Source organism: Streptomyces sp. NPDC056231 (assembly GCF_048270745.1).
GTDB lineage: Bacteria > Actinomycetota > Actinomycetes > Streptomycetales > Streptomycetaceae > Streptomyces.
Map to the genome: position 1 here is coordinate 1 of NZ_JBLVKW010000047.1, position 57,671 is coordinate 57,671.

General features: G+C 67.8%; 51 protein-coding genes, 1 pseudogene and 1 riboswitch (1 of these 53 running past the window's edge). Of the genes and pseudogenes, 21 read left to right on the forward strand and 31 right to left on the reverse strand.

Going from position 1 to position 57,671, the window contains the following annotated elements; translation table 11 throughout:
• Positions 1–117: 117 nt before the first annotated feature.
• From ACNPQM_RS28970 to ACNPQM_RS29030, 13 genes are all read right to left on the reverse strand, one after another.
• Entirely contained in the window at positions 118–360 is a 243-nt protein-coding gene (locus tag ACNPQM_RS28970; RefSeq protein WP_418086278.1) for a helix-turn-helix transcriptional regulator, read from the reverse strand.
• 301 nt (positions 361–661) lie between these two features.
• Positions 662–2,200, reverse strand: a complete 1,539-nt coding sequence (locus ACNPQM_RS28975) for a YfjI family protein (protein ID WP_418086279.1) — start codon at positions 2,198–2,200, stop codon at positions 662–664.
• Positions 2,197–2,340, reverse strand: a complete 144-nt coding sequence (locus ACNPQM_RS28980; protein ID WP_418086280.1) for a hypothetical protein — start codon at positions 2,338–2,340, stop codon at positions 2,197–2,199. The genes ACNPQM_RS28975 and ACNPQM_RS28980 overlap by 4 nt, the downstream gene beginning before the upstream one ends.
• A gap of 203 nt (positions 2,341–2,543) precedes the next feature.
• Positions 2,544–3,446: a bifunctional DNA primase/polymerase gene (locus ACNPQM_RS28985; protein WP_418086281.1), complete on the reverse strand. Its 903-nt coding sequence runs from the start codon at positions 3,444–3,446 to the stop codon at positions 2,544–2,546.
• Between the two features lie 88 nt (positions 3,447–3,534).
• On the reverse strand, positions 3,535–3,723 hold the full coding sequence (locus ACNPQM_RS28990) for a hypothetical protein (protein ID WP_418086282.1): 189 nt from the start codon (positions 3,721–3,723) through the stop codon (positions 3,535–3,537).
• A gap of 17 nt (positions 3,724–3,740) precedes the next feature.
• Complete coding sequence (locus ACNPQM_RS28995; protein ID WP_418086283.1) at positions 3,741–3,914, reverse strand: hypothetical protein; 174 nt, start codon at positions 3,912–3,914, stop codon at positions 3,741–3,743.
• A gap of 11 nt (positions 3,915–3,925) precedes the next feature.
• Positions 3,926–4,297: a hypothetical protein gene (locus ACNPQM_RS29000; RefSeq protein ID WP_418086284.1), complete on the reverse strand. Its 372-nt coding sequence runs from the start codon at positions 4,295–4,297 to the stop codon at positions 3,926–3,928.
• Positions 4,298–4,607: 310 nt separating this feature from the next.
• Positions 4,608–6,689 (reverse strand): hypothetical protein, encoded by a 2,082-nt coding sequence (locus ACNPQM_RS29005; RefSeq protein WP_418086285.1) that lies wholly within the window; start codon positions 6,687–6,689, stop codon positions 4,608–4,610.
• 2 nt (positions 6,690–6,691) lie between these two features.
• On the reverse strand, positions 6,692–8,269 hold the full coding sequence (locus tag ACNPQM_RS29010) for a hypothetical protein (protein ID WP_418086286.1): 1,578 nt from the start codon (positions 8,267–8,269) through the stop codon (positions 6,692–6,694).
• A gap of 73 nt (positions 8,270–8,342) precedes the next feature.
• Positions 8,343–8,681, reverse strand: coding sequence for an RRQRL motif-containing zinc-binding protein (locus ACNPQM_RS29015; RefSeq protein ID WP_418086287.1), 339 nt, complete (start codon positions 8,679–8,681; stop codon positions 8,343–8,345).
• Positions 8,678–9,682, reverse strand: coding sequence for a DUF2637 domain-containing protein (locus ACNPQM_RS29020; protein WP_418086288.1), 1,005 nt, complete (start codon positions 9,680–9,682; stop codon positions 8,678–8,680). The genes ACNPQM_RS29015 and ACNPQM_RS29020 overlap by 4 nt, the downstream gene beginning before the upstream one ends.
• On the reverse strand, positions 9,679–9,963 hold the full coding sequence (locus ACNPQM_RS29025) for a DUF6303 family protein (RefSeq protein WP_418086289.1): 285 nt from the start codon (positions 9,961–9,963) through the stop codon (positions 9,679–9,681). Before ACNPQM_RS29025 ends, ACNPQM_RS29020 begins: the two co-directional genes overlap by 4 nt.
• Positions 9,960–10,268 carry a hypothetical protein gene (locus tag ACNPQM_RS29030; RefSeq protein ID WP_418086290.1) on the reverse strand — a complete coding sequence of 103 codons (309 nt, stop codon included), beginning with the start codon at positions 10,266–10,268 and terminating at the stop codon, positions 9,960–9,962. Before ACNPQM_RS29030 ends, ACNPQM_RS29025 begins: the two co-directional genes overlap by 4 nt.
• A 624-nt stretch (positions 10,269–10,892) precedes the next feature.
• Here ACNPQM_RS29030 and ACNPQM_RS29035 point away from each other — a divergent pair.
• The 4 genes from ACNPQM_RS29035 (at position 10,893) to ACNPQM_RS29050 (ending at position 14,941) form a co-directional block, all read left to right on the forward strand.
• Positions 10,893–11,681: a GntR family transcriptional regulator gene (locus ACNPQM_RS29035; RefSeq protein WP_418086291.1), complete on the forward strand. Its 789-nt coding sequence runs from the start codon at positions 10,893–10,895 to the stop codon at positions 11,679–11,681.
• Positions 11,678–12,331, forward strand: a complete 654-nt coding sequence (locus ACNPQM_RS29040; RefSeq protein ID WP_418086292.1) for a YdcF family protein — start codon at positions 11,678–11,680, stop codon at positions 12,329–12,331. The genes ACNPQM_RS29035 and ACNPQM_RS29040 overlap by 4 nt, the downstream gene beginning before the upstream one ends.
• 637 nt (positions 12,332–12,968) lie before the next feature.
• A complete protein-coding gene (locus tag ACNPQM_RS29045) occupies positions 12,969–13,256 on the forward strand; it encodes a hypothetical protein (protein WP_418086293.1) in 288 nt (95 codons plus the stop codon).
• A 1,157-nt stretch (positions 13,257–14,413) separates the two neighbouring features.
• Complete coding sequence (locus ACNPQM_RS29050) at positions 14,414–14,941, forward strand: hypothetical protein (protein WP_418086294.1); 528 nt, start codon at positions 14,414–14,416, stop codon at positions 14,939–14,941.
• 920 nt (positions 14,942–15,861) lie between these two features.
• Here ACNPQM_RS29050 and ACNPQM_RS29055 read toward each other — a convergent pair.
• The 4 genes from ACNPQM_RS29055 to ACNPQM_RS29070 all read right to left on the reverse strand — a co-directional run bounded on the left by ACNPQM_RS29055 (position 15,862) and on the right by ACNPQM_RS29070 (position 23,166).
• The gene (locus ACNPQM_RS29055) at positions 15,862–16,647 is read right to left on the reverse strand and encodes a hypothetical protein (protein WP_418086295.1); all 786 of its coding nucleotides are present in this window, start codon (positions 16,645–16,647) and stop codon (positions 15,862–15,864) included.
• Between the two features lie 20 nt (positions 16,648–16,667).
• Positions 16,668–18,158: an RNA-directed DNA polymerase gene (locus ACNPQM_RS29060; protein WP_418086296.1), complete on the reverse strand. Its 1,491-nt coding sequence runs from the start codon at positions 18,156–18,158 to the stop codon at positions 16,668–16,670.
• Positions 18,159–18,643: 485 nt separating this feature from the next.
• On the reverse strand, positions 18,644–22,792 hold the full coding sequence (locus tag ACNPQM_RS29065) for a caspase, EACC1-associated type (protein ID WP_418086297.1): 4,149 nt from the start codon (positions 22,790–22,792) through the stop codon (positions 18,644–18,646).
• Entirely contained in the window at positions 22,789–23,166 is a 378-nt protein-coding gene (locus ACNPQM_RS29070) for an effector-associated constant component EACC1 (protein ID WP_418086298.1), read from the reverse strand. The genes ACNPQM_RS29065 and ACNPQM_RS29070 overlap by 4 nt, the downstream gene beginning before the upstream one ends.
• 935 nt (positions 23,167–24,101) lie before the next feature.
• Between ACNPQM_RS29070 and ACNPQM_RS29075 the strand changes: the two genes are divergently transcribed.
• Positions 24,102–24,572: a hypothetical protein gene (locus ACNPQM_RS29075; RefSeq protein WP_418086299.1), complete on the forward strand. Its 471-nt coding sequence runs from the start codon at positions 24,102–24,104 to the stop codon at positions 24,570–24,572.
• 1,722 nt (positions 24,573–26,294) lie between these two features.
• Here ACNPQM_RS29075 and ACNPQM_RS29080 read toward each other — a convergent pair.
• From ACNPQM_RS29080 to ACNPQM_RS29090, 3 genes are all read right to left on the reverse strand, one after another.
• Entirely contained in the window at positions 26,295–26,510 is a 216-nt protein-coding gene (locus tag ACNPQM_RS29080) for a DUF6243 family protein (protein WP_418086300.1), read from the reverse strand.
• Between the two features lie 1,269 nt (positions 26,511–27,779).
• On the reverse strand, positions 27,780–27,992 hold the full coding sequence (locus tag ACNPQM_RS29085; protein WP_418086301.1) for a hypothetical protein: 213 nt from the start codon (positions 27,990–27,992) through the stop codon (positions 27,780–27,782).
• A 26-nt stretch (positions 27,993–28,018) separates the two neighbouring features.
• On the reverse strand, positions 28,019–28,360 hold the full coding sequence (locus ACNPQM_RS29090) for a DUF6233 domain-containing protein (protein ID WP_418086302.1): 342 nt from the start codon (positions 28,358–28,360) through the stop codon (positions 28,019–28,021).
• Positions 28,361–28,590: 230 nt separating this feature from the next.
• Between ACNPQM_RS29090 and rlmN the strand changes: the two genes are divergently transcribed.
• The 5 genes and pseudogenes from rlmN to ACNPQM_RS29115 all read left to right on the forward strand — a co-directional run.
• Entirely contained in the window at positions 28,591–29,697 is a 1,107-nt protein-coding gene (gene rlmN, locus ACNPQM_RS29095; protein ID WP_358860124.1) for a 23S rRNA (adenine(2503)-C(2))-methyltransferase RlmN, read from the forward strand.
• Positions 29,698–29,738: 41 nt separating this feature from the next.
• A riboswitch (TPP riboswitch) is annotated at positions 29,739–29,855 on the forward strand.
• 73 nt (positions 29,856–29,928) lie between these two features.
• Positions 29,929–31,050 carry a thiamine ABC transporter substrate-binding protein gene (locus tag ACNPQM_RS29100; protein ID WP_358860125.1) on the forward strand — a complete coding sequence of 374 codons (1,122 nt, stop codon included), beginning with the start codon at positions 29,929–29,931 and terminating at the stop codon, positions 31,048–31,050.
• A 116-nt stretch (positions 31,051–31,166) separates the two neighbouring features.
• A complete protein-coding gene (locus ACNPQM_RS29105; RefSeq protein ID WP_358860126.1) occupies positions 31,167–32,816 on the forward strand; it encodes an ABC transporter permease in 1,650 nt (549 codons plus the stop codon).
• A gap of 22 nt (positions 32,817–32,838) precedes the next feature.
• Entirely contained in the window at positions 32,839–33,864 is a 1,026-nt protein-coding gene (locus tag ACNPQM_RS29110; protein ID WP_418086303.1) for an ABC transporter ATP-binding protein, read from the forward strand.
• Positions 33,865–33,986: 122 nt separating this feature from the next.
• Positions 33,987–34,157: pseudogene (locus tag ACNPQM_RS29115) on the forward strand (SRPBCC domain-containing protein); the annotation flags it as partial.
• A 17-nt stretch (positions 34,158–34,174) separates the two neighbouring features.
• Here the strand turns inward: ACNPQM_RS29115 and ACNPQM_RS29120 are convergent.
• From ACNPQM_RS29120 to ACNPQM_RS29140, 5 genes are all read right to left on the reverse strand, one after another.
• Positions 34,175–35,293, reverse strand: a complete 1,119-nt coding sequence (locus ACNPQM_RS29120; protein WP_418086304.1) for an LOG family protein — start codon at positions 35,291–35,293, stop codon at positions 34,175–34,177.
• A 267-nt stretch (positions 35,294–35,560) separates the two neighbouring features.
• Positions 35,561–36,745, reverse strand: a complete 1,185-nt coding sequence (locus ACNPQM_RS29125; RefSeq protein WP_418086305.1) for a hypothetical protein — start codon at positions 36,743–36,745, stop codon at positions 35,561–35,563.
• Positions 36,727–37,464 carry an ABC transporter ATP-binding protein gene (locus ACNPQM_RS29130; RefSeq protein ID WP_418086306.1) on the reverse strand — a complete coding sequence of 246 codons (738 nt, stop codon included), beginning with the start codon at positions 37,462–37,464 and terminating at the stop codon, positions 36,727–36,729. The genes ACNPQM_RS29125 and ACNPQM_RS29130 overlap by 19 nt, the downstream gene beginning before the upstream one ends.
• A gap of 278 nt (positions 37,465–37,742) precedes the next feature.
• A complete protein-coding gene (locus tag ACNPQM_RS29135) occupies positions 37,743–39,122 on the reverse strand; it encodes an aspartate aminotransferase family protein (RefSeq protein ID WP_345514476.1) in 1,380 nt (459 codons plus the stop codon).
• Complete coding sequence (locus ACNPQM_RS29140) at positions 39,107–39,598, reverse strand: Lrp/AsnC family transcriptional regulator (protein ID WP_030928325.1); 492 nt, start codon at positions 39,596–39,598, stop codon at positions 39,107–39,109. The genes ACNPQM_RS29135 and ACNPQM_RS29140 overlap by 16 nt, the downstream gene beginning before the upstream one ends.
• 178 nt (positions 39,599–39,776) lie before the next feature.
• Here ACNPQM_RS29140 and ACNPQM_RS29145 point away from each other — a divergent pair, with 178 nt between their 5' ends.
• From ACNPQM_RS29145 to ACNPQM_RS29155, 3 genes are all read left to right on the forward strand, one after another.
• The gene (locus ACNPQM_RS29145) at positions 39,777–41,216 is read left to right on the forward strand and encodes a gamma-aminobutyraldehyde dehydrogenase (RefSeq protein ID WP_418086307.1); all 1,440 of its coding nucleotides are present in this window, start codon (positions 39,777–39,779) and stop codon (positions 41,214–41,216) included.
• Between the two features lie 182 nt (positions 41,217–41,398).
• On the forward strand, positions 41,399–42,562 hold the full coding sequence (locus tag ACNPQM_RS29150; protein ID WP_358860151.1) for an ABC transporter substrate-binding protein: 1,164 nt from the start codon (positions 41,399–41,401) through the stop codon (positions 42,560–42,562).
• 53 nt (positions 42,563–42,615) lie between these two features.
• A complete protein-coding gene (locus ACNPQM_RS29155; protein ID WP_418086308.1) occupies positions 42,616–43,161 on the forward strand; it encodes a hypothetical protein in 546 nt (181 codons plus the stop codon).
• Position 43,162: 1 nt separating this feature from the next.
• Here ACNPQM_RS29155 and ACNPQM_RS29160 read toward each other — a convergent pair whose 3' ends face one another.
• From ACNPQM_RS29160 to ACNPQM_RS29170, 3 genes are all read right to left on the reverse strand, one after another.
• Positions 43,163–43,318 carry a hypothetical protein gene (locus ACNPQM_RS29160; RefSeq protein WP_418086309.1) on the reverse strand — a complete coding sequence of 52 codons (156 nt, stop codon included), beginning with the start codon at positions 43,316–43,318 and terminating at the stop codon, positions 43,163–43,165.
• 211 nt (positions 43,319–43,529) lie between these two features.
• Entirely contained in the window at positions 43,530–44,234 is a 705-nt protein-coding gene (locus ACNPQM_RS29165; RefSeq protein WP_418086310.1) for a glycerophosphodiester phosphodiesterase, read from the reverse strand.
• A gap of 23 nt (positions 44,235–44,257) precedes the next feature.
• Entirely contained in the window at positions 44,258–45,292 is a 1,035-nt protein-coding gene (locus ACNPQM_RS29170; RefSeq protein ID WP_418086311.1) for an adenosine deaminase, read from the reverse strand.
• A 133-nt stretch (positions 45,293–45,425) separates the two neighbouring features.
• Here ACNPQM_RS29170 and ACNPQM_RS29175 point away from each other — a divergent pair, with 133 nt between their 5' ends.
• Positions 45,426–46,124: a DUF4190 domain-containing protein gene (locus ACNPQM_RS29175; protein WP_358860135.1), complete on the forward strand. Its 699-nt coding sequence runs from the start codon at positions 45,426–45,428 to the stop codon at positions 46,122–46,124.
• Positions 46,125–46,197: 73 nt separating this feature from the next.
• On the opposite strand, the gene ACNPQM_RS29180 is transcribed toward ACNPQM_RS29175, so the two are convergent.
• Entirely contained in the window at positions 46,198–46,758 is a 561-nt protein-coding gene (locus ACNPQM_RS29180; RefSeq protein WP_418086312.1) for an NADAR family protein, read from the reverse strand.
• A 206-nt stretch (positions 46,759–46,964) separates the two neighbouring features.
• Between ACNPQM_RS29180 and ACNPQM_RS29185 the strand changes: the two genes are divergently transcribed.
• Genes ACNPQM_RS29185 through ACNPQM_RS29210 form a run of 6 tightly spaced genes read left to right on the forward strand, consistent with a single transcriptional unit; the run spans position 46,965 to position 54,151 of the window.
• Entirely contained in the window at positions 46,965–48,479 is a 1,515-nt protein-coding gene (locus ACNPQM_RS29185; protein ID WP_358860136.1) for a gamma-aminobutyraldehyde dehydrogenase, read from the forward strand.
• Between the two features lie 44 nt (positions 48,480–48,523).
• Entirely contained in the window at positions 48,524–49,774 is a 1,251-nt protein-coding gene (locus tag ACNPQM_RS29190; protein WP_358860137.1) for an ABC transporter substrate-binding protein, read from the forward strand.
• Between the two features lie 55 nt (positions 49,775–49,829).
• Positions 49,830–50,981 (forward strand): ABC transporter ATP-binding protein, encoded by a 1,152-nt coding sequence (locus ACNPQM_RS29195; RefSeq protein ID WP_418086313.1) that lies wholly within the window; start codon positions 49,830–49,832, stop codon positions 50,979–50,981.
• Positions 50,978–51,910, forward strand: a complete 933-nt coding sequence (locus ACNPQM_RS29200; RefSeq protein WP_358860139.1) for an ABC transporter permease — start codon at positions 50,978–50,980, stop codon at positions 51,908–51,910. The genes ACNPQM_RS29195 and ACNPQM_RS29200 overlap by 4 nt, the downstream gene beginning before the upstream one ends.
• On the forward strand, positions 51,910–52,713 hold the full coding sequence (locus tag ACNPQM_RS29205) for an ABC transporter permease (RefSeq protein WP_358860140.1): 804 nt from the start codon (positions 51,910–51,912) through the stop codon (positions 52,711–52,713). Before ACNPQM_RS29200 ends, ACNPQM_RS29205 begins: the two co-directional genes overlap by 1 nt.
• Before the next feature lie 22 nt (positions 52,714–52,735).
• Positions 52,736–54,151, forward strand: coding sequence for an NAD(P)/FAD-dependent oxidoreductase (locus tag ACNPQM_RS29210; protein ID WP_418086314.1), 1,416 nt, complete (start codon positions 52,736–52,738; stop codon positions 54,149–54,151).
• A 113-nt stretch (positions 54,152–54,264) separates the two neighbouring features.
• On the opposite strand, the gene ACNPQM_RS29215 is transcribed toward ACNPQM_RS29210, so the two are convergent.
• On the reverse strand, positions 54,265–55,089 hold the full coding sequence (locus ACNPQM_RS29215) for a phosphatase PAP2 family protein (RefSeq protein WP_418086315.1): 825 nt from the start codon (positions 55,087–55,089) through the stop codon (positions 54,265–54,267).
• Between the two features lie 123 nt (positions 55,090–55,212).
• The gene (gene gabT / locus ACNPQM_RS29220; RefSeq protein WP_358860143.1) at positions 55,213–56,553 is read right to left on the reverse strand and encodes a 4-aminobutyrate--2-oxoglutarate transaminase; all 1,341 of its coding nucleotides are present in this window, start codon (positions 56,551–56,553) and stop codon (positions 55,213–55,215) included.
• A 266-nt stretch (positions 56,554–56,819) separates the two neighbouring features.
• Between gabT and ACNPQM_RS29225 the strand changes: the two genes are divergently transcribed.
• On the forward strand, positions 56,820–57,671 hold the start of the coding sequence (locus tag ACNPQM_RS29225; protein WP_418086316.1) for an ATP/GTP-binding protein. The gene runs 1,545 nt beyond the window's last position; 852 of the gene's 2,397 nt are visible here — the first part of the coding sequence; it begins with the start codon at positions 56,820–56,822; the stop codon falls past the right edge of the window.

Consider the following 57,671-nt stretch of genomic DNA (forward strand, 5'->3'; position numbering starts at 1 on the left):
CCACCCTTTCTCACCCGGGTGTGGGGTGTTTTTTTTTTTTTACACCCCCCCGGGCCCCCCCCCCGGGGCCCCCCGCCCCGGCCGCTGGTGATGGGGGTCGTGTTGCGTGCTGCCGCGTCAGGCGACGTCGGCCTCGGTGAGGCTGTCGACCCAGGCGCGGACGGCGGCAGGGTCATAGCGCAGGTGCTTGCCGATGCGGATGGCGGGCGGGCCGATCCGTTTCTTGCGCCAGGCGTAGACGGTTTCGACGCTCGGGAGGCTGAACATGGCTGCAAGGTCTTCGGGGGTGAGATAGCGGTCGGGCAGTCCGGCGCGCAGGGTGGTCCGCGGGTCGGTTGCCGGGGCGCGGGTGGTGGTCACCGGGAGCTCCTCGGTTCGTCCGGTCGGCGTGGTGGGGCCGGTTTTCCGTGACAGAACTGACAGAACCCCGCTGATAGCCCGCTGACCTGTGATTTCTCTGGTTTCCGGCGTCGTGACAAAACCTCGAAAAACTCTGACAGAACCTCCGGGGCGGGGGTTCTGTCAGAGCGCCCGTTTCCGGGCGGGGAGGTTCTGTCAGAGTTTCCGGAGGTTTTGTCACAGCCGTGATCTCGGCTGTTTGTGCAGGTCAGCGGGCTGGTGCGGGGGTTGTGTCAGTTCTGTCAGCGGGTTGGGGGTTCTGTCACGCGCCGGCGAGCGGAGGGGTGAGTGAGGGGTGGGTGTCGTAGCGGGGCGACGGCGGCCGGCCGCCGCGTCCAGAGCGGGGCGGCAGGGGCTGCTGGCGTACCCAGCCGTGCTCTTCGAGCAGGAGCAGGGCGGGGTCCAGGTCGGTCATGGCGGGGAAGTCGCCGCGCGACAGCCCGCGGAACAGCTCTCGCTTGGTGAAGCCGGACAGGCGCTGGTCCTTGAGGTGGGTGAGGACCTGGTGGGCGGCTTCCTGTGCGGGGTCGGCTCCCATGTCGTCGAAGACTTCGAGGGCGTGGGCGGTGAAGTAGTCACCCAGTTCGGTCGCGGCGGCCATGGTGGCGGCTTCGATCGGGAGGGCCCATCCATTGTCGGGGTGGGTGGCCAGGTGCAGGAGGCCTGCGATGCGGGCCACGGCGCCGTCACGCTTGCTGGCCCACTTCACGATCGGGGCGAGTGAACCGCCCCTGCCGATACGGGACTCGGTGACCTTCTGATAGGCCAGCATCACCGCGTCGGCCTCCGGGCTGAGCGTGAGTACTGCCGGGTCGGTCCAGTCCGCGAGTGCCATCGTCAGGCCACCGAGGCGATGGGCGTAGGTGGCGGCGGTTTCCTCGGTGATGAGTTCCGGGGTGAGGTTGCGGGAGCCGACCAGAGAGACGGGCTTGGCGTAGAGGAACCGTGCGAGCAGGCCCCGGCCGTCGGCGCCCTTCACCCGGCCGATCGCGTCCAGGACTTCGGGCTGAATGGCCAGGCCCATGGTCACGGCGGGGTTCTCGATGTGCTGGGCTTCGCGGCCCTGGCGGTTGACGCGGGCCATGTCCCCGGCGTGGCCCTTGAGGAAGACGCCCATGTTCGGGGCCCCGGAGTAGCGTCCGGCGATGATGTCGAAGATCTCCCCTTCGGCGGACATGACGCTGATCCTCCCGCCCTGCTCCGCCAGCAGGGTGGCGAGGCTTTCGGGGGTGACGTCGTCCGCGACCAGTTGGGGCTTGCAGGGCACGGTGAGTTCTTCGGCCTGCTGGGCGAGGTAGACGGCTTCGGCGGTGAGTTCGTCCCGCAGTCCCGGTTCGGCCGCGGCGGCCTTCTGCGCGGCCTTGTCCGCTGCTGCCTTGGCGAGACGGGCGGTGGTCTCGGCCTCCGCCCGCAGGGGACCGGAGAGTTCGACGAGCGTCTTCTCCACGGCGAGTAGGGGGCTGGTCATGAGGGCGAACACCGCGCTCTTGCGGTTGCCGGGTGGCAGGGCGACAGCGGTGTAGAGGTTCACCGGCTCGCGCCAGTGCCCGCGCACGCACACGGTGGCCCGGCCGCCGGCCGCCGTGGCGAGGACTCCCAGGGCCAGGCACCCGGCCAGATCGGCCGGGGTCTGCGTTTCCTCGGCTACCGCAGCGACCATGTCACCCAGCCACGACGGCAGGGTGTGCACGGGGAAGGCGGGAAGGGCGCGGCGGTGGTTGAGGGGTACCGGCTCGTCCCACACGGGTCCGGTGATGGTCTCGGCGTCCAGGGCGCTGAAACCCTCCCACAGATCGGTCATGAGGCGTTCCTTTCCTCGGTGGTGCGCAGGGGGCAGCGGGTGCGGTGGCGGTTGTGGTCGTCGATCAGGGCGAGGGCCTTGCGGTGGCCTGCGGCGAAGAGGTTGCGTCCGCACTCGCAGATGCTCGTGGCGGTGGGCACGGCGCCGCGGGGTGCGCTGATCGTGAGCCATGCGATCGGGTACCGACCGTCTCCAACCGGCTGGTCAGAGCGAACAGATGAAGGGACGCCTTCGGCGACGTCCTTCGGCGCACCCCCCTTGGACCGGGCCGGGGCCCGTTCGGCGAGGCCGGGGCCGGTGGGAGTGGAAGGCAGGCATTTCAGATGGGGATTCGGCCGGGGGCTCATGTCGTCTCCCGCGGCCGGCAGGTGCGAAGTGACCAGTTCAGGACGCTGCGCAGGGTGGCGCGGGACTGGGATGCCGGGAGTCCGGCCGCCTCACCTGCCCTCTGAAATGCCTCTTCTACCTCGTGCCGGGTGAGGTCGCCCCATCCGACGAAGCGCGCCACCTTGCGGGCGCTCTCGAAGAGCTGCGCCTCACGGCCGCCCTCTGCAGTTCCTGCCACGAGCGCGGTTTCCCGTTCGAGGGCGGTCTCCGCAGCCCGATTGCCACGCTTGGGCACAGACAGTCGCAGGGGCTCTGTGGGGCGTTCAACGGGCTTGAGAGCGTCCAGCAGCCATCCGGGCAGCGGTGCGACAGGGGCAGGGTCGAGTACGTCGTAGGTACGCCCGTTGACGGTGCTGCCGGGCGCGACGACGTAACCGCCCCAAGCCCGGGTGTCGATCGGCGGGGCGAGGAACCCGGCCGTGTTGCCGAGCCGGATGCCGTCCGGGGCGGTGAAGTACAGGTGCTCTCCACCGCTCGCGGTCCGCACCCGGTAGGTGGCGGGCACCTCCTGGCCGGTGCGCTCGCAGAGCGCCTTGAAGGTCGTCACGCCGCAAGGCGTGCCCTTACTGCTGTTGGGCTTGGGCAGGTCGAGGTCCACGACGACCAGCCCGGACGGCCCGGTCGCGACACCGATGTTGAACCGGCCCGTGGACCAGGCCCGGTGGATGCGGTCGGGGTCGGTGGTGGCGCGCTGCTCCCACTTGCGGTGACCGGTGGTGCAGTCCCCGGTGCCAGGGCAGGATGCCTCACCGTGCAGGGCGGGCGGCTTGCCCCCGGGGCGTAACGGGAACACCGCCCAGCCGCGGGCGGCGGCATCGAGCGCTGCGGAGAGCAGCGCGGAACGTGCGTCATGGGTCATGCTGGATGTCTCCAGTTCTGTGAAGAGTGCTGGCAGACGAGGGCGGCCCCAGATCATTGGCGTGAGACAGGGGCCGCCCTCGGCGTAGCTACTTCTTGGCGCCGTGGCGGGTGTGGTCGTGGGCGAGTGCGGCCAGTCGGCTGGCCTCGTCCGGGGTGACGGCGCGGTAGCGGACCCGGACGACGCAGTCGGGCGCCGGGCAGCGCAGCGTGCGCATTCCGCTGAGGCGGGCGATGGCGTCGGATACCTGGTTCGCGTAGGGCTTCAGGTTGGGCATGGGTTCCTGCTCTCTGGTCAGTTGTGGAAGCGGTTGGATTCGGGGTGCTGTTCGAGCCAGTCCTCGGCGCAGACTTTGTGGACGGGTTCGCGGTCGTGGGAGCGCATCGGGGTGGGCCTGCGGCAGAGCACGCAGGGCAGGTCGCGGTGTTTGTCGAAGTGGCGGTTGTCGCGCCAGTCGAGTAACGGCATGACCGGCCCTGTCAGCGGTGGTTGATGGTGCCGTTGGCGCGGCCGAACATGCCGCTGGCGGTGATGTTCTGGGTGATGTGGGTCGTCGACCGCCCGCTACCGGTACTGCTGCGGGCGAGGCGCAGGAGGACGGGGAGGCCGATGGCTCCGGCGGCGATGAGGGCGACGGTCGCCCACAGGGCTTGGCTCATGGCGATCAGTCCCGGGGCGGCGTAGGAGATTCCGATACCGGCGGCGGCGACGCCCCCGCCGACCGTAGGTACGAGCAGGGCGGTGGTCTTGGCCCATGCCGGGATCGGCTGCGCGACCGGCACGGGCGGCGGGGGCGGGGCCTGCTGCGGGGTGTAGGCCAGGGTGCGGATGCCGCCGGGGAGGGTGACCATCTGGACTCCCGGGGGATCTCGTGGGGCAGCATCGGGCCGTGTCCGGTGGGCTGCTGGGGGGTGAGGGTGGTGATCTCGTAGGCGGTCTCCGGGTACACAAGGGGCTCCCTTCAACGCGTCGGGCGGCACCCGTGGTGGTGGGTGCCGCCCGATGGCGTTGTGACGGTGCGTGGTCGTAGTGGTTAGTGGCTACTGGTTACTGGCAAGCGGAAAAGGGCCTGTTGAAGCCCCTGGTTGCCAGTAGGAGGGCGTTCTACTGGCTAGTGGCAAGTTGCCAGTAGCCAGTAGCCAGTAGCGCTCTGTGAGGCGTTCAGGCGTGCTCGGGGTGGACGTAGACGGAGTGCGGTCCGTTGTCCCGGTAGACCAGTTCGCCCCGCTCGGCCGCCGTTTTGAGTGCGGCTCGCACGGCCTGTCGGCTGCGGCGAACGAGATCGGCGACGGCGGACGGCTTCATGCCGACCGGGCCCGCTGCCTTGATCGCGGCGACCGCGTCGGCCACCCACGCGGGGCCGCCCTCGTCGTCGCCGTCGCGGAGCGCGGACAGGTTCAACCCGGGCGCCGCGGCCGGGGGTTCCGGCGTGGCCCCGGGCTCGGGGGCGGTCGCGAACTGAGCGTCGATCTGCTTCATGAACGCGCGCACGGCCGCGTCCTCATCCACCACGGGCGCCGCCTGCTCGCTGCGGAGCGCGGACAGGTTCAGCCCCTCCCTTGCCGCGGACTGGCCAGACTGCCCGGTGTCGGCGGCCGGGGTGTGGGCGGTGTCCCGCATCCATGCGGTGCGCTGCGGGTCCCACCGGTTCGCGTAGGCATCTCCGGCGGCCTTGCGGGAGATGTCGTCCAGGGTCGGGTGCATGTCGGAGGTGGCGAGGACGATGTCGCGGATCTGGTTGGGCAGGATCCGCCAGTTCTTGAACAGCGCCGCCGCGGACTCCGGCGTCCCCATGAACCCGGCCCCCTTGTAGGGCGCCTGGTCCGGGCGCAGCCCGCGGGAGCCGGGGAAGACCTTGCTCAGGTCCATCCCTTCGACTTCCCCACCGGTGAGGCAGACCCGGGCCTTGGCCTCGCGGCGGATCATCAGATTGCCGAGCACGGACCCGGTGGCGCCCAGCGCGGTCAGGACGGTGCGGATGCCCATGGCGCGCAGCATCCGGATCACTTCAAGGATTTTCTTCGCGAGTTCCTTCAGGCGCCGGTCGGTGCTGGTCAGGATCTCCGCGCCCTCATCGACAACCAGCATGATCTGGGGGATCTTCGCGCTGATGGGCAACTGGTCGGTGTTCCGCTCGGCCATCAGGTCCTGATAGGCGACCTTGCGGCGCAGCCCGATCGCCAAGGCCGCATCGAGCATCAGCACGGCTTCCTCGTACGTCGAGGCGAGCCAGTCGATACCCGGCCGGACCCCGTCCACGGGGGCCCCGTTCGCGTCCAGTGCCGGGCGGACCCAGGGCAGGCCGGCGGATCCGGCGTTGAGGTCGATCACCCAGGTGAGGACGTCGGTGGTGCGGGCGAACCCAGCGAGGATGACGTGGACCATGTTCGTCTTGCCGGACCCGGTCGGGCCGACGACCAGCGCGCACTGCTCGCGCAGGTAGACGCAGATCTCTTCGGCGTTGGTGCGGTAGCCCCACGGGATACCGGTGTAGATCGACAGCGGCGTGTAGTCGGACGGATAGGTGCGCTCTTCGACCAGCACGTTGACCGTGGTTACATCGATCAGGACCCGCCCCTGGTGAATGCCCTGCGAGGCAACCGCGGTGCAGCCGTGCGGCAGCCGGGCATCGGCGGACAGCGCGGCGGAGTGCTGCGCGATCCGGTCGTAGGTAGTGCCACCCGGCGGGAGTTCGGCGTCGATCGTGAAGCCGGTGCCGGTCGGCCAGATCTCCACCGCGACGACGCGCAGCGTGATGTTGCAGACCCGCTGAACCCGGTCCACCCACTCCGCAGCAATCGCCCGACGCTCCGCACTGAGCTCGCGGGCGACCTGGCGCTCATCGGCGGCGATGGCCTCCAGCTCCCGCGCCTCTTCGTAGAGGAGGGTGGAGCGGGCGGCGGCACCAATGCCGACGCCGATGGTGGCGAGGGATCCGAGGGCGGCCCAGGTCAGCGGGCCGGTGGTCATGGCCCAGGTGGTCCACCCGGCGCCGATGAGCCAGGAGGCGGAGCGCATGGCGATGGTGCGGGCGGAGAGGCGTTCGCGCAGACTGCTGACGGTGTGGCCGATCGCGCCGGCGGCGCCGACGGCGAGGGCCCAGCCTGCGGGCATGCTGGTGGCTGCTCCGGTGGTGGCGACGGCGAGGCATCCGGTGGTGGCGGACAAGGCGCCGGTCACGGGTCCGTGACCGGCAGCCCAGTCCCACACCGGCCCGCTGGTGGCCTGTGTGTTGGTGGCCATGATCAGACGTTCCATCCCTTCTCGGCCTCGGGCCCGTTGCGTGGGTCCTCGTGGCGGGCGATGTCCTGTTCGTGGGACTGGCGGAACAGCGGGCCCATGTCCTCGGCGACCGCCACCGCGCTCATCACGGCGCCGAAGATGTCGTTGAAGCCGTCCGCGACGTCCTTCTCCAGCGGGAACTCTGAATCGGCCCGCTCGGCCAGGACTCGCATCACGTTCGCCACGCTCGTGAGCGCGGCCGGGAGCCCCTCGACCATGGCCAGGATCTCCATGGCGTTCTCGGGGTCGTACTGCCCCGCCGCGGATTCCATCTCCGCGGCGTACTCCTCGAACCGGAAACCAGACACGTTCTCTCCCTCACTCGCACTGGTGGTGGGTGCTGCCGACGTCGCCCCCATGGGGCGCTCCGCCGTGTCGCCGACCTGATCGGCGCTGTTGTCGGCCGCCTCCGCGTCAGCGATGGCTTCCTGGATCACCAATTCGGCGCGCGTGATGCGGTCGCGGCTCTCGCGCTGCTCCGCGGCAGTGCGGGTCATCCGGGCGTACAGGCGACGGCCCGGGTACTGGAGCCAGGCCCAACCAAGCTTCCGGCCCAGCGGAGTGGAGACCATGCCGACCAGCCCCAACGCCCCGCCCAGCAGTGCGGCGAACAGGCGACGCCCCTGGAACCGGGCGGCGGAACGCCACAGGGCCTTGCGGGCCTTCTTCCTGGCCGGTGCCTTGCGCACGTCGTCACGCTGGGCGGCAACCTTCCCGGCGGCCCGCTGATCGCGGGCCTTCCGACTGCGGTCGATCACCGCACCCTTGGCCGTACCGACCCGGCCCGCTGCCTTGCTCACGGACCGGCCGATCGGCCCCTTACCGGCCACGGACGCCGACCGGGCCGCGCTCTTCGCGCCCCGGCGGGCATCCGCCAGGGACCGCCGCGCACCAGCCGTCTCGGACCGGCGCGAGGCCCGGGACGGGGCCGACTGCCGGGATTTCTCCCGCAGCGCCTTGACCTGCCCCGCACGACTCCGCGACTTGCCCGGGGCCCCGGCGGACGCGCGCTTGGTCGGTGTCTGCCGGGTGCCGTTTATGCTGCTCTTCAGTCGGCCCGACTTGCCGGTGCCGAGCGAGGAACCGGCGGCGCTGCGGGCCGACTTCCCTCGGCCGCGACCTGCGGTCTTACTGGTGCCGGCGTTCCCGTTACGGGTCTGGCCCGGCACCCGACGGGCGCCGCCGTGAGGGGCGGTCCGGCCAGCCGACCCAGCACCGGCCGCAGAGCGCGACGTTCGGCCCGTGGCCTTGCGGGACTTCTTCTTGTCACGGTGCTTTCGGGTCGCTGTGGCGGTGCCGAGGACGACGGCGCCGGTGGCGGCGACGGCCAGGGCGGCCGGGCCTCCGACGAGTGCGGCGGCGGCGAGCAGGGACGTGGTGGCGTTGGTGCCAGTCACCGCGAGCGGGACGACCGGCCAACCGCCCGGCGTGTGTTCCACCTCGGCCGCGGCCGGTGCGGACTTCTGCTCGGATGTCGGGGGCGGACTGGTGTCCGGGGCGGCCTCGGGGGCCACTACCGGGGTGATGGTGGTGTCCGTCATGCTGAGTGCACTCCTTTGTGGGAGTAAGGGCCCGGCCGGATCTGTGGTGGAGAGGGCCGGGCCCTGCTGGCTTTCACGCGGCGCACTGTTCTTCGGGGAAGGCGCAGGTCACGCACATGCCGAGCGAACCGGGGATGCGGTATCCGGCGTCCCTGTGGCAGTTCGGGCAGACCTGCTGAGCGGCATTCGCCCTGGCGAGAGCCGCCCACTTGGCCGGTGTCATCGGGCGGACCGGCTTGGCCCGGTCGATCCGGTAGAGGTAGGCGACCAGCGGGCCCCGGCGCCTACGCGGGCGTTCGAGCACGGCAGCGACGTCCTGCCCTCCCGGCCGCAGCCCTTGGGCGCGAAGCTGGTGGACGGTCGCGTAGCCGGGCGGGGCGAGGCGCCACCGGTAGACCGGCAGAGCACTCACTGGCTTGCGCCTTCAAGCGCGGGGGTTGTCGAGTCGTCGCGCAGTTCCTGGTAGCGGGTGGAGATCCAGCCGATCGACCAGCCGGTCAGCTCGGCCGCAGCCCGCACCGACAGGCCCGCCTCGAACGCGGCGCGGACGGTTACCCGGGCCTGCTCCTCCGGCTTCTTCTCCGCAGCGGGGCCGGCCGCTAGGAGTGCGGCCCGTTCACGCTCGGCCCGCTCGCGGCGCTCGGACTGTTCACGGCGTTCACGCTCCTCGCGCTCACGAAGCTCAGCCAGTTGGCGTTGCGCGGCCTCTCGTTCGAGGCGTTCACGCTCGGCCTGCTGCTGTTCACGCTCGCGTTCACGGCGTTCACCGGCCTCCCGCTCGGCACGCTCACGAGCCTCGGCCCGCTCGCGGTCCTCACGCCGCGCCGCCTCTTCCCGCGCCGTCTGTTCACGGGCCAGCAGGGCTTCATGCTCGCGCTGCTCACGCACCAGTTGGGCGGCGTGCTCGCGTTCCTCACGGGCCCGCCGCTCAGCCGCCTCGCGGCGCTGGGTGGCTGCCTGCTCGCGCTCGGCCTGCTCGGCCTTCTGCCGGGCTTCCTGCGCAGTCAGAGCGGCGGTGATCGCCTGCCGGTAGGCCAGACCGGTCTCCGCGGTGACGATGAGCAGGAGCGGGGCGACCGCGTGCACGGCCACCCCGACCAGCTCTTTCTTCAGCGCGGAGTCGGCGACGTTCAGGGCCAGGGTCATGCAGCCGGTCATCCACCGCAGCGCGACCGGCCACCGGCCACCATGCCCACCGAGGCGGGCCAGGACGGCATCGAGACGGACCACGATCACGACCGCGGCGTCCACCACCAAGGGCAGAATCGGCGCGGTCCACTTCCATCCCTCGGGCGTGTGTTTCTCCATGAGCGGGGTCACCGTCAGGATGGAGAAGAGCATCGCCCCGGCCACGATCAGCCACGTCCCGACGGACAGTGCCTTCTCCGCTGAACGGATCTGAACACTGTTCACGGCGCGCCCCCGTCCAGTAAACGCACCCGGACCGAAGCCACGAGCCTCACCGTTGAGGTGTCGTCGTCCGGCGTCTCGCTGTACTCCGTCCACTCCCACTCGGCGCCGTCCGTGAACGCGTACCCGAATTCGGCGAGGACCTGTGAACGCGCGGCCACCGTCGGTACTACGGGCGCGGGGCCGAAGTCGTGCTCCGGCCACTGGGAGCCCGGAATGCCCATCAGCGCGACGTACAGGCGCCACCAGCCGCCACGGTTCGACAACTGCGCGGTGTGCTTCACGCGGCCACCGCCGAACCGGCGCCGCCGCCCGTCGTGGCCGGGCGGCGGACCGTACGGCGCGGGCGCCGGCTGGTGGGCTGCGTCTTCAGCGGCAGCGTCCGCAGCAGGCTCGCGGCGTAGGCCGCAGTCTCCGGGTCGGTCTCCCGCAGGTCCGCGAGGACCTCGTGGGCGACGTCCAGCCGCGCGGCCCGCTCCAGCGGGGACTCCGTGGCCAAACCAGTGAACAGCTCCAGGTCGATCCCCAGGGCCAGCTCAATGAACTCGGTCGCGGTAACAGGCTCGCGACCAGCAACGATGGTCTTCATGGGTCGTTTTCTCCTCAGGTTCGACGGCCCGATAGCGGCCCCGGTGTCCGACCACCGGGGCTGCGCGCCGTCCGTACGGGGTGTGTGGTCAGGCCGCGTGGCCCCGGCGCTGCAACACCGAAGCCATTTGCCGCCTCCCACCGGGTGGAGCAGGGAGGAAGTCAGTCCCGGCTCCCCTCAACCCCGCCCGTACGACCAGCAGGCCGGACGGGCGGAGCAGGCAACCGGCCGCAGCCGATGGGCTGCGAAGTTGAGACAGGGCTTCGTTGGCCTGCCGTTGCCACGGCCGACCAGTCCCGAGCCTGCGAATCGGTGCGTCATCGTCACTGCTCTGACGCCAGCAGGGCGACGCGTACCAGGTGGCACCGTCGCCGACGACTCACCCGGTCGTCGGGGGCGAGGAGTTGCACCTCGCCGATTGGCACGCTGTTCAGTTCTCAAAGGGCAGTCGCTTCCTTCGAGCCGTTTCACGGGCCCTCCGGGCGCCAGGAGCAGCCCAAAGAAGGACCTCCTCCGACCGCTGTCCTAGGACTGCGGTGCGTCTGAGAAGACAATGGCGCACAGTCCCAGGACTGTCAACAGTCCTGGGACTGTGCTTGACTGGACTCGTTGAGAGGAGTTCGCGTGGCACCCAAGTGGCGAGAGCTGGCAGACAAGCTGGCCGAGCAGATCAAGAGGGGCGAGTACGCCCCCGGTCAGCAGCTGCCTCACATCCGAGACCTGGTCGAGGCTGGTGAAGGCTCAAAGTCCACGGTTCATGCGGCCTACAAGGCCCTGGAAGCCGAAGGCTTGGTGACCTCTTCCCGAGGCCACGGCACCGTCGTGCGGCAGCAAGCCCCGCTCAAGAGGCTCGGCATCGCTCGGTACGACAAGGCCAAATGGCGCGACGGTGATGAGGTCGCGTTCATCGCGGACCGTGTGGCTTCGGGCCGCGCGCACAAGCGTGGTGAGCAGACGCAGAACGTCAGCCGTGTGCCGGCCACGCCGCTAGTAGCGGCGGCGCATGGTTTGCCGGATGGCTCTGAGGTGTACGCGCGAGCCCGCCTCGTGAAGGAGGGGGACCAGCCGACGCATACCCTCACCAGCTACTACCGCCCCGAGCACGTCGAGGGAACGCGACTTGTTGACCCGACGCCGGGGCCAGCAGGCAAGGGTGGTGGCTACCGCGTGCTCTATGACGCGGGCTACGAGATCGATCACATGCGAGAGGAGCTGTTCGCTCGCCCCGCGACGTCGGAGGAGGCTGCGCTACTCCAGCTGACACCCGGCGAGTGGGTCGTGGAGCTTCACCGCACTACCTGCACCGCTGACGGGACCGTCGTGGAGTTCGCCGTCGGCATCCACGCGGCGAGCCGCTTCGCCTGGGCGTATGACTTCAAGGTCCCCGATTCGGCACAAGGAGTAGGTCAGTGATCTCGGTGCAGGCGTGGTCGGATGCCCAGCAGCTTTGGGACTTTCAGCAGATGCACCACAAGCCGCGCCCTTGCTCGGTGGCCATCGGACTTGGCAGTCATGACCTGGGTGTGGCAGACGTGACGGTAGATCTGTACCGGCGCGGCCTGATTCCGTTCATCGTCTTCACTGGCGCCACAAGTCGCACGACACGCGACCGAATGCCCCGAGGGGAAGCCGAGCACTATCGGGAACGGGCACTGGACCTGGGCGTTCCCGCCTCAGCCATTCTTGTCGAGCCGAACGCACGGAACACGGGTGAGAACATCAACTTCTCGCGCGCGCTGCTCGCGGAACGGAGCGTCGACGTTTCGTCCGTACTGCTTGTCAGCAAGCCGTACGAGGAGAGGCGGGCCTACGCAACCGCGCGCAAGCTCTGGCCGGAGGTTGAGTTCGTAAGCGCGTCAGCGCCGATGACGCTCACGGAGTACGTCGACTCGATCAAAGACCCCCGTCTTGTCCTTGACATGCTTGTTGGGGCTCAGCAGCGCCTACTCATCTACCCGGAGCAGGGGTTCATGATTCGGCAAGAGGTTCCGGGCCCTGTCGCCTTGGCCTACGAGCGATTGTGCGCCGCTGGGTTCACAAGCCGCCTCGTCCCAGCCTCGTGAGGGGCCTATGGGCCATGTATGAGCCTGAACCTCCCGCGTGCAAGCGCTTTGAGTCGTAGCCGCAGGTCAGGCGCGGTCAAGCCGCTCCAATCGCAGCGCTCTTGAAAGCCGTCACTGTGCGAGCGCGGTAAAAGTTTCTCTACTTCATCAAGGCCCGCGCACGGCGCGGGCGCGCGCCGCCTCTGCGGCGCGGCCTGCCTCCTGTCTCCGCCCCGGCTGGCCGCGCCCGGCGGCGCGCTGCGTGCATGCGGGCGAGGGCGGGTCGTCATACGCGGGCACAAGATGATGCCTCCGGCGGGGGATCGGCCGGCACCGGGGTGGAGGGGACGCCGTTCCCGGCCGCGGGCACATCGTGGCGAGCGTGGTGGGCTCCCATCCCGTCCGCCATCGACCCAGGCAGAGCCGAGCAGACGCGGCCCATGGCGTCCAGGTCGTTCGTACAGTGGCGCGCTCCACCTGGACGCCATGAACCACGCCCGCTCCACAGACGTGTGGGTCGACGGCGGACGGGACGGGAGCTGGGGTAAGTGGTGGGCTGAGCCCGGTGACTTGGCCCGCTGTACGGTGTCCGCTCCGGGGAGGGACACGTGATCGTCCCCAATCGGCGATCACAGGATGCGAGGACACCGTGCGGGGATTGAAGAAGCTCTACAGAACGTTCAAGGGCACGCACCATGCGCCCGGGGACGAGACGTTCGCCAAGACAGCGCCCTGCTCGTGCTCACCCAGCTGGCCTGCCTTGGACACGACCGCCAACGGCTACATGGTCCGGGCACTGCCGTCGTCGCACTACAGCATCATGACGAACCCGGAGGTCGGAACGTTCGTCGCGCGGTGCACGGGTTGCCATGCTCGCTACCTTGAGCCGTGGGTCATCGACACCACCGACCAAATGCCGTACGCCTGGGCGCGTGATTCCGACTGAGGCGCCCGGACGCAGCCACCGGCCGAGTGGGCCCGGCGGGACGGGAGAACGGCACCTGTGCCCCCTGCGTGCCCGATCGAGCGGCATCCCACGGGGAACAACGGGGAGTCTCGGCAAGCGTCCGAGGAACGTGCAGGTCAGCGTCTTGCCTGGTCAGGTGGAGTGCGCGTACGCGATCTTCCAAACTGGTGCTCCGGGATCCGAGCGCGGCGGTGCTTGACTGGGTCATTGAAACTCCAGCCCAAAGCCGCTCCGCCGCCCGCGCAGTCACCTGAACCAGACTTCGCCCAGTGCGTCAGCGCCATAGGCTGTGACGACGCGTTGTTAGTGATCACGAGGAGCGAACCATGGAGCCGGATCAGTGGGAAGCGGGCAGCACTCCCTGGGTGCGTCAAGCTCAGCCAATGGCTCACCTTGGTGCGGGAGCGGCTCGCTTCCAGTGCTACTTCTGCGGAGGGCAGACGGTTACCCGCTCCATCTGCGACATTGCTGAAGATGCCGGGCGTATGGATCTTTACTGTGACAACCCGGATTGTGACGCTCGCGAGATAGCTGTGATCGTCCGCAGAGACGGGCACGGTGCATGGGGGCGTGCGGATGTTCGCGCTCTCGCCGCCATCGACGATGGACGCCTCGATATTGAGAGCGTGCCCGGCGGTGACAGGCAAGCCTCGTCACACCACTTTGAACGCCCCGACAAGGCCGTGAGTCAGGCCGTAGCAGTCCGCCGCGACAGGCGCCCGTCATTCTGATGAGGAGCCCGTGGGCCAGTGCGGTACAGCAGCGAAGTACAGCAACCGAGCCAACCGCAGGCGACCGGCATGAACCGCTAACGCTCGCTTGATCATCGCGCATAACCTCAGCGGCCGTCGCGCCTGTAGTTCGCATCGAGAGGTTCATCGTGCCCGCTGCGTGCCCGTTCGCAGGGGACGCAGCGGGGACTCACGGGGAACAGCGGCGCCAACCTCGCTCCGGACCAGGTCAGGGAGTCGCCAGGTCAGCGGCCATCCGCATGCGGCGTCTTCCAAACTAGTGCTTCAGGCCCTCGATGCGCCGGCACTTGACCGTGGCAGCCCGGCCCCTCGCCCCAAGGCGCCTCCGCCGATGCGCCGACCTGCGCTGTACCGTCTTCGTGAACCATCACGGGGAGGCGAACAATGGCAGGTGATCTCCAGTTCAGTTGGGAGCTCTACAGCACTGGCTGGGCGACGTGCCGCATCGCTGACAGCTCCTCGGAGTGCAAGGACTCCGTCAGCTACTGCACGGACGCTCTTGCCGACTTGCTATACGCAGTCGCAGGTCTCTATGGACCTTCGACCATCCAGCGGGTCTCCTTCGACCTTGAGCCGGCCGAAGCGCGATGGGTTCTGCGCCGCCGGGGCCCAGACGTGGACATCGCGGTCTACGAGTTCCCGGACATGGCGGTGAGCTTCGGTGTCCCCGACAGGGAGGGCTCGCTCTCCTGGAGCTCCACGCAACCCCTTAGCGCCCTCAGTCACTCCGTCATGGAGGCGGCACAGACAGTGCTGCGGACCCATGGAGAGGACGGCTACCACGAGAAGTGGAGACGCTACCCCTTCCCCGTCGCCGCCCTGCAAGATCTTCGCCGACTGCACCTGCGAGACGACGGCTGCGAGCGCAGGCACGACCCGTTGGTTGCCTCGCCGGAAGAAGCCGAGCGTTGATCCCCGCCCCGTCACATCGAGCACGCCTGTGGCGCCAGACCATGTCGCTGACCACGTGGTGGATCGTGATCACTATTACCCTCTGGTCGCTGGGCAAGGGCATTGGCCAATCGGCCGAGCTCGCACCGTGCGCGGCGTCCGCCGCTTGCCTAGTTGCCATGGGCGAGACCGGGGACTGGGTACGTCGACGCTGGAGGACACGGCGACAGGCCACCGACCGCGGAGAACCGACCCGCTGACGCCGCAGATGACCATCCGCGGAAGCAGAACTCACGCAGCGGGCCGGCGACGGAGACGATCCGCCTCTCTGCCCCTGGGCGATCAGGCTTCCCGCACGGGGCTCGGCTCGGCTGCCGCCTTATGGCGGGCAATGCAGACCCTCGCATCGATGCCCTCCGCGCCCTCCTGCTGACGCTCGTCGTCAGTCCCCGTGCCACAACCGCGCCAGATCAGACGGGGACTCACGGGGAACTGCGGCTGCTGGTGGAGACCACAGCCAGCAGGCGCCGAAGTCCGCGTCAGCCAGGTCAGGCGCCAACTCGCCCCACCGCGCTCCTAAAGCGGGTGTCAGCCCACCTGTCCGACTTGAACGAGCTGCGGGTCTACGACTGCCGGCCGAGCTGACCAGCAGTCTCATTCGCTGTCGTTCACGGCCGTTCAGCCCACCTACAGACAATCCAGGGACCCGCCCTGGTACGTGCCTCGCGAGTATCCGGGGGTTCGTGAGGCACGTTAGCTGTCTCTGGGACAGCACCGCCCCGGCGTCCGGCGGCCCCCCACCGTGGCACGCTGGGGGCCAAACAGGGGGCCAGTCGACGCAGCACGCTGCGGATCTCCTTGGACAGCCATGGACGGAGCATCTGCAGGCGCTCGGCGAGTAGGGGGATGGCTGCCCAGCTGTTCCTATCGACGGCTGGTCTCTAAAGCAGTCTTTGAGAATGGGCTGCGACCGGAAGTGTTGTTCCGTCAGGCAGGACGCCTCTACGGCGAATGGAGTCCGCAGAAACCCAAACAACGTCGGCATGCGGAGCTTCGATGAGTTCGCGCAGGCGAGCTTCTTGCTCTGCAGTAGGAAGCAGCTCGTAGATATCGGCGATCAACATTTCCCGCGACTGCGCATGGTCGCTGTACCGGATCTTGTCTACTTCACGCTTTACGTAGTCCTGAAAAGTGAACGGAAATTCTTCGGCTGGTAGGATTCCAGAACCGATTAGCTCCTCGTGAAACTCCCTCCAGGGCGAGTCCTCGCGCCCTGATCGGGAGTCAAACCACGAGTAGAATTTCGGGATCTTCGAACCTTTAAAGCGCACTCGCAGATCCGCGCTACTGGTGCTGTCTATGGGAATCAGTGAGTCATCCTGTGCGCCGATAGACGCCAAGAAATGTTTCCCGGATTCTGACACCTTATAGACGCCACCAACCGGCTGCAATTGGGAAAATCGGCGCCCCTTGATCAGTAGGTACTTACCGTCAATTTTGATCCTGAACAGATAGGCTGCCGAGATTCGCACATCTTGGTTTGCGTAGCGCGCCGAGTACCAGAGGTGTCGCAAATTAAGGCGATTTGCGACCAAGCTGTCCAGAAGCGGGATGGCCAAGCTAATTACCGCGCCACTAGCAATACTCCCTATTGCCTCGCCGTTGTACAGAAAGGTCGCGATAAGAGAGGCGGCGAAGAGTGCAGCGTAAATTACAAGTCTGCCCATTTGTGTCAGAATTCCGATCTCTAGAATTTTGGGAGTGGAATCTTCGCTGGGTGCTGCAAATGCGATAGGTATCGAGCAGTCCATTTCAGCATGGTCGGATGACTGCTCAGCCTTTTTAGAAGTCCTCCGGGCATGTAGTCGGCTTCGTACATGGCCACTAGCAGCGCTCTGCGGACGTCGACGTCATGTTCGTCCTCGTACTCCATTTTGAGGAGCTGCCCGTCGTTAGAGGTCCCAAGCAAGCCGAGATACCGTGCGGCGAACTCGCGCGGGTAGCTCGTTCGGTTCCTGTCCCTAACTATTTTCCACGCCCAAGATCGCAGCACGTCTGACCGGATTCCGCAACGCATCGACGTTTCAAATATGTTGCGTTCTAGCAAGGGGTAGTCGGCAGTCGGAATGGTCTCCAGCAGGCCCTCCAGGAGCGCCTTAAGTTCATCTTCCTTCCCTCTAACGCTTTCGAGGTAGCGAAGAATTCGAGGCGCTATGTGATGCCACTGTTTCAAATTAGCCATGGCCCAGGAGAATGCGAAGTCATCACTCCTATGCCCCATGAGAGGGAGTGATAGCTTTATGTGCCGTTGGTTCGCGGGGTTTTCGGACACGGCATCTCTGAAGAATAGATGCAACGCTTTTATCGCCGCAGGCTTTTTCAGTCCCAGGTCGTACATGAGTGCGTCGCTACGGCTGTCGTCAAGATGCGATTCGGCCTCACTTCGCGCATAAATTCTTGTTTTGTTGGCCGACATGTTAAGTCTGCGCGCCCTGAATGCGCGATTGACGTGTTGCAGTATCGAGCGCAATCGCTCTTCGCTCACGTCGAAGAGGTATATATCATCGGAGTAGCGAAGAAACTCTATGCCAAACTGCTGGATGAAGTTGTCAACTGGAAGCAGGTAGGCATTGGCCAGTATTCCTGATGCTGCAGATCCTTGAGGGAGCCCCCACGTGTGGCATTGGCTCTCGAACCCTTCCAAGAAACTGTGTATTTTTTGTGCGATCGGACCGGGTACTCCGGCTGACGTCAGATCCATGAGCAGAGCCTTGATCTCTATGTGCTCATAGAATGACGCTATGTCGGTCTGTGCCATTACGAGCTCTTTGTTTCTGGAGAGAACTCGCCGCGCCTCGGCTCGCATGGCCTTCCAGTCCCCTGAGGAGTGAACCGCCAGCTTTTTGGACCGGTGATTGAAGACCGCTTTGGAGAGGCGTGGATCGATGGATTCCGAAGCCTCAAATGCCAGGGCCTCATAGATCAGTCGATCCTGGACTGAGAGTCTGGCCAATGGTCGAGTTGCCAAGTAATTTTTCGGATGCTCAACCAGGCGTATGGAAGCCGGTGTGTAGTCGGGCTGTTCGAGGAAGTCGAGGATCTCGGGACGATATTCGCGCCAAAAGGGTTGAAGGTCCCGAAAGTTGATTACGTCAGGTAGATCTAAGCGCCCTTGACCACTCCATAGCCTGCCAGCGGCCCGGTTCACGAAGCGGCTGCGCGACTCGTTTCCTCTCACAGCTATCAGCCTACGTGCGCTCAGGGGAGGGGTGCAGTGGCTTGCTGTGGCTATACAGAGTTGGGATCGCCCTACGCGAAGCGGTCCGTAGCGAGACGCTCGGGGTGGGCGCAGCCGGTGGCTGCGGGCAGTCAGACAGACTAGGTACGTACGACGCTTGCCGCTTCCGTTTCCCCCAGGAGTCCCCCAACGGTGAACCAGGGACGAAGAGCCGCAGGTGGGGTGACGGAGACTCAGCCCGCTGTAAAGCTGCTGGCCGGCGTCTGTGGTCACTTCGCCTATGAAGAGGTCAACGGTCGTCTCCCACAGGCCGCACTTCCTGGGCGAGTCGCTGCACGCCGGGCTCGCTGCCTCGGCGAATTACGTCCAGCGAGGCGCCTATGAGGTTCTCCATGCCTGCACTGTACCCAGGGCCCGGAACCATCGTAAGCAGACAGTCCGTCATTGCCAATAAATAACAGGCGAGTCGCCCACTCCGAAACTTCTCAAAGGCCCTGTTCCAGGGACTGCCGATGCTCTCCTTCCTCGACATCGAGAAACTCAGGCAGTTTGTAGCCCAGCGTGGTGAGCTGAGTGGCGATGTCGCAGAGAGTTCTACCCGTGATCCGGGCCGCTCGGAGAATGTGATCTGGATACACCGGCTCCACCGGAGAAAGCCACGGCGCCTGCCCGTCCAAATCCCGACTCATGATGCGAAGATCCGTAGGATCGGCCTCCAAGACAGAAGGAACCACAAAACCCAATTGCCGAAGACGCTCCGCAACCTCTTCCACGGACCACCCCGTCACCTCAGCCGCAGCCAAGACGTGACCCGGATGCACCGGCTCCTGGGGATCAAGCCACGGCGCCTCTTCATCCAAATCCTGACTCATGATGCGAGGATCCATAGGATCGGCCTCCAAGACAGAAGGAACCACAAAACCCAATTGCCGAAGACGCTCCGCAACCTCTTCCACGGACCACCCCGTCACCTCAGCCGCCTGCAACGCGTGATCCGGCCGTACCGGCTCCTGGGGATCAAGCCACGGCGCCTCTTCGTCCAAATCCCGACTCATGATGCGAAGATCCATAGGGTCGGTATCCAAGACAGGAGAAGCCACAAAACCCAATTGCCGAAGATGCTCCGCAACCTCATCCATAGACCGCCCCGTCACCTCAGCTGCCCGCAACACGTGGCTCGAACGTACCGGCTCCTCCGGATTAAGCCACGGCCCAATTCCGTCCAAACCACGGCTGACTACGAGGCGGTCGTCGGGTTTCAAGAGATGAGGCAAGGAGAGGGCGTCAAATCCAAGTTCCTTGAGGCGATTCTTAATCTCGCTGGTGGGCCTCGCCAGTCTGGCAACCACGCTTTCGAGGGAAGCTCTAATAGGGAATCTAAGCAAGGCTCTCCTCGAAGCTATTCCATCAAGTTCCGGGACCCACTCCGGCAGGAGAATGAAAACATCGGATGGGAGAAATGGTGAAAAATGAGGTTTCTTCGCGACTATTTTCGGAAAGAAGCCACTGCTCGTCAAAGCTTCCATCCTCGCCCGGACGAGCCTCGGGGGGAATCTCTTGTAAAGGCCGATTTGTGAATGCGAGACTTGGTCATCGAATATCGGATCCTCGGGGAAATAGCCACACTTCGCAATATCCACTGTGCGGCCTGCGATGAGCCAAGGCTCGAATCGCATCCGGACGGCCTCGGTGAAAATGCTGTCTGCCAACTCCGCGCTCTCGTTGAGAACACGCGCCAGCCAATCATGGCGGAATACGGCGTCCCCCGCCGTAAGCAGGTTCTGGATCTCGTTGCGCAGGAGCCTCTCGACCTCGTCGTTTGTTAGGTCGATGATGCGCCTGCGGTCCACCGTCAGACGGGGCACGTGTTTGCCCGACAGATTCACCACGGCCCCGAAGCGGTGTTGGCCCGCCCACAGTCCGTCGGCCAGTACCGCACCGTTGGTGTTGCACCACCACACCGCAGGTGTTGAGGTGGGTATGACCACCGCACCGTCCTCGCGAACGGACTCGGGAGCGTAGGGGTCCTCGGCCCCCAACGGGGCCCGGTCGCCCAAGACGTCCGCCTCCCAAGTCTGCCTGTGCCCTGTGTCGTCCCTCGCCATGACATCGAACTCGGACAACCACAGAATGCGACGCAGGACGTCGACGCAGGAGACTGTTTCCGGTGACCGCAGCCGGAGGCGGACACTGGTGTAGGCGTCGGGGCACCGTTCGAGACGCTGGATGCGAAACAGCGACCCCGGCCCTGCGATTTCCACCCGCAGATGCTCACCCGGCAGCCCCTCGCGGGTGAGCCGGCAGGTGGTGACGGTGATGTCGTCCGCCAGCATGAAATAGCTGAGCACTCCTACGCCGAACTGGCTGTTGGGGTGCATGGTGATGTCGTGTTCACTCCATTTCGCGTGCTCCTCGATGAATTCCGGTAGATCTGCGAACCGCATGCCGGCGTGGGAGTAGACATCGCGGAGTTCTCCTTCCCCCATGCCTATTCCGTTGTCGCGGCATTCCAGGTACGGGCCCTTCTCGTCCGTTCCCTGGGTGAAGCTGATCGTGCCCTTGTAGGACGACAACTGTGTTCCGGTGGCGCGCAGGTACTGGGTACGCGCCTGACGGTAACGGCAGGCGTCGAGGGCGTTCTGGTAGAGCTCCCGGATGGCGAGGGCCGGATCTCCGTAGAGCTCTTCGCCCATGAGTAGCTCCTGGATGCGGTCGTCGGCAAGCCTGAACCGCAGCTCGGTCGGCTCGTAGGCCCTGCGCTCGTCGTCGTCCTCCGCGGGAGTCACCTGGTCGGCGGTGACATGCAACGGCAGGTTGCGCAGAAGGGCTGGCCGCTCTTCGTTCCCAGCGTCTATATCGATCCGGGCCAGGAGCGTGCTCAGGGCGGAGACATGCTGGCGCAGGCCGAGCTCCACCGCGAGGTGGGAACAGGTGGCGCTCAACGACCATGTCCGCCCGTTTGATTCCCAGCGAAATCGTTCGAGCGTGCGGTGCAGACCCGGCAGATCCACGGCGTACCCGATGCCGATGTGGTCCACCACCACCCCGGGCAGCGCGATGGGATCGATGGCAAAGAGGTGGGCGATGCGGAGCAGTTCGGCCAGTTGATCCGTCCGGACCCGCTGAGCGGTCTCTGCCGCTCCTACGGTGCGGTGCGAGGCGGCTGAGTCCACCTGGCTCCCCGGGAGTTGCGGGGCACGCAGGAGGCGGGCTATCAGCCGGGCCTCCAGGACGTCCTCAATCAGCCTTTTCTCCCTGGGGGAGCGCTTGCCCAGGGGCACGGCGAGGCGGTCCAACAGGGCTTCCACCGAGGATGGGGAGTAGAGCTTGACCTGGCGCACCAGCCAGCGATGGAAGATCCACCAGCCGATCGCGTTGGAAGCCTTCCGGTCCTTGTTTCCCTGGGCCCGGCGTATCAGTCGAGGGTGGCTGCGGAGGAAGAGTTCGTAGTCCCGCCGGGTACGAGAGGTGCTTTGCGCTTCTGTGAGATCCGTAGGGTTGATCGTGCTGGACTGGTCGATGTTGTGCTGCCAGAACGCGGTGTGCAGGTACGGATGCGTGACGAGAAGGAACACCTCAGCTGCGGAGAGTTCGAGTTCCTCGGGACGCACACTGCTGGCGAGCAGCAGACTGTCGGTCCACTCGGCCAGCCGCTCGGTGAACGACCTGGAACGCCAGGGATCGTCGTCTCTCGAATCGGTGCCCGTCGCGACGGCGGCCGCGGCGGCCATTGCCGTGGCCGTGTCTCGTAGAAGGGCCAGGCCACGGTTGTCGGAGACGTAGCTCCACAGCGGATGGTCCCTGGCCGCCGTGACCCATTCGTGTTCGTCCGACGTGTCTCCGTCGAGCCCCGCCACGTGCCCGGAGGCCCCCGAGTATGCCCGGTTGCGGGCCAGTACGATCTGGGATCCCGCGTCACGGGTGCCGAGCTTCGGCAGCGGGACCCGGTGGCCGTCGACCGTCTTGCCTTTCAGTCTGCTGTGCAGTGCGTCGAAGACATCGCTCATGGTGAGCTCGGCGAGGTGCTCGCCATGGCGCCCGCCGCTCAGCGGGCCGCTGAGCCCTTCCCGCAGGAGCTTCGTCAACTCCAGTGTGAAGACACTGCCATCCGGCTGACAGATTGACTGCTCGGTCTCCGCCGCCGATGTCAGAACACAGGCGCCGGAGATCTCCGTCTCCTGCCGTGTCGGGGCCTGTTCATCGGACATGGAGAGCGCCCGGCCGCTGAAACAGCAGTCGATCACGACGACTTTCCGCTGCGCCCGCGATTTCGAGACCAGGTCACGGATCTCGTGGTAGTCCACCGAGTGGTGGGCACGCTGCCCACCGGAGTCCCTGGTCGCGAGAAGGAACGAACGATCAGGGCCGCCGAAGTGCCCGTGCCCCGCGTAGTAGAACAGCAGAAGATCGGTGGCCTCCTGTGCAGCCTTCTGCAGGGCGTCCAGCACGTCCAGGCACGTGCTGGACTCCGGTACGACGACGCATTCCTCCTCCGCTAGACCACCGACGTCATTGCTGGTCAGTAGTTCACGCAGGGCAGGCACGTTGTGCGCGACGCCTTTGAGCGGAGGAAGCTCGCAGAATTCCGAGACGCCGAAGAAGACCGCCCGCGAGGTAGCGGTGTTGGAGCTCACTCCTGCTCCCCCGAGGGAGTGCCCCCGTTCAGGCGCCGCAGGAGCTTGGCCAGCTCCTCGGCAGACAGGTGACCGATGTCCACCGTGCTGTCCCCGTGCACCAGACGTTGGCCTCCCGGCTGTCCGCCTGAGCCAGCCGGCCCCGGCTGCTGGGGAGGCCTGGTGGACCGCCAAGTAACGTAAGCCAAAGTAAAGTTCGCGATGTCCGTCGTATTGCTCAAGACGACGTTCAGCGCCTCGAGCGCGCTCATGGTCGGGCCGTGGCCGGCGACGGTGGTGACCGGCAGCCGGGCGGTTCCAGGATCTTTCGCCAGCCACGACTGCAGGTCGACGACCGACTCCTCGTCGCCGTCCGCCATGATGCAAAGTTCCATGCCGCACCGCCCCCTTGGTGTACGAATCACATCATCGTGATACTTGGGGAAGACTGTATCCATGAAGAACGGGACCGCGCAGGCCAAGTACTGTGCCACTGCCCTTGCCGCCCGGGCCCGTCCTCCAAGTAGTGCTCAGAGCGCGAAAATTTGCCGAGTTGGCGGGACATTAGGCGAGCGGTCGTGGGCAAGCACGGCTTAGTAGGCAACCTGCGGAGGGTCGTGGTGGGGCACCTGTGGGGCTCGCGGCCCTGAGGCCCGGATACGCCCAGCTCAGATTGGGTGCCCTGCGCGGACTGTAAATCTGCCGATGGAGGGTCGTCGGCGCCCTTATAGGCGGCCTCATGGGCCATCTGTGGGCCAGGGGTCCAGCCGAGTGCGACTCGGTCGTCGTTCTGCCAGGTCACATGTGTTGTGGACGGCCTTGGAACGACGCCCTTGAAAGCCGTCCCCGTGCGAATGCGGTAGAACTTTCCCTACTTCATCAAGGCGGCTCGCTCCGCTCGCCGCGCGCGCTATCGGCTCCAGCGCCGGGCCTGACGCTCCGCGCCTTCGGCGCCCGCTCTGGCCCGGCTCCGCCGGCGCGCGGCTGATCGAGCACACCAGATACGAGACGGTAGCCCGCGGGGACCGGGCCGGATCGGCTCCACGACTTTTGCCGCGCCATCTGTGCCGGGTATCGGATCGAGCGAGCCTTGACGGGGCTGCCCAGCCCTAGGCTCAGCCTGCCCGGCCCGCTCCTTTGGCAGCCCTACGCCTTGCCTAGCGTTATGGCCGGTCAGAACGACGCCTCCGGCGGGGGCGCTCCGGCTCCGGGATGACGGGGCCAGTCGAGCGGGTGCAGGTTGGTTTGTGGTGGGGGTGGGCAGGGGCGAGCTGTGGCTGAGGCAGTCGGTACCGTGCAGCTCTCGGAGCGAACAACGACAAGGGGCAGCATGGGCGAGAATGAACCGCATCAAGACTTCCGGGTCGGCGACATTCTACGAGTGAGCTGTCCGCCGGCCCAAGGTCGAGTGGCCGACGTGTCCCGCTTCCACGCTTCGGTCGAGTGGCCATGGGCCGAAATCGATCCACAGTCTGAGTTCAGGTGGAACGGCCAGAGGGCCTTCGCGATGTCGCCCGACTCCCCAGACTGGACCATGAGCCTGTTCAAAACCGACCCTGAGCCATGGAACCTGCACGTCGGTGACAGCTGCCGCGTAGGCATACCTGAGACGCTGGTGCGGATCATCGATATCGGCCGCTACGACCCTCCACAAGATGTGGGCTGGCTTCCCCGCCCTCACACGATGCTGGTCGTAGTGCCTGCCGACTACCCCGACGAGGCTCTTTCCGAGGACGACGGAGACACGATCGACCTCGACTCAGCGGCACCGGTGACGATCGAGCTGGTGTCTCGGAGCTGATCTGAACGTGAAGCTGATGTCGGCCGAGCGCTGAGCATCGACTCTTGCTTGCCCACCCGCTACGGGTGCCCCTGGGGGGCGTCAGGTAGCGGGTACAGGCTCCTTAGATAAGCAAGGGCAACACCAGACAGTCTCGGCCCCCAGCCCAGCTCCGCTTCCAGCTCGCGGCAGCGGGCCTCTGCACGGGCGCGCAACTGCTCGTCGGGCCTCACGTTCAGACTCTTACTGCTGTCTGGGGCAGTGCCGTAGGCGGCTCGTACGGGCCGGTCCGGTACGAACTCGCCTGAGACGAAACGACGAAGTCCTTCGTTAACGCGCTCCGTGAGCACATCTCCCCTGGCCCTCGCCGCCGATTTGATGTGCTCGTACTCTCGCGGTGTCACGGCCATGGCCATGTTGGGCGCCCCCTGCTTGGCCGCAGGGTCAGTCTGGCGAAGTCGGCCCCAAGCATTAGGGGCCAAGACCTCCTCGACAGCCTCCGCAAGCTCAGGTGAGCCCACGTCTTTCAGTCTTATGACTGCCGCAGCCAAGCGATCACGCAGAGGCGCTACTGCACCCTGAGGTTGAGTCACCACTGGTGTCCTCCCGATGAACGTCGCCAAGGGATCGTACGGGCGGCACAGACTGCAGTGCTCACGAGACGTGTAATCCTCCTGCAAGACTGCGGCCTCCGCCCACCACTTACCCGGGATGGGAGCCCACGACGCTCGCCACGAATCCGCTGGCACCCGCGGATCGGCTCTCGGCTCTGCCCTCTGGTCCATCCACTATGGGCGCGCGTCGGCGGCGGCACCGAGCGGGTCAAAGGCAGGAGCGCGGGCGCAGCTAGAGCCGGGAAGCCCGGCCGGGTGCCTTGACGAGGTGGGGAAACTTCTATCGCTGTCCGCTCTCTGGGCTGGACGACAAGGCGAGTGTGAGTACCTCACGGACCCGTGGAACCGCTGTACAGCAGCCCAGTACCGCAACCCCAGCAACCGCCCCCGTCCGCTAACGTCTCTCCGGGGCCCCTTGCATTTCAGGGGCGTGTTGGATGATCCGGGGGCAACGGTTGGCGTTCGCACGCCGTTTCAGGGGTACGCCCGTCGGCTGGGCGTAGGGGGGAGCAGGTGGTGTCGCAGGGGCGGGATCGGTCCTTTCTCGACAGCAACGGCTGGACGGTGGTGCGGCTCGTCGCGGCTGTGTGGGGAGCTGCCAGTAGCAGCAGTGCGGCGTGGGTGCGTGTGGTGTGGCTGGTGATCGGTGCTGGGACCGCCTGGGACCTTGTGCGGGATCTGGTCAGGCGACGTCGGCAGGGCGGGGCCGGGGTCGCCGACGTTGGTGACTGACATCGCGGACAACCGCGGGAAGGGAGAGGGCGGCAACGCCACCGCACCGGACCGGAAGTAGCGCCATCCCTCGGACACTCGTTGTCCTGGTCATTGTCCAGTGCGCTAACGATCACCGTCGTTCACCGCTGTACGCGAACCCCGTCTGACCTGCCCAGTGAACGCGCACGTACCTGTCCGTACGGTCGCCCGCACAGTTGGAAAGCGTGTTGGGGGCAACCCCTCACGAGTTCGAATCTCATATCCTCCGGCCGGCCTTGCTTCCGCTGTTCCGCATGCGGCGGCGCAGGCCAAGAGCTGAGCGGGATCGGCCGCGCCCGGTACGGCAGCAGGGCCCGGACCGCGCGTCGCGGTCCGGGCCCTGCCCCGTGCGGTGCCGCCCCGTGGCGGCGGCGCGTCAGCTCTGTGCGGTGTCGTCGCCCGCCTGCCCGGCGCCCTCAGCTGCGCCTGCCTTCTCGCGCATCTTGCGCACCAGCTCCGCCTTCTTGTCCGCTGCATTCTGGCGGTCGAGGTTGCGGTGCGGACCGTTGTTCTGCCGTTCGGTGCGGGACAGCTTCTTGCGCTGGCCGCCGCCCTGGCCCACGGGGTTGTTGATGTTCTTGCTGTCGGTCACGGGTTCTCCCGGTAATGATGTGAAGTGATCTACGGATTCATCGGTGGGGGACGGGCGGCGACGTCGAAGGACGTCAGCAGGGGCCCATCACGCTCTCACTCGTAAATCGGCGTCTGGAAGAACATGACAAAGACGTTACCCGCTTCCGGCGGCCCTGCACACCAACCTTTTCGCCGCCCCGGCGTCGGCCGCCCTCGGACGGCCCCGCGCCCACTCCACCGGCGGGCAGGGCCGTCTGTGGGCCGTCCGAGGGCGGCCAACGACGACAGACAACGACAGCTACCGACCACTCTCGTCCTCCTCAGTGACGGTCCGGTGGGTACCGCCGCAGGTGCCAATCCGCGAAGGTAAGTTGAGCAACTTCAGAGGGTTCTATCGGGGAAACAGCTACTGGGTTGCGGCCGCCAGCTCAGACGTAGCGGAACACCCTTTGACGGGTACGACGGCACTCGGAGGTGTGCGTGCCGCCGCCGTGGTGTCCGACGGGGTATCGAGGCTCGTCACCGAATACGGGATGGCGACTTGGTTCGACGCCTTTGCAGCGCTGCGGCGTGGGGGCCCCGAGAGCTGATCGATAACGTGCGTGAAGTGGAAGCGACGGACCCGACGGGTCGGCGGTGGCATCGCTACAAGTCAGGCGATGACGCAACCGTCGCGTTCTGCCAGTGGCGACCTCGCGAGCGGCAGTCGTCGCTTGCGCTGACATCCATGCGGACTTGGGCCAGTCTCAGTTCTAGTCTCGATTGCTGCTCAATCCGGTGCGGTACGCGCTTGTCCGTGGACGTTCGGTATGGCGCCTGACCTGCAGCGCGAACCGACTACCGGACGCCCCTGGACCCCTGTGGAACAAGCCCGGACAGCTTGTAATGCGTAGTTCGACAGCATCCGTGCCCACTGACGATCCGCCTTCCGCGGACAAGGTCGGTCAGGCCAGCCGGCACGTTGGTGACGGCAACAGTTGACGGCAACGTCACCGCATGACGGCGGACCACTGATAGTTGTGGCGTCGCCCGGTGTCGGCGCAGAAGACGCAGGGCCGCGGGTCTCACGACTGGTCGGCCGAACTCCTAAAGCGGGTGTCGGCCTGCCCGGCTCGCCTCTAGAGAGCACGGCCCCTCAGCGGGCTGTGGGCCAGGTATGGGCCACCGAAGCGCCGCCGGGGGTCACTTTTAGCGAATGTGCAGGTCAGAGAGTCAGGAATTCGCGTATGCGGGCGGTCTTGGAAAACCGTCGCTGTGCTGCTGGCGCTTCAGTGTGACGCTGCTACACCTAGGTGGCGTCGTACTCGTGGGGGCGGCCGCCCTGCCATTGCACCCACTGTGGATCGTCCAGTACGTCACCGGCGTCGGGCAGGCCCGCGCGGCGCAGGAACTCGATCACGTCGTTGTCGCTGCGGGCGAGGCCTGCGACCTGGGCGCGGATCGTCACCCGTCGGCCACCGGTTCCGGCTGGGCGGTGGATGACGATGGGTGCTTCGCTCATGTCCTCAGGTTCTGATAGTCCGTGGTTCACAGCACTCCCAGCTCTCTGTCCGGCCGGCAGTACGGGCAGGCCGTGATGCCGTCTTCCGTGAGCGCACGCAGGGCCTGCTCCCGGGTCATCGGCTTGGTTCTCTTGCCGCCCATGCCGCAGTCGCCCGTGTGGACGGCGTCGGCATGGGACGTTCCGCCCGCGCGCTGCAGGGAGAGTTTCCAGTCGGGTGCCGGCGGCGGCAGGGTGCGTGCTGCCCGGGCGGCTGCGGCCTCGCGTTCTTCCAGCTCGGCGATCGTCCGATCGGTTCGGCCGAGCTGGTACGCGTGCCACTCTCGCACGATGCGCAGGCGATCCAGACGAGAGAGGTTTTCGGACACGTATTCGATTCTAGGTATCGGTGGGCCGCTGTGCGCGCACCCTCTCTCTCGTGTAATCGGTCACTGTCCCTCGGAATCGCTGGGCCGTCTCTGGGCCGTCTGTGGGCCGTCAAAGGGCCGCCGACGTCGACTAATGACGACCAGCGACGACCGGTCGTATATGCACCTCACCCCTCCTGACCTGGCGAAGGCCTCTGCGACCATGGCGTGTCTGCGACACTGGATGAACCATGCCTAAGCCCGGAGAACTCACTTTCGTCGCGCCCCGCGGAGCCAAGAAGCCGCCGCGGCACCTCGCCGACCTCACGCCCGCCGAGCGCAAGGAAGCCGTCGCCGCGATCGGCGAGAAGCCGTTCCGCGCGCAGCAGCTGTCGCAGCACTACTTCGCGCGGTACACGCACGACCCGGCCGAGTGGACCAACATCCCGGCCGGTTCACGGGACAAGCTCGCCGAGGCGATGTTCCCCGAGCTGATGTCTGTGGTCCGGCACATCAGCTGCGACGACGACACCACCCGTAAGACGCTGTGGAAGCTGCACGACGGGACCCTGGTCGAGTCCGTCCTGATGCGCTACCCGGAGCGGGTGACGATGTGCATCTCGTCGCAGGCCGGATGCGGGATGAACTGCCCGTTCTGCGCGACGGGGCAGGCCGGTCTGGACCGCAATCTGTCGACCGCCGAGATCGTCCACCAGATCGTGGACGGCATGCGTGCGCTGCGCGACGGGGAGGTTCCGGGCGGGCCCGCGCGGCTCTCCAACATCGTCTTCATGGGCATGGGTGAGCCGCTCGCCAACTACAAGAGGGTGGTCGGCGCGATTCGCCGGCTGACCGACCCGGAGCCGGACGGTCTCGGTCTTTCGCAGCGCGGCATCACGGTCTCCACCGTGGGCCTGGTGCCGGCCATGCTGCGCTTTGCCGACGAGGGCTTCAAGTGCCGTCTCGCCGTCTCGCTGCACGCGCCGGACGACGAGTTGCGGGACACGCTCGTGCCGGTGAACACGCGCTGGAAGGTACGCGAGGTGCTGGACGCGGCGTGGGAGTACGCGGAGAAGTCCGGCCGCCGGATCTCCATCGAGTACGCGCTGATCCGCGACATCAACGACCAGGCCTGGCGCGGTGACCTGCTCGGTCGGCTCCTCAAGGGCAAGCGCGTCCATGTCAACCTGATCCCGCTCAACCCGACGCCCGGCTCGAAGTGGACCGCTTCCCGCCCCGAGGACGAGAAGGCGTTCGTCGACGCGATCGCCTCCCACGGAGTGCCCGTGACCGTGCGGGACACCCGCGGCCAGGAGATCGACGGGGCCTGCGGGCAGCTGGCGGCATCCGAGCGCTGAGGCCGAAACGGCCCGTGTAACCTGGGCCGGAAATCAACTTCATATTCCGACAGGGGAGCGCCACAGCGCTGAGAGTGCGGCACCGAGGACAGGTTGGCCGCAGACCCTCTGAACCTCGCCCGGGTCATTCCGGGTAGGAAGTTCGGTCATCAACTCATGCTGTTGCGCCCTGCCCGCTTCTCCAAGGGCAGGGCCGCGTCTCTTCCTGGTCAAACCCAGGAGGAATTCATAATGAGCACCACCCGCACCACGCGTGGGACCAAGCAGCTCGCGGCAACGGCCCTTGCTGCCGCGCTCGGCGTCACGACACTTGCCGGCTGCGGCAGTTCCGACGACTCGGCATCAGGGGCCGGTGACACGAAGGGCTCCGGCTCCAAGACCGTGACGCTTGTCAGTCACGACTCGTTCAACGCCTCCAAGGACGTGCTGAAGGCGTTCACGAAGGAGACCGGCTACACGGTCAAGGTGCTGAAGAGCGGTGACGCAGGCACTGCCCTCAACCAGGAGATCCTGACCAAGGGTTCCCCGCGAGGCGATGTGTTCTTCGGCGTCGACAACACGCTGCTCTCCCGTGCCCTCGACAACGGGCTGTTCACCCCGTACGAGGCGAAGGGCATCGACCGGGTCGCGGCCGATACCCAACTGGACGCGGCCAAGCACCGGGTCACTCCGATCGACACCGGCGACATCTGCATCAACTACGACAAGAAGTACTTCGCCGACAAGAAGCTCGCACCGCCGAAGACCTTCGACGACTTGGCGAAGCCCGCGTACAAGAACCTTCTCGTCACCGAGAACGCCGCGACCTCGTCGCCCGGTCTCGGCTTCCTGCTCGGCACCGTCGCCACCTACGGCGAGAGCGGATACCAGGACTACTGGAAGAAGCTGAAGAGCAACGGCGTGAAGGTGGTCGACGGCTGGGAGCAGGCGTACAACGAGGAGTTCTCCGGGTCTGCGGGCGGCAAGAAGGCCAAGGCGGACCGGCCGCTCGTCGTCTCGTACGCCTCCAGCCCGCCGGTCGAGGTGCTCTACGCGAAGCCGCAGCCGAGCGAGGCTCCGACCGGGGTCGCGACCGGGACGTGCTTCCGTCAGATCGAGTTCGCCGGTCTGCTGAACGGCGCGAAGAACGAGGCGGGCGGCAAGGCGCTGCTGGACTTCCTGATCAGTAAGAAGTTCCAGGAGGACATGCCGCTCAACATGTTCGTGAGCCCCGTCACCAAGGACGCGAAGCTGCCGGAGCTCTTCACGGAGTTCGGCGCCACGGTCGACAGGCCCACCACCGTGGCCCCGGACGCCATCGCCAAGAACCGTGAGCAGTGGGTCCAGTCGTGGTCCTCGCTCGTAGTGAAGTAGCGAAGAGTCCCGTACGCGGTCCGGGCGCGGGCGGGAAGGGTTCGCCCGCCCGGTCCAGGCTCGCGGATCCCCGTCGCGCGGGGGCGTGGCGGGGAAGTGTGGTGCGGCTCGGTCTGATGGCCGTGCCCGTCGCGTTCTTCGCGCTGTTCTTCGCCTACCCCGTCGTCGCGATCGTCGGCCGCGGGCTGAAGGCCGACGGCACCTGGCAGTTCGGCCGGATCGGCGAGGTGCTGACCCGGCCGGACATCCTCGACGTCCTCTGGTTCACCACCTGGCAGGCCCTCGCGTCGACCGCGCTGACCCTGTTGATCGCGCTGCCCGGCGCGTATGTCTTCGCCCGCTTCGACTTCCCCGGCAAGCAGGTGCTGCGGGCGGTCGTCACCGTGCCGTTCGTCCTGCCGACCGTCGTCGTGGGGACGGCCTTCCTGGCGCTGCTGGGGCGCGGCGGTTTCCTCGACGAACTGGCGGGCGTGCGTCTCGACACCACGGTGTGGGCGATCCTGCTCGCCCATGTCTTCTTCAACTACGCGGTCGTCGTGCGGACCGTCGGCGGACTGTGGTCGCAGCTCGACCCGCGGCAGGAGGAGGCCGCCCGGGTGCTGGGCGCCGGGCGGTTCGCGGCGTGGCGGCGGGTCACTCTGCCGGCCCTCGCGCCCGCGGTGGCCGCCGCCGGGCTGATGGTCTTCCTCTTCACGTTCACCTCCTTCGGGGTCGTGCAGATCCTCGGCGGTCCGGGCTACTCCACGCTGGAGGTCGAGATCTACCGGCAGACCGCCCAGCTCCTCGACCTTCCGACGGCCGCCGTGCTGACACTGGTTCAGTTCGCTGCGGTCGGCGCGATCCTGGCCGTGCACGCGTGGACCGTGCGGCGCGGGGAAATGGCGCTGAAGCTGGTCGATCCGGCGCAGACCTCCCGCAGGCCGCGCGGTACCGGGCAGTGGGCGCTGCTCGGCGGGGTGCTGCTGACGGTCCTGGTGCTGATCCTGCTGCCGCTCGGCGTGCTGGTGGAACGTTCGCTGGACACCCCCGGCGGCTTCGGCTTCGGCTACTACCGCGCCCTGCAGTCCGCGGAGGCGAGCGGCAGCACGTTCCTGGTCGCGCCCCTCGAAGCGATCGGGAACTCACTGCAGTACGCGCTGGTCGCGACTGTGATCGCGCTGATCGTCGGCGGGCTCGCGGCGGCCGCGCTGACGCTCCCCCGGCCTCGAACAGACTCGGCCGGGGGAACCTCCCTGGCCGGGCGGCTGGTCCGGGGTTTCGACGCGCTGCTGATGCTGCCTCTCGGGGTGTCCGCCGTCACCGTCGGCTTCGGTTTTCTGATCACGCTGGACAGGCCCCCGCTGGACCTGCGGACATCGTGGATCCTGGTGCCGCTCGCCCAGGCGCTGGTCGGCGTTCCCTTTGTCGTACGGACGATGCTGCCGGTCCTGCGGGCGGTGGACGGGCGGCTCCGGGAGGCGGCGGCGGTGCTCGGGGCGTCGCCGCTGCGGGCCTGGCGCGAGGTCGATCTGCCGCTGGTGCGAAGAGCGGTGCTGGTCGCGGCGGGCTTCGCGTTCGCCGTGTCGCTCGGCGAGTTCGGGGCGACGGTGTTCATCGCGCGGCCCGACAACCCGACCCTGCCGGTGGCCGTGGCGCGGCTGCTCGGACGGTCCGGGGAGCTCAACTACGGGCAGGCGATGGCGCTCAGCACGATTCTGATGCTGGTGTGCGCGGTGTCGCTGCTACTGCTCGAACGTATCCGCCCGGACCGGTCCGGGGAGTTCTGACGATGCTCGGGGTGTTCTGGACGTGCTGACACTGGAATCCGCCACAGTCCTCTTCGGGAAGCGGGCGGCGCTCGACGCGGTGGACCTGACGGTCGCGGACCACGAGATCGTCTGTGTCCTGGGGCCCAGCGGAAGCGGTAAGTCGACCCTGCTGCGTGTGGTTGCCGGACTGCACCCGCCGGACGGCGGCCGGGTGCTCCTCGACGGCGCCGACCAGGCCGGCGTGCCGGTCCACCGGCGCCGTCTCGGCCTGATGTTCCAGGATCATCAGCTCTTTCCGCATCGGGACGTCGGCGCCAACGTCGCCTTCGGGCTGCGCATGCACGGCGTCACACGCGGCGACCAGGACCGCAGGGTCGCCGAACTTCTCGAAATGGTGGGCCTGCCCGGCGCCGAACGGCGGGCCGTCGCCGCACTGTCCGGCGGAGAACAGCAGCGCGTCGCCCTCGCGCGAGCGCTCGCCCCGCGGCCGAAGCTGCTGATGCTGGACGAGCCGCTCGGCCAGCTGGACCGCAGTCTGCGCGAACGCCTCGTCGTCGAACTGCGCACCCTGTTCGCCCGGTTGGGGACGACGGTGCTCGCGGTCACCCACGACCAGGGCGAGGCCTTCGCTCTCGCCGACCGGGTCATCGTGATGCGCGACGGGCGGATCGCCCAGGCGGGCACCCCGTTGGAGGTATGGCAGCGCCCCGCCTCCGCGTTCGTCGCCCGGTTCCTCGGCTTCGACAACGTGGTGGACGCGACGGTGACCGGCGCCGAGGCCGGTACGGCGTGGGGGAAGGTGCCGGTGCCGCACGGCTCGCCACAGGGCCCGTGCGCCCTGCTGGTGCGTCCGGCGGGCGTACGGCTCGGATCCCCGGAGTCCGGGCTCCGCTGCACGGTCGGCGCGCGCACCTTCCGGGGCAACCATGTCGCCGTGACCCTTCACCCCGAGAGCGGACCGCTCCTGGAGGCGGAGTGCCCGCTGCGGGACACCCCTCAGGAGGGCGCGTCGGTGGGCGTGACCTTCGACGCGTCGGAGACAGTGGTACTGCCCGCGGCGTTCTGAGGGCTGTCCCGTAGGCACAGCGCGCCCCGGCACGGCTGAAGCGGACCGGCTCAGCACCGTCCCAGGGCGGGTTTCGAAAGTCCCGTCTGCCAGGCGGCGTCCGGCACGCACCGGACCGACCCGACGCGTCGGTCGAGACCGTCACCGTCACGTTCACCGATCGCGGCGACAAGATCACCGAGATGGTCGTCCAGCAGCGCGCCGGCAAGCTCACGGCCGAGCAGTATGCGGCGGCGGATGACGGCTGGGAGGCGTTCTTCGATGCGCCGGCGAACCGGCTCGCAACGTGCTGAACCGCTCGGCCGGACGGTCAGCGGGACAGCCGGGCGAGTGCCTCGGCGGCCTCGTCCACCGTGTCGACCAGGGCGATACGGGACTCCATCGGCCGGCCGGCGGCCAGCGTCCGCAGCAGTGGCCAGGCGGGCACTTCCTCCGTCCAGTGGGCGCGGCCGACCAGCACCATCGGGGTCGGTGCGCCGCGTGAGCCGTAATAGTTCGGCGTCGCGTTGTCGAAGACCTCCTGCACGGTTCCGGCGGCGCCCGGCAGGAAGACGACGCCCGCCGTGGAGCGGGCGAGCAGCCCGTCCTCGCGCAGCGCGTTGGTGAAGTATTTGGCGATGTGGTCGGCGAACGGATTCGGCGGCTCATGACCGTAGAACCAGGTGGGGATCGAGACCGAGCCGCCGCCGTCCGGCCAGCATTCCCGCACGGCGAAGGCGGCCAGCGCCCAGTCGGTGACCGACGGGGTGAACGACGGTGCGGCGGCAAGGAGTTCGCATGCCTTGTCCAGCATCGGATCGGGATGCGGCGCCGCGTAGGCACCGAGGTTCGCCGCCTCCATCGCGCCCGGACCGCCGCCGGTGGCCACCGTCAGCCCGGTGCGCGCCAGGGTCCGGCCCAGCCGGGCCGCGGCCGCGTACGCCGCGCTGCCGCGCGCGCTCGCGTGGCCGCCCATCACCCCGACCACCCGCGCCGTGGTGAGGATTTCGTCCAATGCGTCGGAGACCGCGTCGTCATGGAGCGCGCGCAGCATCGAGGCGAAGACGTCGCCGTTCGCGCGGGTCCGCTGGAACCAGCGGTACGCGCGGGCGTCGGGCGTCGCCTCGTAACCCCCCTCCGCCAGCCCTTCGTAGAGCGCGTCGGGGGAGTAGAGCAGGCCGCGGTACGGATCGAAGGGCAGCCCCGGCACGGGCGGGAAGACGAACGCCCCGTCGGCCCGCACCTTCGCCGCCGCGTCCGGCTCCAGCCGGCAGCCGAAGAAGACCGCGCCGGACGTGTCCGCGGCGAACAGCGCGGCGCTGCGGTCCGTCAGATCGACGGACTGGATGCGATGTCCGGCCAGTGACCCGCCGGCGATCACCGCGTCGAATTCGGCGAGCGACTCGATCTCGATGCCGGCTGCGGGAATGCTGTCGTCCGGGTTCTCCACACTGTCATGCTACGTACCGGCCGGCGCGTACCGCTCCAGCCGCACGGTCATGTACCGCCCGCGCGGGAGGTGGCACCGCGACGGACATGGCGCCCAGGCCGGAGCCGGACGGAGCGGTGCGAGCGCCCGTACCATCGGGCCCGTCTCCCGCCGCACTGCGTGGCACCGCCGCCGTCTGCGCCGTACCGGGAACGTGGCAGTCAGCGGTGCCGTCACCGGGCTCATCGGACTGCCCGTCGTGCCGGTCGCCGCGTCTGCCGACTGCCCTCAGCCGGTCAGCGGCAGCGCGGCCAATTCGGCGATCGCCCAGGTGATCGGGGCGAATACGACCAGCAGAATGCCGACCCGCAGGGCCGTCGCTGCCCGCAGCGCCGAGGCCGGCGCACCGAGCCGCAGAAGCGTCTGAGCCAGGTGGGCGCGGGCCTGCTTCGCCTCCAGGGCGGAGGTCAGCAGCGTCGCCGTCGTGCAGCCCAGTACGAGTACGGCGCCGAGCGCGGCGAGCGGGCCGACGGCACGCGGACCTGTCCCGTACAGCGCGAACGCCGCGATCACCGCGGAGAGCACCGCGCAGACCACACCCAGCGGCCGGCCGATCCGGCGCGCCTCGTCCATCAGCACCCTTCCGGCCATCAGGCGTACGGCTCCGGGACGCACCGCCTGCAGCAGCTGTCCGCAGAGGTACGTCAGTCCGGGGCCCGCCGTGGCCAGACCGATTGCCGTCAGCGACCATCCCGCCAGCACCCACACCGAGGTGCCGTCGGGAATTCCCGGCAGGGGGAACGGGCTGCCCACGCCATCACGGCTCGCGTACGCCTCGACCGCGAGACCGGCTGCCGCCAGCGCCACGCCCCACGGCAGTCCGGTCGGCGGAGCCGGCGGAGCCGGGATCTGCTCGTCCGGCACGATGTCCTGAGTGCCGTCCTCCGGCACCGCCGCCTGGAGCGGCCGGGCGCGCAGCGCCAACGCGCTCGCCGCCGCCGCGGCCACCGGCACCAGCGTCAGCAGCACAAGAGTCGCGGCCACCGGCAACGGGGCTCCTGCGGCCAGCAGTTCGGCCGCCGCGCCGTCGAACGGCAGCCCGGTCAGATCGCCGCGCAGATGCACGAAGAAGAGCAGCGCCACCATCGACCCGAGGGTGCAGGACATGGCGGTGGAGACCGCGGCCAGCACACCGAGCCGGACCGGCCCCAGACCGACGGCGGACAGCCCCGGACGCGGGCGGGTGCTCGGGTCCGTACGGGCCACCGCGACCGCGAACTGCACGGTGGCGGCCAGCGGCACGAAGCACCACAGCAGCCGCAGCACCGAGGCGGTCGAGTAGGCCGGATGCGTCGACGCGTAGGCCAGGGTGCACAGCAGCAGGAAGCCGACCCCGGCTGAGGCGGCCGCGACCAGCAGCCGCCGCACCAGGACCAGCGGATGGGTACCGCGGGCTAGACGGAGAGCGAGCACGCCGCGCGGCCTTCCGTGTCGGACACCGCGGGCAGGGCGACGGTGGCGACGCGACGGCCGTCCAGCAACGGGACCGTGCGGTCTGCCAGCGAGGCGACCTCCACGTCATGGGTGGCGAGCACGACCGTGATGCCGTGCGAGCGGGCGGCGCTCGTCAGTGTCCGCAGCACGTGGGTGCGGTCCGTGCGGTGCAGCGTCGCGGTCGGCTCGTCGGCGAAGATCACCGTGGGTGAGCCGGCCAGCGCGCGGGCGACGGCGATCCGCTGGCGCTGCCCCTGGAGCAGCATGTGCGGCCGCTGCTTGGCGCACATGCCGATGTCGAGCCGCTCCAGCCACTCCATGGCGGCCTTCTTCGCGGCGCGGTGCGAGGTGCCGCGCAGCAGCAGGGGGAGCGCTGCGTTCTCCCAGGTGTTCAGCTCCGGTACGAGCTGGGGATCGGGTGCGATCCAGCCGAACCGGTCACGGCGCAGCCGCTCGCGCAGCCGCGGACCCATGGTGTGGACCGGAACGCTGTTGAACCACACCTCGCCCTGCTGAGGCACCAGTTGGCCGGAGAGGCAGTGCAGCAGAGTCGTCTTGCCGCTGCCTCGCGGGCCGGTCACGGCGAGGATCTCGCCGTCGTGGATCTCCAGGGAGATCCCGCCGAGCGCGGGTGAGCCGTTGTGGGAGTGGTGCAGGGAACGCGCCCAGATCACGTCGTTGTCCGGCGGGGCCACCATGGCGTACACCTCGGTTCAGATCAGATTTCCCGTCCCCCGTACGGGGGAACGAGGAGGAGGCCGATCGGTCACTCGGCACCGTAAGGATTCGGACCGTGGTGTGCGCACAGCACGCGGCCCGGGTGCGCTTCTTCCCACTCGAATGGGCGCATCCGGGCCGTGTGGACCGATGAAATGACTGCTGGAATGCGGTCGGCTGGTGATCAGGCCGGGGTCAATCGGTCAATCGATCCGTGGTCGATCAGCTGATCGACCCGCGGCCCGGGTCACCGTCCCTCTCAGAGCTTCGTCCAGGCCTCCGTCAGGACGCTCCGGAGGATGCCCTCGATCTCGTCGAACGTCGACTGGTCGGAGATCAGCGGCGGCGCGAGCTGGACGACCGGGTCACCGCGGTCGTCGGCCCGGCAGTACAGACCGTTGTCGTACAGCGCCTTGGAGAGGAAGCCGTAGAGAACGCGCTCGGTCTCCTCGTCGGTGAACGTCTCCTTGGTGGCCTTGTCCTTCACCAGCTCGATGCCGTAGAAGAAGCCGTTGCCGCGGACGTCGCCGACGATCGGCAGGTCGTGCAGCTTCTGCAGCGTCGTGAGGAACGCGTTCTCGTTGTCCAGAACGTGCTGGTTGAGACCCTCGCGCTCGAAGATGTCGAGGTTGGCGAGGCCGACTGCCGCGGAGACCGGGTGGCCGCCGAAGGTGTAGCCGTGCAGGAAGGTGTTGCCGCCCTCGTAGAACGGCTCGGCGATGCGGTCCGAGACGATGCAGGCGCCGATCGGGGAGTAGCCCGACGTCATGCCCTTGGCGCAGGTGATCATGTCCGGCACGTAGCCGAACTTGTCGCAGGCGAACATCGTGCCGAGGCGGCCGAAGGCGCAGATGACCTCGTCGGAGACGAGCAGCACGTCGTACTTGTCACAGATCTCGCGGACCCGCTGGAAGTACCCGGGCGGCGGCGGGAAGCAGCCACCGGCGTTCTGTACCGGCTCCAGGAAGACCGCGGCGACCGTCTCCGGTCCCTCGAAGAGGATCTCCTGTTCGATCTGGTCGGCGGCCCAGCGGCCGAAGGCCTCCGGGTCGTCGCCGTGGATCGGGGCGCGGTAGATGTTGGTGTTCGGCACCTTGTGCGTGCCGGGGACCAGCGGCTCGAAGGGGGCCTTCAGGGCCGGCAGGCCGGTGATGGACAGGGCGCCCTGCGGGGTGCCGTGGTAGGCGACCGCACGCGAGATGACCTTGTACTTGGTCGGCTTGCCCTTGAGCTTGAAGTACTGCTTGGCAAGCTTCCAGGCGGTCTCGACGGCCTCGCCGCCACCGGTGGTGAAGAAGACCTTGTTGAGGTCGCCCGGCGCGTAGTCGGCGAGCCGCTCGGCCAGTTCGACGGCCTTCGGGTGGGCGTAGGACCACACCGGGAAGAAGGCCAGTTCCTGGCCCTGCTTGTAGGCGGCTTCGGCGAGCTCGTGACGGCCGTGACCGGCGTTGACCACGAACAGGCCGGACAGGCCGTCGAGGTAGCGCTTGCCCTGGTCGTCATAGATGTAGGTGCCCTCGCCACGCACGATGGTGGGAACGGGCGCGTTCTCGTAGTCCGACATGCGGGTGAAGTGCATCCACAGGTGGTCGTACGCGGTTCGGCTGAGGTCCTTGCTCACGGCTATCGGGTTCCCCACATATAGGTCTGCTTCTTGAGCTTCAGGTAGACGAAGCTCTCGGTGGAGCGCACACCGGGGATGGCCCGGATGCGTTTGTTGATCGTTTCCAGCAGGTGGTCGTCGTCCTCGCAGACGATCTCCACCATCAGGTCGAAGGAGCCCGCGGTCATCACCACGTACTCGCACTCGGCCATGGCCGACAGCGCTTCCGCGACGGGATCGAGGTCGCCTTCGACATTGATGCCGACCATCGCCTGCCGCCGGAACCCCACGGTGAGCGGGTCCGTGACGGCGACGATCTGCATCACGCCCTGATCGAGCAGCTTCTGGACGCGCTGCCGCACAGCCGCCTCGGAGAGGCCGACGGCCTTGCCGATCGCGGCGTACGGACGACGCCCGTCCTCCTGGAGCTGCTCGATGATTGCGAGGGAGACGGCATCGACCGCTGGTGACGATCCGTTCCCGGTCCTGGAGTCTGCGCTGCGACTGGCCACGCATCCACTGTGCACCGGGACTCGTCTGTCTTGCAACCCTCAATCGATGAAATTCGTTGTTTGAGGGTCAAGATCTCACTGAATCCGAAGTTCTCGGCGGGTGGGTATGTCGAAAGCGTTACCTCTGCGACTAGGCTGGATGTCTCACCCATTGGACGTGTCGACAGGAGGGGTGGTTGTGACCACCGAGGTGCGCCGTCTGCGCAACTACATCAACGGGGAGTTCCGGGACGCCGCGGACGGGCGGACCATCGACGTGGTCAACCCGGCGACGGAAGAGGTATACGCGACCTCTCCGCTCTCCGGTCAGGCCGATGTCGATGCCGCCATGGATGCCGCCGCCGCGGCCTTCCCCGCCTGGCGCGACACCACGCCCGCCGAGCGCCAGAAGGCCCTGCTGAAGATCGCGGACGCGTTCGAGGCGCGGGCCGAGGAGCTGATCGCCGCCGAGTCCGAGAACACCGGCAAGCCGATCGAGCTCACCCGCACCGAAGAGATCCCGCCGATGGTGGACCAGATCCGCTTCTTCGCGGGCGCGGCGCGGATGCTCGAAGGCCGCTCGGCCGGCGAGTACATGGAGGGGATGACCTCCATCATCCGCCGCGAGCCGGTCGGCGTCTGCGCCCAGGTCGCGCCATGGAACTACCCGATGATGATGGCGGTGTGGAAGTTCGCCCCGGCGCTCGCCGCGGGCAACACGGTCGTCATCAAGCCGTCCGACACCACCCCGGCGTCGACCGTGCTGATCGCCGAGATCATCGGCGACATCCTGCCCAAGGGCGTCTTCAACGTCATCTGCGGCGACCGCGAGACCGGCCGCGCGATGGTCGAGCACCGGACCCCGGCGATGGCCTCCATCACCGGTTCGGTACGGGCCGGCATGCAGGTCGCCGAGTCCGCCGCCAAGGACGTCAAGCGCGTTCACCTGGAGCTCGGCGGCAAGGCGCCCGTCGTCGTCTTCGAGGACTCCGACATCGCCAAGGCCGTCGAGGGCATCTCCGTCGCAGGCTTCTTCAACGCGGGTCAGGACTGTACGGCCGCGACCCGCGTCCTCGTCCACGAGTCGATCCACGACGAGTTCGTCACCGCGCTCGCCAAGGCCGCCGCGGACACGAAGACCGGGCAGCCGGACGACGAGGACGTGCTCTACGGCCCGCTCAACAACGCCAACCAGCTGAAGCAGGTCAGCGGGTTCATCGACCGGCTGCCCACGCACGCCAAGGTCGAGGCGGGTGGCCACCGGGTCGGCGAGAAGGGCTACTTCTACGCCCCGACCGTCGTCTCCGGTCTGCGGCAGGACGACGAGATCATCCAGAACGAGGTCTTCGGACCGGTGATCACGGTCCAGTCGTTCACCGACGAGGATCAGGCCGTGGAGTACGCGAACGGCGTCGAGTACGCCCTCGCCTCCTCGGTGTGGACCAAGGACCACGCCCGCGCGATGCGCATGTCCAAGAACCTCGACTTCGGCTGTGTGTGGATCAACACCCACATCCCGCTCGTCGCCGAGATGCCGCACGGCGGATTCAAGAAGTCCGGCTACGGCAAGGACCTCTCCGCGTACGGCTTCGAGGACTACACGCGCATCAAGCACGTCATGACCTCGCTCGACGACTGACACCCAGCGGTGGTGACGGCCCCTCGAATGTGGCACTTCGAGGGGCCGTTCCCGTGTCCGCCGCCTGACGGGGCATCGACAGGGTGTGCGGGAGAGGCCCGCTCTGCTGGACGATTGGTCCATTGTCCGCCACGTCCCCGGCCGGGCATCCTGCGCAGGTGCGAGCGATCCCGAACAACCCCATGTCCCGCCGGTCCCTGCTGCACGCCTTCGGGGCGGGAGCGGCCGGTGTCACGCTGGCCGGCTGCGGAGTGCCCGCTGCCTACGTGCAGCCCGGCGACCGCGCCGGACGCGACTACTCCAGCGGCGACCACACGCTGCATTTCGCCAACTGGCCGCTGTACATCGACACCGACGACAAGAACGCGTCGAAGCGGCCCACACTCGACGCGTTCAGCAAGCGGACCGGGATCTCCGTCACGTACACCGAGGAGATCAACGACAACGACGAGTTCTTCGGGAAGATCAGCCCGGCGCTGATGAACCATCAGCAGACCGGACGGGACCTGATCGTCGTCAGCGACTGGATGGCCGCCCGGTTCGTGCGGCTCGGCTGGGTGCAGGAGATGGACCGGGCCAAGCAGCCCAATGTCGCCAAATACCTGGACCCGCAGCTGCGTTCCCCCGCCTTCGACCAGGGGCGGACGCGCAGCGTTCCCTGGCAGTCCGGGATCACCGGCATCGCGTACAACCGCAAGAAGCTCGGCCGCGAGATCAGGAGCCTGAGCGATCTGTGGGCGGACGACCTGAGCGGCAAGGTGACACTGCTGTCCGGGCTCGACGAGTCCCTGGCCCTGCTGATGCTGGGCAACGGCGTCGACGTCACCCGATGGAAGCGCGACGACTTCTACGAGGTGTGTGACCAGGTGGAGAAGCTGGTGAAGAAGAAGCACATCCGCCGCTTCACCGGCAACGACTACATCAAGGACCTGTCGACCGGCGATGTACTCGCCTGCCAGGCCTACTCCGGCGACGTCATCCAGCTCCAGGCCGACAACCCGGAGATCGAGTTCGTGGTGCCCGAGGAGGGTGGCGAACTCTGGGCGGAGTCCCTCCTGATCCCCAACCTCGCCCGCCACAAGCGCAACGCCGAGAAGCTCATCGACTACTACTACGAGCCCGAGGTCGCCGCGGAGCTGGCGACCTGGGTCAACTACGTCTGCCCCGTCCCCGCCGCCCGCGAGGTGCTGGCCTCCTCGAAGGACGAGGAGACCGCCGCGCTCGCCGAGGAACCGCTGATCTTCCCCGATGACGCGATGCGCAAGCGGCTGACGATCGCCCGCGACATCACGTCCGAGGAGCGCACCGAGTTCGCGAAGAAGTGGAACTCCATCGTCGGGTTGTGAGGCCGCTCCGGGGTGGCGTAAAGGGTGCGTAAACACGGGCGTACGCTGCGGACATGAGCGAGCGAAGAGCCCTGCTGAGGCGCATACGCGTGTGGTTGGTCGTCTTTATCGTCTGTCTGGTACTGAGCGGGCTGACCGCCTTCCCGCTCGTCCATGAACTCCACTGGGCCGAGGATCTGCTGAGATCCTCGGCCTCTCCCGTGCCCGAACACTTCCCGGCCCTCATGGAGTGGATCACCCGGGTCCGGACCGGCCTCGACGAGGCCGACGCGACGTACCCGTTCGTGCTGTACGGCACCGACTGGCTGGCTTTCGCGCATCTCGTCATCGCGGTCGCGTTCTACGGTCCGTACCGCGACCCGGTCCGCAACATCTGGGTCGTCGAGTTCGGCATGATTGCCTGCGCCGGGATCATCCCGCTCGCGCTGATCTGCGGACCGATCCGGGACATTCCGTTCTGGTGGTCGGTCATCGACATGTCGTTCGGCGTCTTCGGAGTGCTTCCCCTGCTCGTCGTCCGCCGGATGATCAAGCGGCTGGAAGTGCTGGAGCGGACGCAGGACCCGGTGGCCGGGCCGGCTTCCGCGGCAACGGTCTGAGTCACTGGGCCGACGGGGCACCGAAGGCGGCCACCCCGATGTTCATCGGCGTGCCATTCATGCCCTCCCCCTTCGCGTCCGTCGCATTGACGCTGTGGACGAGGGTCCGCGAGAGATCGCGGGCGGCCGCGACGGCTGTGTTGTAACCGTTCCTCACCAGTGTGCGTAAGTGAGTCCTGGACCCACTGCTGCCTACTGGGCGCATCCCGAACGGTGTTGGATGCGCTGGGTTCCCGCTTTCGCGGGCGTGGTGCGCGATGTCGGAACGGCGTCGGGCGGGACGGGGACTGTTGTGCGGTTCGGTCACACCTGCTCCTCGGGCACCGGTTTCGCTCACCAACGGTGAGGCGTCGCCCATGCCGGATCGATCAAGAAAGCTCGACGGGCCGGAAGTCGGCGAGCAGACTGTGCAGGGCGTCGACCCGGTTGGTGGTGATCGAGTCGACTCCGTGTCCGATCAGACGGCGCATCGTGCGCTTGGTGTCGGCCGTCCAGGCGGAGACCAGCAGCCCGTCCCGGTGGATACGGTCCGTCAGTTCCCGGCTCACCAGCCCGAACCGGTAGTTCAGCCAGCGCGGCCTCACCACGTCCAGCAGGGCGGGGCGGGGCGGCGCGAGTGTCGTCCAGGTGAGGGCGATCTCGGCGGACGGATCCGCGGCGCGTACCCGCAGCATGGCCTCGGGGCCCGCGCAGTAGTACGTACGCTCCGCGGCCCCGTACTCGCGGACCAGGCCGACGGTCTTCCGTACCGACTCGTCGGTGGAGCCGGGCAGATCGAGCATGAGGCGGTGCGCCCCGGCGGCGAGCAGCGCCTCGCGCAGGGTGGGCACACGGCCCGCGGTCAGCTCGGTGAGCTCCTGATGGGTGAGCCGGTCCAGTCTGCGTTCGTGGCCCCACAGCCGCTCCAGCGTGGCGTCGTGCAGCAGGACCGGCACCCCGTCGCGGGTGACCCGGACGTCGATCTCGACCGCGTCCGCCCCCCGTTCGATGGCGGAGCGGATCGAGGGGAGGGTGTTCTCGCGGACACGGTACGGATCGCCGCGGTGAGCTACGGCGGTGACAGAGGCGGCCATGGGGCCATTGTCACCACCGGCGGTCACCGGCCGGTTCGCCGCAGCCAGTCCGACGTGTACGTGTCGATCTCGGCGGCCAGCGTCCGCTTGCCGGCCGGGTCGAGGTACGAGGCCTCCACCGCGTTCTTCGCGAGCCCGGCAAGACCCTGCTCGTCCAGACCGAGGAGCCGGGCCGCCACCGCGTACTCGTTGTTGAGGTCGGTGCCGAACATCGGCGGGTCGTCGCTGTTGATGGTGACCAGGACTCCGGCGTCCACCATCTCCTTGACCGGGTGCAGGTCGAGATCGGTCACGGCACGGGTTGCGATGTTCGAGGTCGGGCAGACCTCCAGCGCGATCCGGTGTTCGGCGAGGTGGTCGAGGAGCCTGCGGTCCCGGGTGGCGCTGGTGCCGTGGCCGATGCGCTCGGCGCGCAGTGCGGTGAGGGCGTCCCAGATCGTCTCCGGGCCCGTGGTCTCCCCGGCGTGCGGGACGGAGTGCAGCCCCTCGGCGATGGCCCGGTCGAAGTAGGGCTTGAACTGCGGGCGGGGCACGCCGACCTCGGGACCGCCGAGCCCGAACGAGACGAGCCCCTCGGGCCGCAGGTCCACGGCGAGCCGGGTGGTCTCCTCCGCTGATTCGAGCCCGGCCTCGCCGGGAATGTCGAAGCACCAGCGCAGGACGACCCCGAGCTCGGCCTCGGCGGCCTTGCGGGCGTCCTCTATCGCCTCCATGAACCCCTGCTCCGGAATGCCGCGCCGGGTCGAGCTGAACGGGGTGACGGTCAGTTCCGCGTACCGGATGTTCTGGCGGGCCATGTCCCGGGCGATCTCGAAGGTCAGCAGCCGGACATCCTCCGGGGTGCGGACCAGGTCCACGACGGAGAGATAGACGTCGATGAAGTGGCCGAAGTCGGTGAAGGAGAAATAGTCGGCCAGCGCCGCGGGGTCGGTGGGGACCTTCGAGTCCGGGTGGTGGGCGGCCAGTTCGGCGACGATGCGGGGCGAGGCGGATCCGACATGGTGGACATGCAGTTCGGCCTTGGGCAGCCCCGCGATGAAGGCGTGCAGATCGGTCATCGGATCCTCCGGGGGCGTGACGTGGAACGGTCCGGGCACGGGACGGCCCGGAGTGGGACGGGGAACATCGTAGGCCGGAGCGGCGGTTGCCGGGTCGGGCCGTAGCATGACGGGACCACGATGGGGGAGGCCCATGTCAGAGAACACAGAGCAGCCCGCGGACGGGGCTGCGCCACGCGATCCGTGGGCTCCGCCGGACAACAGGATGCCGCTGGAGAAGCAGACCGGTGACCCGCGCCCGCCCGCTGTGCACGACCAGCAGACGGTCACCTCGATGCCGGCCACAGGAACGGGACCGGCGCCCACGGCGGGGTTCGGCGCCGCACCGGGGACCGGCCCCCTGCCTGGAGCGGGACAGGTGCCCGGGGACGTACCGCCGCCGCCGATCGCGCCGAGCGGTCCCGGGCAGCAGGTCCCTCCGGCAGGACCGTACGGATACCCGGCCGCACCCGCCCCGCAGTACGGCGGTTATCCGGGATACCCCGGCTACGGCCACGCGCCCTGGGGCGGACCGGCGCCCGCGAACGGGCTCGGTATCGCGTCGATGGTGCTCGGCATCATCGCCGTGGTCGGCTTCTGCATGTGGGGGCTCGGGGTCGTCCTCGGCGTCCTCGCGCTGATCTTCGGTCTCATAGGCCGCGGCCGGGTCAGCCGGGGTGAGGCGAACAACGGCGGCGTCGCGCTGGCCGGCATCATCCTGGGCTCGCTCGGCATCGTGATCAGCGGAGCGTTCCTGGGCTTCCTGATCTGGGGCATGAGCCACGACTTCAACCACCGCGACCCCTACGACGACACGTACGGAACGTCCCTGGTTGTGGACGGCACGCGGTAGAGGCAGGAATGCCGCCGCACGGAACAAGGCCTGCGGGGCGGTGGGGACTACCCCGACCGCCCCGCGGGCCTTTTCATGTCGCGTCGGGCACGGCGTGCAGCCGTGTTCGCGCCTCCATGAGGGCGAAGCCCAGCAGATTCAGCCCCCGCCAGCGCTCCGGATCCTGCGCTCGCGGGTCGTCCGCCGCCAGTCCGATGCCCCAGATCCTGTCCAGGGGGCTCGCCTCGACGAGCACCCGGTCCCCGGTGTTCAGCAGGAACGCGCGCAGCCCGGCGTTCTGGCCGAACTTGTGGACACTGCCCGCCACCACCAGGGCGAACCGCTCCCGCTCCCACACCGTGTCGTCGAAGGCGCGTACCAGCCGGCCCGCCTTCTTCGCCGCCGCAGGGCTGCTTGCGGACAGCGCACGGCGCTCCGCCTCCGCGTCGCCGAAGAGCCGCGCCTTGCCGGCCATCATCCAGTGCTCGGCCGACGCGTATGTCACCCCGTCGACCGTGAACGGTGAAGGCCACCACTGGCTGAGGCAGCTCGCGCCGATCCGCCCGTCCGGCCGAGGGCGGTGCCCCCAGAACGGCAGGTACTTCACTTTCTCACCGCGACGGGTTCGCGCCACGAGCTCGCTCAGGTGTTCCATGACATGCGAGTCTGGCATCCGCCACTGACACTCCGTACGTGGATTTCCGCGGCGACGCGACACATGGTCGACAGATTCCGTTGCGTAACCAAAAGGCAACAACGGAATCACTTGTTGGGGTCAGCCTCCTCTGCCAGGATCGGCACTCAAATCGAGCAGAAGGTACGCCGCCCCGGTTCACGGAGTCAGCGGCGGAGGAGAGCGTCATGGGCAACGGCTTCCACGTGCGGGACCGCTTCGCGGCCGGCGCGCAGTACATCGGCGGAAAGTTGCGCTCCGGCACATCGGGACGCAGCCACGACGTCGTGAACCCGGCTACGGGCGAGATCGTCTACACCTACGAACTGGCGGGCACCGCCGATGTCGACGCGGCCGTCGCGGCCGCCCGCGAGGCGTTCCCCGGCTGGTCGGGTGCCACCCCGGCCGAGCGGTCCGAGGCGATGCACCGGTTCGCCGCCGTCCTCGCGGAGCAGGCCGACGACTTCGCGTACGCCGAGTCGCTCCAGTGCGGCAAGCCCATCAAGCTCTCCACCGAGTTCGATGTGCCCGGCACCGTCGACAACACCTCCTTCTTCGCCGGCGCCGCCCGCCACCTGGAGGGCAAGGCCGCCGGGGAGTACGACGGCGACCACACCTCGTACGTACGCCGCGAGGCCATCGGCGTCGTCGGCTCGATCGCCCCCTGGAACTACCCGCTCCAGATGGCCGCCTGGAAGGTCCTCCCGGCGGTCGCTGCGGGCAACACGATCGTGCTGAAGCCCGCCGAGATCACCCCGCTGACCTCGCTGATGTTCGCCCAGGCGGCCACTGAGGCAGGCATCCCGGACGGTGTGATCAACATCGTCACCGGCGCGGGCAAGGACGCGGGCGAACATCTCGTCGGCCACCCGGACGTCGTGATGACCTCCTTCACCGGCTCCACCGCCGTCGGCAAGCGGGTCGCCGAGATCGCCACCGCCACCGTCAAGCGTCTCCACCTCGAACTCGGCGGCAAGGCCCCCTTCGTGGTCTTCGACGACGCCGACCTGGAGGCCGCTGTCAACGGCGCGGTCGCCGGAGCGCTCATCAACACGGGCCAGGACTGCACCGCCGCCACCCGCGCCTACGTCCAGCGGCCGCTCTACGACGCCTTCGTGCAGGGCGTCGCCTCGCTGATGGAGACCGTCCGGCTCGGCGACCCCTTCGACCCGTCGACCGACCTCGGCCCGCTGATCAGCCACGCCCAGCGGGACCGGGTCGCCGGCTTCGTCGAGCGCGCCCGTGCGTACGCCACCGTCGTCACCGGCGGTGAGGCCCCCGGCGGAGACCTCGCGGACGGTGCCTACTACCGGCCGACGCTCGTCGCGGGCGCCGCTCAGGACAGCGAGATCGTCCAGTCGGAGATTTTCGGCCCGGTCCTGGTCGTGCTGCCCTTCGACACCGATGACGAGGGCATCGCCCTCGCCAACGACACCCCGTACGGACTCGCCGCCTCCGCCTGGAGCCGCGACCTGTACCGGGCGGGCCGCGCCACCCGCGAGATCAAGGCGGGCTGCGTCTGGGTCAACGACCACATCCCGATCATCAGCGAGATGCCGCACGGCGGATACAAGGCCAGCGGCTTCGGCAAGGACATGTCGGTGTACTCGTTCGAGGAGTACACACAGGTCAAGCACGTGATGTACGACAACACCGCGGTCGTCCGGAAGGACTGGCACCGCACGATCTTCGGGGACCGATAGCCAGGCCGGACAACGGCCACACTCAACCGAAAAGGGCAACGCGCATGGAGCAGTACGAGCCGGAGCACCTCTCCGCGGCCCAACTGGCCGCGATGCGGCGCAGTCTTACCAGTGGCAGGGGTGCCCTCACCCGCCGTTCGTTGCTGCGCGCCTCCGGCATGGGCGCGCTCGCGCTCGGCGGCCTGGGCACGCTGAGCGCGTGCGGCATCCCGCCCGCGCAGCGGGAGGGGGACGCAGCGGCGGCCTCCGACGACCACTCGGCCAAGGAGAAGCAGGTCAACTTCTCCAACTGGACCGAGTACATGGACGTCACCGATGACGGCAAGCACCGGCCCACCCTGGAGGCGTTCACGAAGCGCACCGGGATCCAGGTCAAGTACACCGAGGACATCAACGACAACGTCGAGTTCTTCGGCAAGATCAAGCCGCAGCTCGCGGCCGGCCAGGACACCGGCCGCGACATCATCAACGTCACCGACTGGCTGGCCGCACGCATCGTGCGCCTCGGCTGGGCGCAGAAGCTCGACGCGTCGAACCTGCCGCACGCCTATGCCAACCTCTCGGCCCAGTTCCGCTCCCCGGACTGGGACCCCGGTCGCGCCTATTCGTACCCGTGGGCGGGCATACCCACCGTCATCGCCTACAACTCCAAGGCGACCGGAGGCCGCAAGGTCGATTCCGTCAGCCAGCTGCTGGACGACCCGAAGCTCAAGGGACGGGTCAGCTTCCTCTCGGAGATGCGCGACTCCATCGGCATGACCCTGCTCGACATGGGCAAGGACCCCGGCACCTTCACCGACGCCGACTACGACGCCGCGATCGGCCGGCTTCAGAAGGGTGTCGACAAGAACCAGATCCGGCGCTTCACCGGCAACGACTACACGGCAGACCTCGACAAGGGCGACATCGCCGCCTGCGTCGCCTGGGCGGGCGACATCATCCAGCTGCAGGCCGGAAACCCGGACATCAAGTACGCCATCCCGGCCGCCGGTTACATCATTTCCAGCGACAACATGCTCGTCCCGGTGAAGGCCCGGCACAAGACCAACGCCGAGAAGCTCATCGACTACTACTACGAGCCGTCGGTCGCCGCCAAGCTCGCCGCGTACATCAACTTCGTCTGTCCGGTCGACGGAGTCCGCGACGAACTGGCGAAGATCGACCAGGCGATGGCCGACAACGTCCTGATCCTTCCCGACAAGGAGATGGCGGCCCGGTCGCACGCCTTCCGCTCGCTGACATCCAAGGAAGAGACGGCGTACGAGGAGAAGTTCGCCAAGCTCATCGGCGCCTGACCGACCCGCCTTTCCTTCCTCCGATCTCCCCCTGACACCACTGGGACTCCGACCCATGACACAGCAGCAGACAGAAGGCGGCGACGTCCGCCTCACCGGGATCAGCAAGACGTACGGCTCCTTCAAAGCCGTCCAGCCGCTCGATCTGACCGTTCCGCAGGGCTCCTTCTTCGCCCTTCTCGGGGCGTCCGGCTGCGGCAAGACCACCACCCTGCGGATGATCGCGGGGCTGGAGGAGGCCACCACCGGCACCATCTCGCTGGGCGGCCGGGACATCACCGACCTCCCGCCGTACAAGCGGCCCGTCAACACCGTCTTCCAGAGCTATGCGCTCTTCCCGCACCTCGACATCAGCGAGAACGTCGCCTTCGGTCTGCGCCGGCGCGGCATCAAGTCGGTCAAGAAGCAGGTCGACGACATGCTGGAGCTCGTCCAGCTCGGCGACTTCGCGAAGCGCAAACCGCACCAGCTCTCCGGCGGCCAGCAGCAGCGCGTCGCCGTCGCCCGCGCCCTGATCAACCACCCGCAGGTGCTGCTGCTCGACGAGCCGCTCGGCGCCCTCGACCTCAAGCTGCGCCGCCAGATGCAGCTGGAGCTCAAGCGCATCCAGACCGAGGTCGGCATCACGTTCATCCATGTCACCCACGACCAGGAGGAGGCCATGACCATGGCCGACACCGTCGCGGTGATGAACGCGGGCCGTGTCGAACAGCTCGGCGCACCAGCCGATCTGTACGAGAATCCGAAGACGACGTTCGTCGCCAACTTCCTCGGCACCTCCAACCTCATCGAGGGCGAGATCGCCGAGGCCGGCGAGGACATCCTGGTCGGTGCCGGAGGCATGACGCTGCGGCTGCCCGCCGGGCGGTGCCAGGCCCCGACCGCCCGTGGCGGCAAGCTGCTGCTCGGTGTCCGTCCGGAGAAGATCTCCCTCGCCCACGCCGACGACGCGGACTCCATAGTCGCCGGACGCAACCGGGTCACCGGCCGGATCACCGACTCCAGCTTCATCGGTGTCTCCACGCAGTACGTGGTGGAGAGCCCGGCCGGCAAGGCGCTTCAGGTGTACGAGCAGAACATCGAGCGCGACACCCGGCTCACCCCGGGAGCCGAGGTCGTCCTGCACTGGAACCCCGCGCACACCTTCGGTCTCGACGCGGCCCAGGACATCGACGCAGGCGTGGAGACGGTGGAGGACGCGACGTGACCGTCACCGAAGCGCCGCCCGCGCCGCCCACAGACCCCGCCGAACTCCCTGTACGGAAGGCCTCCACCCGCAAGCGGCTCGTGCCGTACTGGCTGCTGCTCCCCGGCATCCTGTGGCTCATCGTCTTCTTTGCGCTGCCGATGGTCTACCAGGCGTCGACCTCCGTACAGACCGGATCCCTGGAGAAGGGGTTCGAGGTCACCTGGCACTTCCAGACCTACTGGGACGCGCTGTCCGAGTACTACCCGCAGTTCGTCCGGTCCCTGCTGTACGCGGGTACCGCGACGATCCTGTGCCTGCTGCTCGGCTACCCGCTCGCGTATCTCATCGCGTTCAAGGCGGGCCGCTGGCGCAACGTGGTGCTGGTGCTGGTCATCGCGCCGTTCTTCACCAGCTTCCTGATCCGTACGCTCGCCTGGAAGACGATCCTCGCGGACGGCGGTGCGGTCGTCGACGTGCTGAACACCCTGCACGTCCTGGACGTCACCAGCTGGCTCGGCTGGACCGAGAACAACCGGGTGCTGGCCACGCCGATGGCAGTGGTCTGCGGTCTGACCTACAACTTCCTGCCGTTCATGATCCTGCCCCTCTACACCTCGCTGGAGCGGATCGACGGCAGGCTGCACGAGGCGGCCGGCGACCTGTACGCCACCCCCGCCACCACCTTCCGCAAGGTGACGTTCCCGCTCTCCATGCCGGGCGTCGTCTCCGGCACGCTGCTGACCTTCATCCCGGCCTGTGGTGACTACGTCAACGCGGAACTGCTGGGCTCCACCGACACCAAGATGGTCGGCAGCGTCATCCAGACCCAGTTCCTGCGCGTCCTCGACTACCCGATGGCGGCCGCGCTCTCCTTCATCCTCATGGCGGTGGTCCTGCTGATGGTCACCGTCTACATCCGCCGCTCCGGGACGGAGGACCTGGTCTGATGCCCGTACTGCGCTGGCTCCGCCGCCATCTGATCGTCATCGCGGGTCTGCTGACCCTCGCGTACATGATCCTGCCGAACATCGTCGTCATGGTGTTCTCCTTCAACAAGCCGAACGGGCGCTTCAACTACGCCTGGCAGCGCTTCTCACTGGACGCCTGGAAGGATCCCTGCGGCGTCGCCGACATGTGCGGCTCGCTCTCGCTCTCTCTCCAGATCGCCACCTGGGCGACCATCGGCGCGACCGTGCTCGGCACGATGATCTCCTTCGCACTGGTCCGCTACCGCTTCCGGGCGCGTGGCGCGATCAACTCACTGATCTTCCTGCCGATGGCGATGCCCGAGGTCGTCATGGCCGCCTCGCTGCTCACGCTCTTCCTCAACATGGGTGCGCAGCTCGGTTTCTGGACGATCCTCATCGCGCACATCATGTTCTGCCTGAGTTTCGTCGTGACGGCGGTCAAGGCGCGCGTGATGTCGATGGACCCGAGGCTGGAGGAGGCGGCCCGCGATCTGTACGCGGGCCCCGTGCAGACGTTCCTGCGCGTGACCCTGCCGATCGCCGCCCCCGGAATCGCCGCGGGAGCGCTGCTCGCCTTCGCGCTCTCCTTCGACGATTTCATCATCACCAACTTCAACGCGGGCTCGACCGTGACCTTCCCCATGTTCGTCTGGGGTTCGGCACAGCGCGGCACACCCGTGCAGATCAACGTCATCGGCACGGCGATGTTCATCATTGCCGTACTGGTGGTTGTCGCCGGCCAGCTGATCGCGAACCGGCGAAAGAACAGCGCACGACCCTGAAATCCTGAAGGAGTTGGAAACCATGGCCCCAGCTGCCATGCGTACTGCTGCACAATCACTTTCCGGCGCCCGGCCGGTCTCGTTCTGGCTGGACGACCCCGGCAGGCCCGACGCGCTTCCCGCGCTCACCAGCGACGAACACTGCGATCTGCTCGTCATCGGCGGCGGATACAGCGGACTGTGGACCGCACTGATCGCCAAGGAACGCGACCCGGAACGGGACGTCGTACTGATCGAGGGGCACGAGGTGGGCTGGGCCGCCTCGGGCCGCAACGGCGGATTCTGTGCCGCTTCCCTCACCCATGGCCTCCCCAACGGCCTGGAACGCTGGCCTGACGAGATCAAGAAGCTGGAGGAGATGGGCGAGCAGAACCTCGACGCCATCGAGGCGGCTGTCGCCCGCTACTCCATCGACTGCGAGTTCGAGCGCACCGGCGAGATCGATGTCGCCACGGAACCCCACCAGCTCGAAGAACTCCGGGAATGGCACCGGGAAACGGAGAAGCTCGGCTTCACCGGAGTGGAATTCCTCGATCAGGACGCACTGCGCGCGGAGGTCGACTCACCGACATTCCTGGGCGGGCTCTGGGACCGGCGCGGGGTCGCCATGCTGCACCCCGCCAAGCTCGCCTGGGGGCTGAAGCGGGCCTGCATCGAGCTGGGCGTGCGGGTGTACGAGCACACTCGGGGCCTCGAACTGGCCAGGACCGCCACCGGGATGGCGGTCCGCACGCCGTACGGGAAGGTCCTCGCCCGACGGGTCGCGCTGGGCACGAATATCTTCCCGTCACTGGTGAAGCGCGTGCGTCCGTACACCGTCCCGGTCTACGACTACGCGTTGATGACCGAACCGCTCACCGCCGACCAGCTCGCCTCCATCGGCTGGAAGAACCGGCAGGGGCTCGGCGACAGCGCCAACCAGTTCCACTACTTCCGGCTCTCGGCGGACAACCGGATCCTGTGGGGCGGCTATGACGCGATCTATCCGTACGGTGGCCGGCTGAGCGCCGATCTCGACCAGCGGCCGGAGACGTTCCTCAAGCTCGCGGGCCAGTTCTTCGAATGCTTCCCGCAGTTGGCCGGGGTGCGATTCAGCCACGCCTGGGGTGGTGCCATCGACACCTGTTCCCGCTTCTCCGCCTTCTTCGGGACGGCCCATCAGGGTCGGGTCGCCTACGCCGCCGGATTCACCGGGCTCGGTGTCGGAGCAACCCGGTTCGGCGCCGATGTGATGCTCGACCTGCTGTCCGGAAAGAGGACCGAGCGGACCGGTCTGGAAATGGTGCGCACCAAGCCGATGCCGTTCCCACCGGAGCCGTTCGCCTGGGCTGGGATCGAACTCACGAAGAGGTCCCTGGCCAGGGCGGACAGCAATGGCGGGCACCGCAATCTGTGGCTGCGGACGATGGACCGCCTGGGGCTCGGCTTCGACAGCTGACCGGGCCGTGGGCCGGGGCACTCCCTGCACCTGGCCCGGACTGCGCGGACTGAGGACGGGGCCGATCAACTGGGACCGCTTCGACAACGGTGAGTCTCGAAGAATCTCGACGCCTACTCCGTCGGCCGACGCCGCCGTGAGGAACTGCTCGACCAGCTGAGCGTCAGGAGGAGCAGCCCGCTCAGGCACCAGCTGCCGAGCACATCGAGCGGCCAGTGATAGCCGCGCAATACCAGACCGATGCCCGTCGCCACGGTCAGCAGGACCGCGGCGACGGGCATCGTCCATGACCACTTCGACCGCCCTGCCGGACCTGTGCGCGGTGCGAGCAGCAGCGCCGCGGCCCCGTACGCCACCGCGGCCGTCGCCGCATGGCCCGACGGGTAGTAGCCGGTTGCGGCGGTCAGCGGTCCCGGACGGGCGATCACATCCTTGAGCGGGACGATCAGCGCGGGTACCGCCGCCATGGCGAGCGCCGCGGACAGCGGCGCACGGCGTGCGCCGCGCAGCAGCGCGTAGACGATCGCGCACCCCAGGACCGGGAGCGCCACCTGCAGGTTGCCGAGATCGGCGAGGAATTCGGTGAGCCGGGCGGGACCGTGTCCGACGACGGTCCGGCCGATCCGCTCGTCCAGCCCGCGCAGCGGGCCGTCGGCCGCGACCTGCCAGGTGAGGAGCGCGAAGGCCGTGAGCAGCGACGACACCAGCGAAAGGAGAAAAGCCGACCGCCCCGGAACAGGGGGGGTGGTTCCGGGGCGGTCGCCTGGACCGGTTTGCCGCGCGCCCCGGGGGGTTTGGGGCGAGCGGCCATCCGATCGGTGAGGAGTTCCGGAGCCAGAGGCTCCAGTGGTGTGCGCGAAGGCACGACCAGGTCGGTGCCGGGGAAGCTCCGACCCGGTCTCGCTCGCAGTGCCCTGCGAGCAGGGTGTTTCTCTCATCTGCAGAAACCGTACGGCAGCCGATGGGGGACCGACAGCCGGAATGGGATCCCGCCATCGGCCCCCCACACCTTCTTCACAGACCCTCACGTGGGCCCGATCGGGATCGGCTCCGGGACCGGATCAGATCTGGGTGAAAGCCTGCTCGATGACGTCGAGGCCCTCGTTCAGCAGGTCCTCGCCGATCACCAGCGGCGGCAGGAAGCGCAGCACATTGCCGTACGTGCCACAGGTGAGGACGAGCACGCCCTCGGCGTGGCAGGCCTTCGCAAGCTTGGCGGCGGCCTCCGGGTTCGGGTCCTTCGTGCCGGACTTCACCAGCTCGATCGCGATCATCGCGCCGCGGCCGCGGATGTCACCGATGACATCGCCGTTCGGCAGCTTCGCCTGCATCTCGGAGAGGCGGCCCTTCATGACCTCCTCGATGCGCTTCGCCTTCCCGTTCAGGTCCAGCTCACGCATGGTCTCGATGGCACCGAGCGCACCCGCGCAGGCCACCGGGTTACCGCCGTACGTACCACCGAGGCCGCCCGCGTGCGCGGCGTCCATGATCTCGGCGCGGCCGGTCACTGCGGAGAGCGGCAGACCGCCCGCGATGCCCTTGGCGGTGGTGATCAGGTCGGGGACGATGCCCTCGTCCTCACAGGCGAACCACTGGCCGGTGCGGCAGAAGCCGGACTGGATCTCGTCCGCGACGAAGACGATGCCGTTGTCCTTGGCGAACTGCGCGATGGCGGGGAGGAAGCCCTTCGCCGGCTCGATGAAGCCGCCCTCGCCGAGCACCGGCTCGATGATGATCGCGGCGACGTTGTCGGCGCCGATCTGCTTGGTGATCTGGTCGATGGCCTGGGCGGACGCCTCGGCGCCGGCGTTCTCCGCACCGGTCGGCCAGCGGTAGCCGTACGCCACCGGGACGCGGTAGACCTCGGGCGCGAACGGACCGAAGCCCTGCTTGTACGGCATGTTCTTGGCGGTCAGCGCCATCGTGAGGTTGGTCCGGCCGTGGTAACCGTGGTCGAAGACGACGACGGCGGTGCGCTTGGTGTAGGCACGGGCGATCTTCACGGCGTTCTCGACGGCCTCGGCGCCGGAGTTGAACAGCGCGGACTTCTTGGCGTGGTCGCCCGGCGTCAGCTCGGCGAGCTGCTCACAGACCTCGACGTACCCCTCGTACGGCGTGACCATGAAACAGGTGTGGGTGAAGTCGGCCAGCTGCGCGGACGCGCGGCGTACGACGGCCTCGGCGGAGGCGCCGACCGAGGTCACGGCGATGCCGGAGCCGAAGTCGATGAGGCGGTTGCCGTCCACGTCCTCGATGATCCCGCCACCGGCACGGGCGGTGAACACGGGCAGGGTGGAGCCCACACCTGCGGCGACCGTCGCGAGACGGCGGGCCTGCAGCTCCACCGACTTCGGGCCGGGAATGGCAGTGACGACGCGGCGCTCCTGCGGAATTGCGGTCATGCGGGGCTCCTGGGGGTGTTTCGGACGCTTCTCTCTGCAGGCTAGGGGCGAGGCCGGGGGTCCGGCATGTTCCGTTCGGGAGAAGTGGCGGGCCGCGGTTGTCCGTCACGGACATAGCGACCGGCATGGCCCTCGGCCCGGCAGCAGGTGCGAGACATCCCGATCAACAGCGTCTGACGGGGTGGTACGGGGCACTAGATTGAGGGGATCGGGCGCCCGCGCCCGGAGTTACCGGTCGGCGCTGGTCAGGGGACGAGGGACAGCACATGGACACCGAGGGCACGTACGACTCACGCGGCACCCGCTCCGGTCATTCGGTGCCGCGCCCGGCCGGCCCACCACCGCCCGTGCTGCCGCCCAGGCCGGGCCACGCACCGGCCTCCGGGCCCTCCCTCGGGGACTGGCTGCGCATCCCCAGGCCCGTCGCGGAACCGGGTGTCTGGCGGTTCGGTCACACCTCCCGGCCCGCCCAGGAAGAGGAACGCACGCCCGACCGCACCCTGCTCAGCGGAGCGGTGATCTCCCTGCTGGCCGCCGTCCTCGTCTGGTCGCTCTGGCGCAACGGATACATCCCGTACTGGCGGGTCCCGCTGAAACTCTTCACCCCCGACGGCTGGTGGGGGCCGTTCGGCGATCAGCCGCTGACCCATGGGGCCGTACGGGCGCTCGACATATACCGCCTCCTGATCATCGGAGCGATCTTCTACGGGTTCGGCCGCTTGGGTAACTGGCGTGCCGCGTTCGAACGATGGGTCGGCGGCCGGGGACCCGCCGCCCGGGCCGGCGGCGCCGCGGTCGGCGCCCTGTTGGTCTGGATCCTCGTATGGAACGGGACCGTGCCGGGCATGGAGCTCACCTTCAGCTTCGCCGCACCATGGCTGGGCACCGACCGCACCGTGACCACCGCGGTCACGTACACGCTGTACGCCCTGATCACCCTGGTGATCGTGTGGCCGTTCGCGAAGCTCGGACGATGGGCGGAACTGCGGCGCCGGACCTCCGGCGGCAACGGACCGCAGCACCCGCCGACGGCCCACGCCGCCACGACGGCCCAGGACACGGGCCGCGGCACCGAAGGCCGCACGGACGACGGCGCGGACGATCCGGCCGAGTGGCCC

Coding starts and splice junctions, on each gene's coding strand:
- ACNPQM_RS29195 (WP_418086313.1), top strand. CDS start 49,830: ATGACACAGCAGCAGACAGAAGGCGGCGACGTCCGCCTCACCGGGATC.
- ACNPQM_RS29175 (WP_358860135.1), top strand. CDS start 45,426: ATGTCAGAGAACACAGAGCAGCCCGCGGACGGGGCTGCGCCACGCGAT.
- ACNPQM_RS29100 (WP_358860125.1), top strand. CDS start 29,929: ATGAGCACCACCCGCACCACGCGTGGGACCAAGCAGCTCGCGGCAACG.
- ACNPQM_RS29005 (WP_418086285.1), bottom strand. CDS start 6,689: ATGGCCACCAACACACAGGCCACCAGCGGGCCGGTGTGGGACTGGGCT.
- ACNPQM_RS29085 (WP_418086301.1), bottom strand. CDS start 27,992: ATGAGCGAAGCACCCATCGTCATCCACCGCCCAGCCGGAACCGGTGGC.
- ACNPQM_RS29185 (WP_358860136.1), top strand. CDS start 46,965: ATGGGCAACGGCTTCCACGTGCGGGACCGCTTCGCGGCCGGCGCGCAG.
- ACNPQM_RS28990 (WP_418086282.1), bottom strand. CDS start 3,723: ATGCCCAACCTGAAGCCCTACGCGAACCAGGTATCCGACGCCATCGCC.
- ACNPQM_RS29210 (WP_418086314.1), top strand. CDS start 52,736: ATGGCCCCAGCTGCCATGCGTACTGCTGCACAATCACTTTCCGGCGCC.
- ACNPQM_RS29215 (WP_418086315.1), bottom strand. CDS start 55,089: ATGAGAGAAACACCCTGCTCGCAGGGCACTGCGAGCGAGACCGGGTCG.
- ACNPQM_RS29055 (WP_418086295.1), bottom strand. CDS start 16,647: ATGGGCAGACTTGTAATTTACGCTGCACTCTTCGCCGCCTCTCTTATC.
- ACNPQM_RS29050 (WP_418086294.1), top strand. CDS start 14,414: ATGGCAGGTGATCTCCAGTTCAGTTGGGAGCTCTACAGCACTGGCTGG.
- ACNPQM_RS29105 (WP_358860126.1), top strand. CDS start 31,167: ATGGCCGTGCCCGTCGCGTTCTTCGCGCTGTTCTTCGCCTACCCCGTC.
- ACNPQM_RS28985 (WP_418086281.1), bottom strand. CDS start 3,446: ATGACCCATGACGCACGTTCCGCGCTGCTCTCCGCAGCGCTCGATGCC.
- ACNPQM_RS28975 (WP_418086279.1), bottom strand. CDS start 2,200: ATGACCGATCTGTGGGAGGGTTTCAGCGCCCTGGACGCCGAGACCATC.
- ACNPQM_RS29030 (WP_418086290.1), bottom strand. CDS start 10,268: ATGAAGACCATCGTTGCTGGTCGCGAGCCTGTTACCGCGACCGAGTTC.
- ACNPQM_RS29130 (WP_418086306.1), bottom strand. CDS start 37,464: ATGGTGGCCCCGCCGGACAACGACGTGATCTGGGCGCGTTCCCTGCAC.
- ACNPQM_RS29190 (WP_358860137.1), top strand. CDS start 48,524: ATGGAGCAGTACGAGCCGGAGCACCTCTCCGCGGCCCAACTGGCCGCG.
- gabT (WP_358860143.1), bottom strand. CDS start 56,553: ATGACCGCAATTCCGCAGGAGCGCCGCGTCGTCACTGCCATTCCCGGC.
- ACNPQM_RS29155 (WP_418086308.1), top strand. CDS start 42,616: ATGAGCGAGCGAAGAGCCCTGCTGAGGCGCATACGCGTGTGGTTGGTC.
- ACNPQM_RS29170 (WP_418086311.1), bottom strand. CDS start 45,292: ATGACCGATCTGCACGCCTTCATCGCGGGGCTGCCCAAGGCCGAACTG.
- ACNPQM_RS29010 (WP_418086286.1), bottom strand. CDS start 8,269: ATGACGGACACCACCATCACCCCGGTAGTGGCCCCCGAGGCCGCCCCG.
- ACNPQM_RS29205 (WP_358860140.1), top strand. CDS start 51,910: ATGCCCGTACTGCGCTGGCTCCGCCGCCATCTGATCGTCATCGCGGGT.
- ACNPQM_RS29165 (WP_418086310.1), bottom strand. CDS start 44,234: ATGGCCGCCTCTGTCACCGCCGTAGCTCACCGCGGCGATCCGTACCGT.
- ACNPQM_RS29075 (WP_418086299.1), top strand. CDS start 24,102: ATGGGCGAGAATGAACCGCATCAAGACTTCCGGGTCGGCGACATTCTA.
- ACNPQM_RS29150 (WP_358860151.1), top strand. CDS start 41,399: ATGTCCCGCCGGTCCCTGCTGCACGCCTTCGGGGCGGGAGCGGCCGGT.
- rlmN (WP_358860124.1), top strand. CDS start 28,591: ATGCCTAAGCCCGGAGAACTCACTTTCGTCGCGCCCCGCGGAGCCAAG.
- ACNPQM_RS29070 (WP_418086298.1), bottom strand. CDS start 23,166: ATGGAACTTTGCATCATGGCGGACGGCGACGAGGAGTCGGTCGTCGAC.
- ACNPQM_RS28995 (WP_418086283.1), bottom strand. CDS start 3,914: ATGCCGTTACTCGACTGGCGCGACAACCGCCACTTCGACAAACACCGC.
- ACNPQM_RS29180 (WP_418086312.1), bottom strand. CDS start 46,758: ATGGAACACCTGAGCGAGCTCGTGGCGCGAACCCGTCGCGGTGAGAAA.
- ACNPQM_RS29000 (WP_418086284.1), bottom strand. CDS start 4,297: ATGGTCACCCTCCCCGGCGGCATCCGCACCCTGGCCTACACCCCGCAG.